The organism is Rhodococcus erythropolis NBRC 15567, assembly GCF_001552595.1.
Taxonomy (GTDB): domain Bacteria; phylum Actinomycetota; class Actinomycetes; order Mycobacteriales; family Mycobacteriaceae; genus Rhodococcus_F; species Rhodococcus_F erythropolis.
Window position 1 is genome coordinate 1 of record NZ_BCRM01000008.1, and the last position, 56,748, is coordinate 56,748.

The following is a 56,748-nucleotide window of genomic DNA, read 5'->3' on the forward strand; positions in this document are numbered from 1 at the left end:
AGACACCGTCACCGTCTGAGCCGACGCCGACGAACTCACAAAGCCAGCACCGGCGGTGAAGTCAGCCGTAACACTCTGAGCGCCAGCAGCATCGAACGAATGGCTCAACGTCGCAACACCCGCGGAGACTGCCACCGGTGAACCAATGGCCGTGCCGTTCGACTTGAACTGCACCGAACCCACAGCATTGTTCGGAGCCACGGTAGCGGTCAGATCAACCGCCGTACCCGTGATCGCCGTCGCCGGAACCGAGAGCGACGTCGTCGTCTCGACATCGACCGGAGCCGGATCCGAAACGGTCACCGTCTGAGCGGACGCCGAGGAGCTGACAAACCCTGCACCGGCAGTGAAGTCAGCGGTAACACTTTGTGCACCAGCAGCATCGAACGAATGCGACAGCGTCGCAACACCCGACGCGACTGCCACCGGCGAACCGATCGCCGCACCGTTCGACTTGAACTGCACCGTACCGACAGCATTGTTCGGAGCAACCGTCGCCGTCAGATCAACCGCCGCACCCGTAACCGCCGTCGCCGGAACCGACAGCGACGTCGTCGTCTCGACATCCACCGGAGCCGGATCAGACACCGTCACCGTCTGAGCCGACGCCGACGAACTCACAAACCCTGCACCAGCGGTGAAGTCCGCCGTAACACTTTGTGCACCAGCAGCATCGAAGATGTGCGAGAGCGTCGCGGTCCCACCGGAAACTGTCACCGGAGTGCCGATAGCCGCACCGTTCGACTTGAACTGCACCGTACCGACAGCATTGTTCGGAGCAACCGTCGCAGTCAGATCAACAGCCGTACCCGTGATCGCCGTCGCCGGAACCGACAACGACGTCGTCGTCTCGACATCGACCGGAGCCGAAGTAATGCTGATTGTCGCGAGCGGACCCGCGCCCGCGTTCAGGTTCGCATTTCCCTTTGCATCGCGCGGGCTGCACCTGGTCGGCGCCCATTGTGTGCCACCAAGGAAACTGGCGCGAGCCAGCTGAGTATTGAAATTCTTGTCGTCGCCGTAGTTGGCGGCAGTACCAGCAGTTCGAATTGTCGGTTGAATTACACCCGATGCGCCAGCGACCATCGTCACGTCTATCGCAGGCAACCTGAACCAACTGTCGCCGTTGCTGTTTGTGCTGCCGTCCAAGTTCTTCTTGGTTTTGGGAGCTCGGATGCCACCCTCGCTGTTGGTGCTGTTGGCAGCACCGTTCCCAACCACCTGATTACTACCTGAAATTCGCAGGTAAGGACCATTTGCATCCTCGACACCCGCATCACTGATTCGAATAACAGTGGGCGCAACACCATCGAGATTGAACGAAGTCCCTGCGACGATTGCCGCGCTGACGAAGGTCGCGTTGCTCGGCAGCGTGAAGTCGTTCTTCAAGCGCGACAGGTTCGTCGTCGTCGCACCTGAATCAGAGTTTGGGTAAGAGGATGCATTTGTCTGCATCCGGAAGGTGAATGTTTCTCCGGGAGAGACTGTTCCGGGAGCATCAACTGTAACGGAGCTGGTCGTCATCTTGTCGACAGTGAGCACGGACTTCGCCTGACACGCAGTCTGAAATGTCGTCGTAACAGGCGCCGCGGACGCGGGCGTGCCGACCAGCAGCATTCCGGCGACCATGGCGGTTCCGGTTATGGGCACGGCGAATCGCCGCAACTGAGAGATTTGGGGCATGGGCACTTCCTTCGGAAGGGCAAACATAAGCAGTGGATTCGGACAAAACGTGTGCGCGCCGTCACAACATAACGAAAAAACTAGTACGCGTACTACTTTTGGCAAGACACTTGTCCAATTCACCCCGGACTCACCCTCACATCACCTGACGGGGGATGGAAAAGCAGGGTATGGAAGCCCGATTGAACGCAAAACTAACGCCAAAGCGGTCTATCGACAACGCTTTTGGTGGTCAACTCGTCAATCGGCGGGAAAAATTTGATATTCCGCCAGTTCAGAAAAAGTTCCAAACCTACCAGTACGAAAGTACGAATCAGGGCCGCGACGGAGTCCGTCGCGGCCCTGATTGTGTTTGTTCAGTGTGTCAGCGAAGCACATCCGTGCCGACAAACGGCACCAATGCCTCGGGCACTCGCACCGAGCCGTCGGCCTGCTGATGATTCTCGAGAATCGACACGATCCAGCGCGTCGTTGCCAGGGTGCCGTTGAGAGTGGCAGCCGTCTGCGGCTTGCCGTTCTCGTCGCGGTACCGAACTCCGAGGCGGCGGGCCTGGAAAGTCGTGCAGTTGGACGTCGATGTCAGCTCGCGGTAGGTGCCCTGCGTCGGAACCCATGCCTCGCAGTCGAACTTACGCGCAGCCGAAGAACCGAGATCTCCGCCGGCGACGTCGATCACGCGGTAAGGAACGTCGATGGCGGCCAACATGTCTCGCTCCCAGCCGAGGAGACGCTGGTGTTCGGCGTCGGCATCCTCTGGACGGCAGTACGTGAACATCTCTACCTTGTCGAACTGATGGACACGGATGATGCCGCGGGTGTCCTTCCCGTAGCTGCCGGCCTCACGGCGGAAGCACGAGGACCAACCGGCGTAACGCTTCGGGCCTTCGTTCAGTTCGAGGATCTCGCCCGAGTGGTAGCCGGCCATGGGTACCTCGGAAGTTCCGACAAGGTACAGGTCGTCATCCTGCAAGTGGTAGATCTCGTCCGAGTGAGCACCGAGGAAGCCGGTACCCGCCATGATTTCCGGGCGTACGAGCACCGGCGGAATCATCATCGTGAATCCGTTGGCGATCGCCTTCTGCGCCGCCAACTGCAGCAGTCCGAGCTGGAGCATGGCTCCGTAGCCGGTCATGAAGTAGAAGCGCGAACCCGAAACCTTGGCGCCGCGTTCCATGTCGATCAGGCCGAGCGACTCACCCAGCTCGAGGTGATCCTTCGGCTCGAAGTCGAACTTCGGAATCTCACCGACGTGTTCGAGCACGATGTAATCGTCCTCGCCGCCGGCCGGCGCACCTTCTTGTACGACGTTGGAAATCGCGCGGTGTGCGGCGTCGAGCGCGGCCTGCGCCTCGTGTTGCGCGGCCTCGGCTTCCTTGACCTTGGCCGCCAGTTCCTTGGAACCCTCGAGCAGCGCGGGACGCTCCTCCGGAGATGCCTGTCCGACCTTCTTGCCGAAGGCCTTCTGCTCTGCGCGGAGGTTGTCTCCGGTCAGAACGGCAGCGCGTCGGGACGCGTCGGCTTCGAGCAGAGCGTCGACCAGTCCTGGATCTTCTCCACGGGTGCGCTGCGACTCGCGGACGATTTCGGGGTTCTCACGGAGAAACTTGAGGTCAATCACGACTTCGAACTTTACCCACTCACCGCAGCTCGCCGACGGTCACGTCCACGTCGGAGAGGGGGAGATCACGATTCGAGCAGACTCAGGTAGTCCTCGCGTCCGAACATCCGAGCCGCGTCGACGGCCGTCGGGTGTCCGCCTTTCGGGTCGGCTCCCCCGCTCACCAGCGCTTTCACCACCGCATCCTCGCCCTTGAAGACGGCTCCGGCGAGGGGTGTCTGGTTCTTGTCGTTGGGCCGGTTGACGTCGGCGCCGCGCTCGATCAAGGCAACGACGGCGTCAGCGTGACCGTGATACGCCGCCAACATGACGAGCGTGTCGCCACTCTCGTTGGTCAGATTGACGGGAACTCCAGCATCGACGTACGACGCCAGCCCGGCCGCGTCGCCGGTTCGTGCCATGTCGAAGAGCCGGCCCGCCAGCTCGACAGCCTCGGGATCGAGTGGGGTGTTTTCGCTCATGACTACAAAATACTCACAGACGCGTTTGTGAGTTTTGTAGTGAAGGTTCGATATCGCCACGGCAACAGGCATGATGGAATCGATGTCCGAAGACAAGATCGAGAAGTCGCCAGATCCGGCAGATCCCCAGGGGACGCCGGCGAAGAAAACTGTCTCAGCGAGTCGCACCCGTCGGGTCCTGGCTGCCGTGGCGGTAGGTGCGGTGGTCGCCGCGATCGCAACGATCGCGATTTCCGGTGGATTGAACAAGGACGACTCGTCCTCGGTCAGTGTCAGTGGTGGCGGTCCGGCAGCGACGGGATCTACTCGCGACGACGCCTTCACCGCGGCTGCGGCCGGCGACTGCCTCAACTGGACGCCTGCGACCGAGTCGGGCGGGGACCGCACGGACATGTCAAAGGTTCAGTGCGGAACTGAACACCGCTTCGAGGTTGCCGGACCACTCGACCTGTCGGTGTTCCCCGGCGCCGAGTTCGGCCCCGGTTCCCGGTACCCGGGCGCCCTTCGATTCGCCGAACTCCGCGACGAGCACTGCACACCCATCGTCATGTCCTACCTCGATTCGAAGTTCGATCCCAAGGGCAAGTTCAGCGTCGGCCTGATGTTCCCGAGCGAATCGGGTTGGGCTTCGGGCGAGCGCGCACTGCGTTGCGGCTTGCAGTTCTCGACCACGACCGGCGAACTACAACCGTTCGTGGGCCGCGTGGCGGACCAGGACCAGTCGAACGTGTGGGACGTCGGCACGTGCATCGGCATCAACCAGAACCTCCCGACCGATCCGGTCGATTGCGCGAAACCGCATGCATACGAGGTTATTTCGGTGATCGACCTCGGCACTCAATTCCCGGGCGCAATGCCGTCGGTCGAAGATCAGGACCGTTACCTCGAGGGCGTCTGCACTCAGGCGTCCAACGAGTACCTTGGTTCCGCAGACGCGCTTCGCGACAAGACGCTGACGCTGTTCTGGGACAACATTTCACTGGAAAGCTGGTTGGCCGGTAGCCGCCGAGTCAATTGTTCGATCGGCAAAGAGGTCGAAACCGGCGGGTTTGCCGCGATCACCGGAAGCGCCAAGGGCGAAATCCTGATCAACGGCGCCGCTCCGGTCCCGCCACCCGCTGCACCGGAAGGTCGGTCGCTGCCGACGCCGTTGCCCGGCGCAGCTCCGCCGTCGTAAGCCATGACGGTGACTATGACGCCCGACCGGTTCGAGGAACTGGTCGGCGAGGCGCTCGATCTGATTCCGCCCGAACTTGCCAAGGCCATCGACAACGTCGTGGTGCTTGTCGAAGCGCGTGACGAGGAAGAACCGGGGCTGCTCGGTTTGTATCAGGGCGTCGCTCTGACCGAGCGGGATTCTCATTACGGTGGGTACCTGCCGGACACGGTCACTATTTTCCGCGATTCGATACTCGACATCTGTGCATCCGAGGACGAGGTTGTTCACGAGGTTGCCGTGACCGTCATCCACGAGATCGCGCACTACTTCGGTATCGAAGAAGACAGATTGCACGAACTCGGCTGGGGCTGAGGGCAAAGTCGTCCGATTTCGGGGGAACCAAAAGCGGCCGGTATGCATCAAACTATGTGCGGGGGGATTTCTACGGCTGTGTGCACGACCTCCCGGCCACTTATCCGCCCTGGTCAGGAAGGAGTTCGGCACTATGTACGTCGACCCTCAAGCCCTAGTTGCCGCCGCAATGGAACTCGAGTCTGCGGCGACGCGATTGCGCGGAATCGTCTCTACTGCGCAGCCGACGCTACGCGTTCTCCCAGCCGGATCCGAGGAAGTGTCCGGTAGCGCGGCAAATTACTTCAACACCATCTCGGACAGCCTTGCCTCGTCCACCGATCGGGCAATCGAGGAGCTCACCGCGGCTGCGGCAGCTCTGCGCAAGAATGCAGCTGCCTACGAGCTCGAAGACCAGCTCACCAAGTCCAGCCTGGCAGCCGCACCGATCTGATCGACAGAAATCGAACTCGGTAACTCGGCAACTCGGCAACACAGTCACACTTCCTGGGGGAAGAACAATGGTCGGCATCACCGGCGTCATCTGGTATCCACGGGGCGCAGCACCCAACTCTGCAGCACTGGTCGCCGGGGCCGGGCCGGTCCCTCTCGGTGTGGCGGCCGGGGCCTGGTCCACCGTGTCGTCCGGACTGACCGACACCGCTGCGTCCATCTCTCGCGTGATGGCGGACCTTCGCACCGGGTGGTCAGGAGAAGCCGCGGATGCCGCGTTGAGCAAGTTCGCACCGTTCCAGGAATGGGCTGCCTCGGCCGCGCTGCTCGCCGGAGAAACCGCTGGTAAAGCCCAAGTGCAGTCCGGTTCCTACACCGTCGCCACCCTGGCCATGCCGTCCCTGGCGGAGATCGCGGCGGTTCAAGCGGCCAAGGTCGCCGCGTACTCCATCGGCGGGGCCCTGGTCGGCGGGGCTGCTGCCGCCGAGGCTGCCGAAGAAGCACTCAAAATTCGAGCGGCGGTGACGATGGAAACGTACGACGCCGCAACGACGCATCTGGCCGTGCAGCAGAACTTCGATTCACCACCGTCCATCGCGGAACCCACAGCTGGGGCATCCGCTTCGGCCGAAAGCCCAGGCAGTGCTGCACGACAGTCCGTCGTGCAAGCGGCATCAACGCTCGCTGACGTAATCGCGGATCCCGTGCGCGCCGCAACCGCTGCTGTCGCATCCGTAGCTTCCAACCCGGTATTTGCCGCCGCTGCCTCACAGGCCGGTGCCATCTCCGGTGGAGCGTCGGCCGCCGTCAGTGCCGCGACCACCGCCGTCACGGGCGCCACCACTGCCGCATCAACTCTCGCGACGGCCGGAGCAGGACTCACCGGACTGGGCGGCGCAGGGCTCGGTGGCGCAGGACTCGGCGGCGCGAGACTCGGCGCTTCCACACCATCACTGTTCGGCGCCCCCTCGGCAAGTCGGGCAACGGCACAGGTCAGCGCAGCTTCCGCGACCACCGGAGCCGGAGCATTCGCGGGCTCGTCGTCGAGCAGCAGCACCGGCCGGCACGCTCTTCCGGATCCCTCCACCGGCCAGAGCGCCGCGCGCCAGAACCCCGTGACCTCGCCGGTTCAGGGCACCGTCGATACCGTCAAAGTGGATCCGGCCCGAACCGCAGGCGGATCTGCGCCGATCGCCGGCGGCCGTCATGCGGCCCAATCTGAAGACGAGACCGAGCACGACACACCCGATTATCTGAAGCACTTCGAGCACTTCGCCGACGGCCGAACAGTCATCCCGTCCGTGATCGGTGGCGCACTCGAAACTGCAGAGCGTTGATGGTGGACCTCGGCACCTCACCTGATGGGTGGAATTTGCCTGTCGTCGCCCTGTCACAGGACGAAATCGACTATGTACGTGAGCGACTCGGGCTCGATGCGCTTCCCGTGGTTCTCGGTGGCGCGACGGTTCACGCCAGTGCGAGCGCTCACCATACAGCGATGCAGTCCGCGGCAGATTCGCTCTCCGAGCGCGATCTCCTCCCCGGCGGGGAGATCCATCACGAACTCAGTGCCCGCCTGCGCGTCCTGACCCACCCCAAATGGGAGTTGGCGCTGCGTCGGCATGTCGGTGGAAGGATTTCACGCCTCTGCGTCGCACAGGGCGAATTCCTTTGTGTCGAAGCAACTTCAACCGATTCTTCGTTCGCATTGTGCAGCGTCACCGCCGAACCAGCTGCACCCGTCGTCACCGCGCTCGGCAGCGCCGAAGCAATGCCGATTGCCGTGATCAACGCACCGACCGAGATGCTCAGCCTGGCATTCGGCGCCGGCCCGGATGCAGACAGCGTGACCTCGGCCTTGATCAACGCCGGGATACCCGAAGACGACGCGCGCCAACTGGGTAGCGCAATCGTCACATGCACCGCCTTCGCCGAATTGGTTGGAATACCACACAGTTTGGGAGCGACGACGCTCATGACCGGCGCAGTGACTGTGTACGACACCTTGGCCGGCCGGCTCGTGGGTTCGACTACTCGGGCTGCCGACGGCACCGAGTGGACGTCCATCAGTTCCGGAACACCGCATCGCCTGCGACAAGCCGTGAACGCGCTGGTAACCGAACTCGAGGAATCGACGCCGGAGACTTCCGGGTAACCTCGGGGCGTCCCTTCAACGCCCGGAGCCTTACTTCAGCATGCAGTTCTCGCGTCAACCGTCGTCACCGGGCGAACAAGGCTCGGTCGCCACGATCGACCGGCCGAACGAAGAACGGGCAACAACACCGCACCGACAAGACCTGAACGGACTGCGTGGCCTCGCCATCGGTTTGGTGGTCGTATTCCACGTATGGTTCGGACGGGTATCGGGCGGGGTGGACGTCTTCCTGGTTCTGTCCGGATACTTCTTCGTCGGCTCACTGGTTCGACGCGCCGAAGCCGGGGGTTCACTCAACCCGGTCCCGGCACTGCGGCGGGTGTTTCTGCGGCTGTTCCCCCTGATCGCGGTGGTCAGCATTTTGACCGCACTGGGGACCGCGTTGCTGCTGCCACGCACACGCTGGGCCGATCTGGGCGATCAACTGATCGCGGTGCTCGGGTTCTTCCAGAACTGGCAGCTCGCCAGCACCGCAAGCGACTACCTGGCCGCCGACGGCTCGGTCACTCCCCTGCAGCACCTGTGGTCGATGGCCGTGCAAGGTCAGTTCTATCTCCTGGCCATCGCACTCGTCTCCGTGATCGCTTATGTGGCTTCACGCGTGAATCCCAACTATTTCCGCCCGTCACTCGCGGTCACCCTTCTGGTTCTGACCGCAGGATCTTTTCTCTACGCACTCGCCAAATCTTCGCGTCACCAAGCCTGGGCGTACTACGACTCCGGCGCCAGGTTGTGGGAATTGGCCCTCGGTGGTCTGCTGGCCGTTCTGATGACCAGCACGCGCAGTCGGCAGATCGCATCCCTGCCGTTCTCGGTCAGAGCGACGATCGGCTGGGCGGGGCTTTCGTCGATCCTGTTGTGCGGCATAGTGCTCGACGGCGCCCAGCAGTTCCCCGGCCCGTGGGCGCTGGTACCGGTGCTGGCCACTCTTGCGTTGATACTGTCCGGAGTCGGCGACGACACACCTTGGACGTCGAAGACGCTCGCCCATCCGGCACTGACGTGGCTCGGCTCGTTCGCATTCGCGCTGTACCTGATTCACTGGCCGATTCTGGTGTTTGCACTCGTGATCACCGGACGCCCCGAAGCCGGCCTGCTCGGCGGGGCACTGATCATCGCCCTCTCCGTCGCGGGGGCGCTTGCACTCCGGCGCCTGGTCGAGGTTCCGGTGGAGCGCGGAGGCCGCTCGCGCCGGTACACCGTCCTGGCATGCGTCGTCACCGCTGCCGCGGTCCTCGCCGCTTCGGTCGCCTGGCAGTCGTACGCGAGCAGCCAGACGACGGGCCAGCGGGCGGTCGACACCCTCGACCTCCCGACCCATCCCGGCGCACTCGCGCTCACCGACGGTGCCGAAGTACCCAAGGCGTCGATGGTTCCCTCGATCTTCGATGCGCCACTGGACCTTCCGGCCAGCACGCTCGACGGCTGTATCGCCGATTTTCTCGAGCGGGACGTCGTCCACTGCACCTATGGCGACGCCGATGCAGACAGAACCATCGCGCTCGCGGGTGGTTCGCACTCCGAGCACTGGCTCACTGCGCTCGACGAACTCGGCAAGAGTCACGGGTTCCGCGTCGACACGTATCTGAAGATGGGCTGCCCGCTCACCGTCGACTCCATGCAGACGTTGTCGGACAACGACTATCCGGATTGTGTCGACTGGTCGCGTGGAGTGCTGACCGAGTTGGCCGACGCCTCACCCGATTTCGTGTTCACGACGGCAACCAGGCCGAGTTCCGACGGCCCTGGTGACGTGACGCCCGAATCGTACGTTCACGTATGGGAGGAACTGGGGCGCGACGGTATCGACGTCCTCGCCATTCGCGATACCCCCTGGCTGCACCACGACGGCGTCGCCTACCGCGCGATCGACTGTCTGGCGACAACCACGTCACCCGATCACTGCGCGATGCCACGGTCCGAAATGCTCAGCGACGTCAATCCGGCGCCGTCGGCAATTGCCGATCTGACCAACGTCCGCCTACTCGATCTCAGCGACGGTGTGTGCGGACCGGAGTTGTGCCGCGTCGTAGAGGGAAATGTGTTGGTGTATCACGATTCCCACCACCTGACAGCCAGCTACGTGAGCACACTGTCGGCTGAACTGGGGCGCCAACTGAGCGTCCAGACCGGTTGGTGGTGAAACCGGCTGTCAGCCCATCACGTCGTCGGCGCCGGGGATGAGTCGGTGCTCGAACGGCGGGTTGACGGCTCCCCAGCGTAGGCATTCCCAGCCGCCATCAGCTGAGGGCAACAGTTCGACGGTCTCTGTGTTGGCCAAGTGGTTGTTGGCTGCGAACAGTCCGGGGACACCGGCAAGCTGGGCGGCGACAAGACGAATCGCAGCACCATGACTCACCACGACGATGTCGCCGCCGTCTCGTGAGCCTTCCAGAAATTCTTCGCGCAGCGCATTGACGACGGGGACGTACCGTTCCAGGACGTCGTATCCCGTTTCACCGCCGGGAATGCGAGCGCCGAGGTTGCCGGTGTGCCAGTGATGGAACGTCTCCATGAACAGTCGGTGCGCGGCCTCGTCGGTGCGATCCTCGAGGTCACCGGCCTGGACCTCGTGCAGTCCGTCCCGCACATCCAGGGATACACCGGCGGCCTGCTCCACAAAACCTGCTGTCTGCCGGGCACGCAAAGCCAAGGACGATACGAGCGCCAGAGGAGGAGCCGAAGCCAGGCCGATGCCCAACGTCTCGGCCTGCGCCAACCCTTCCGGCGTGAGCTTTGCTCCGGGCAGAGCGGTGTCGAGACGTTTGGCGACATTCGCCTCCGTCTGACCGTGCCGAACGAGGATGAGCCTTCCGGTCATCGTTCTCCCCCTCCATGCTTGAGTTCGTCGATCCACCGAATCGCTTCTTCGTCCGAAGGAGGTTGTGGCCCGGTCGAATTCGCTGTCGCCCACGACCCCAGGAAGCGGACTCCGGATTTGCGATGCAGTGCGCGCATCGCCTCGGCCACCAGCGAGTCCTCGACGTGTCCGACGCAGTCCACGAAGAACCGGTACGTACCCAATTCTGTTCGCATCGGACGCGATTCGATCCGAGTCAGATCGATACCGCGAGCGGCGAATTCGGAGAGTGCGCGCACCAGGGAGCCTGGAGCGTTGTCGAGGTGAAGCACCAGCGCGGTGCGATCGGCACCGGTCCGTTCGGGAACCGGAGCCGGCTTGGTGACCAGCACGAAACGTGTACGGGCGCCGCCCACATCGGCGACGTTGTCCGCCAGGCTGTCGAGTCCGAGCATCTGACCGGCCAAAGCCGTGGACACACCGGCGTCGACCGTTCCAGCCTGCACGTCCAGCGCCGCACCGGCATTGGACGAGGCCAACACCACCTCGGCCTGGGGCAGGTTCTCGGCGATCCAACCGCGGACCTGTGCGCCCGCATGCGGATAGGCCCCGATCGTGCGGACCTGGTCGGCGGTGGTCCCGGCGCGAACCAGGATGGAGAAACTCACGTCCAGATCGGTTTCGGCAACGATCTGCAGGGGCGAACCGAGAGCGAGTGAATCGAGCGTCGGCGCTACGCCGCCTTCCACCGAGTTCTCGAAGGGAACTACGGCCCCGTCCACGGAACCGTCGCGAACCATGTCGAGAGTCGCCGGCGGACTGCCGGCCGGTACTCGCTCGATGGTTTCGCCGAACGCGCCCTCAGCCTCCAACTGGGCGAGAGCTATCTCCGTGAAGGTTCCCGACGGACCGAAATACGCGATTCTTGGCACGCCTAAAAGATTACGCATCGACCCACGCCGGTCACTGCAAACCCGCGGCACGCAGAGCCGTTTCCACCGCAGGCAGATCCGCGACCTCGATCGTGAGCAGCACCTCGCGCATCGCGGACGCGGCTTCCGGGATCAGCGCGGCGAGTTTTTCGGGCTTCGGATCGACTATCGCGGCGCGCACGTCGTCGCCGCGCAGTGCAGCGACGGTGCCACACAGTAGGGCGATCACCTCGTCGCCGTCGGCTGCGCGGGCTACGAAACCGACGGACTCGTGCGCGAGTACCGCCAGGAAATCAGCCACTTCGGTGGGCGTACGACCGGCGGCGAGTCCGGGGATCCGTCCACCTTCACACAGGCGCAGCGCCGCTTCGGCGGGTGTCAGATCCTCTTCGCCGCCGTCGACGTACACCGCGAGCGGAGCGGGCAGACGTAGCGCGATCGCGTCGTCGATCTGGTCGGTGGTGACGTCGACGTCGAAACGGACGGCCTCGTACGACGCTTCCGTGTCCGCACGCAGTTCTTCCGGATCGATATCGAGGCGAACGACAACCCGGCCTGCTGCTTCGCCACCGATCAGCGCCGAAGCCGGAACGACCGGGAGAAAGAGTGCTTCGAGAAGTCCGCGCGAGTTTCTCGGGGCGGGCAGCCCGAGTGAAAGAGGAATGGCCACAGACAAACCGTAACCCCGGCGCAGGCGGCGGATTCCACGCGAGTTGCGCAAAAGTCTTGCGATTCACACCGAAGCGCCTTAGGTTAGGGTTACCTCATCATCCGATGGAGTTCGAGAGAACACCCGCCAAGGGGGCAGCATGGCAACGAAGACCAGCACCGGCCCGTCCACCGCCGAACGCGTCCGCAGCGCCTGTGTGCGCGCACAGGACGCAGTTCTCGCCATCGAAGGCAGCGATCCCACCGTCACGTCGGTGCATCACCTGCGTTCGAACGGTGACGTCGTCGTTGCAGTCCCACATGCCTCCGCAGCTGCGGCCCTGGCCTGGAACTCCGGCGGCGGCGGACTGCCTGCCGTCCTCGAGATCACCGATCACGCACCACTGCGGCTGCGTGAGCCCGTGCGCTCGCTCGTGTGGCTTCGCGGCTCGTTGCACGCCGTGCCCGACTACGAGGCACGCGTTCTCGCCGACGACGTCGCATCCGAACATCCCCACCCGGGGCTCCTCGACATCGGCCACACCTCGGTCCTCCTTCGCCTGAGCCTGGCCTCGGCCGTTGTCGCCGACTCGACGGGGGCAGAGCCCGTCGCCGTGGACGAACTGCTGAACGCCAGCCCCGATCCCTTCTGGGAAATGGAGACGGCGTGGCTGCAGCATCTCGACGAAGACCACCGCGATCTCGTGGACCTGCTCGTGCGCAAGCTTCCCCCGTACATGCGCACCGGACGCGTTCGCCCACTCGGCATCGACCGCTACGGACTGCGCCTGCGGGTCGAGGATCACACCGGTGACCGCGACGTGTGGATGCCGTTCGCCAACCCCGTCGACGACGCTCCCGCGCTGAGTCGCGCCATCCGCATGCTGGTCGGGTGCCCTTTCCTCAACGGCCTCCGATCAGGCGGCGCATCAAACGGCTAGCGTTGCGCGGGTGAATGCCCGCGAAACCGTCCGCACCTGGTTACGGCCGCCATCTCCCGTTCGAACGGACCCGGAACTAGATCCCGCCGCCAGACGCGGAATTCGGATCGAGATCACCATCGTTCTGCTGGTCACCTTCGGGCTCAGCGGATTGTCCGGGATCCTTTCGCTCGCTGAATCCTTGGCGACGCCGGTTGCGCTCTCGGATCAGACGGTTGCACTCAACCCGTCGCGGGCCGCCATCGACTGGATCGACCTGGCGCGCCAATTACTGGGCGTCGCAAAGCTTCTCGCGTGGGCAGCGCTGGGACTCTATCTACTGTGGCGTTCGGGGATCGGTCCGCGTGCTGCGGGCCTGACTCCCAAACCTCGATTCGGGCGCGACATCGCTCCGGGATTCGGCCTCGCCGCTGTGATCGGCCTCCCCGGCCTCCTGTTCTACCTCGTCGCTCAGGCACTGAGCATCAACCTCACCGTCCAGGCCAGCGCGCTCGACGACCACTGGTGGCGGGTTCCGATCCTCGTACTGTCCGCAATCGCGAACTCGGGCGCCGAAGAGGTACTGGTCGTCGCCTACCTGATCACTCGCCTCCGGACACTCGGCTGGAGCGAGAACAAGTCACTGCTCGCGTCCTCGCTCCTGCGCGGTAGTTATCACCTCTACCAAGGCTTCGGCGGCGGTGTGGGAAACGTGATCATGGGGCTCGTGTTCGGTCGATACTGGCAGCGCACCGGCAAGCTGTGGCCGCTGATCATCGCCCACGCGCTCATCGACATGGTGGCGTTCATCGGTTACGCCCTCCTGCGCGATCACGTCTCCTGGCTGCCGTGACCGGTACCGTGAACTGGTGACCGGCGACTCCGAATATCCTCAGCGCCCTCCGCGGCGCCAGCCGCCAGGGCCACCTCCGCGGCGCCAGCCGCCCCCGCGTGGACCGATGCCACCCCGTCAGGGCCCACCCCCGCAGCGGCGCCCACCGATGCCGCCGGAAGGGCCGACGGTCATTCGCCGCGACGGACGTCCACCGCAGCAGAATCCGGCCAATCAGGCCTGGTCACAGGTCCCACCAGAAGCGCCGCAGCAACCCAGGCGTGAGGACTGGGCGCCGACCCAACGCCCGCAGCCGTTCCAGGACGACCCCCGCAGGCAGGGGCCGCCGCGTCAGGATCCGCAACGCCAGGCGAAGTACGCACCCGCGCCGCCGCGCCGAACCCCGCCGAACGCCCCGCCGCGCCCTCCGCAACCCCCGAAGCAGCGACGCCCACGCAAGCGTCGTAGCTGGGGTAAACGTATCGGCATCACGTTGTTGGTCTTGCTGCTCGCGCTGGCCGGCGCGGTCTATTACGTCGACAGTTCGCTCAATCGAATCGACGCGCTGCCCGACTACGCGGGACGCGTCGCCGATACTCCGGGCACGAACTGGCTGATCGTCGGCTCCGACAGTCGTGAGGGGCTCACACCCGAGCAGGAGCAAGCGCTTGCGACAGGTGGTGACACCGGCCCCAAGCGCACTGACACGGTCATCTTGGTCCACGTTCCCAAGAGCGGGAAGACGACCATGGTCAGCATCCCCCGCGATTCGTACGTTCCGATTCCCGGCTACGGCTCGGACAAGATCAACGCCGCCTTCGCTTTCGGTGGTGCCCCCTTGCTGGTGCAGACCGTCGAGGAGGCAACCGGACTTCGCATCGACCACTATGCCGAGATCGGATTCAGCGGGTTCGCCGGCATCGTCGACGCCGTCGGTGGCGTCAATGTATGCCTGACGCAGGCGATCGACGATCCGCTGGCCGGAATCAACCTCCCCGCTGGATGCCAGGACTTGAAGGGTTCGGATGCACTCGGGTTCGTGCGGACCCGAGCAACCGCGCTCGCAGACCTCGACCGCATGAACAACCAGCGCCAGTTCATGTCGGCGTTGCTGTCGAAGGCGACGAGTCCGAGTACGTTCCTCAATCCGTTCCGGTTGTGGCCGCTCGTCTCCGATACGGCCAAGTCTTTGCAGGTCGACGAGGGCGATCACATCTGGAATCTGGCCTCACTCGCCTGGGCGCTTCGCGGCGGGATGACCACCACGACGGTTCCGGTCGCCGGTTTCGAGGACGTGGACGGGTCGGGCAACGTGTTGTTGTGGGACAAGGCACGCGCTTCGCAGTTCTTCGACGCCCTGGCCAACGATCAGCAGATTCCGCAGGATCTGATCACCACGGGGTGATCGCCCTGAGTTTCGGTAGTACCCCGGGAGGACAGGCCGAGCGAACAAATCGCTTTCCGGCAGGACGCGGAACGGCCGGCGGAAAAATACCGTGAAGGTATGAACACAGCACACCGCCGATTCCGCACCGCCGCCGTCATCGCCGCCTCGGCCGGAGCGGCTTTACTGGCCACGTCCTGCTCGGGCGCCTTCGACAAGTTCGACGAGTCGAAGGCATACAAGAAAACCGAAACCTTCTCTTTTGCACAAGCATCCAACGGAATCGACACACTGCCGAGTTGGGTTCCCGCCGGCGCGACGGGTATCGACGAGGTCATCCGCACCACCGGCAACGAACGCATCCTGCGCATGACTGCGAACATCACGGAGATAGATCACAACAGCTGCATCGCACGACCCACCGTCGAAACTCGTCCGGCATCGCTGTCCGCACAGTGGTGGCCGACGGGGGTCGAGAAGGGCAGTTCTTTCCAGTGCGGCGACTGGTACGTCGGCGAAAAGGACTCGTTCGTCTACGGATACCGGCCGGAAACTCTCGACTTCATCATCGATCAGCTCGACAACAAGTAGCTCCCTGTCCGTGCCGCCGACCCAGTAATCTGTTGGGATGACACAGGCGAAGAACTCGAGCGAATTCACCACTCTGCTGCGTCAGCAGATCCGTAACGAGTTCACTGCATCGCAGCAGTACATCGCGGTAGCGGTGTACTTCGATGCACACGATCTTCCGCAGATGGCCGCGCGCTTCTACAGCCAGGCCACCGAGGAACGCGGTCACGCGATGATGATGATCCAGTACCTGCTCGACAACGACCTCGACGTGGACGTACCGGGTGTCGACGACGTCGTGACGAAGTTCGACAGTGTCCGGGCTCCGGTCGAATTGGCACTCGAGCAGGAGAAGACGGTCACCGAGCAGATCACGCAGTTGGCGCGCACCGCGCGCGATACCGGCGACTACCTGGGCGAGCAGTTCATGCAGTGGTTCCTCAAGGAGCAGGTCGAGGAAGTTGCAAGCATGACAACACTTCTCACCATCGTCGACCGTGCCGGCGACAACCTCTTCCACCTCGAAACGTTTGTCGCACGCGAGATGAACACACCGGCAGCTGCCGACGCAATGGCGCCGACACCCGCCGGCGGCGTCTGAGGGCCACCGGCCTACCGAGTCTCCGGCCGCTCGGCGGCGCTCAGTGATCTGAGGAAGTTGTTGTATGCCTCCAGATCACTGTCGCCGTCGATCTCGGCGCGGCGGTCCTGGGCGGCATTCATCCGTTTGTCGTCCCGGTTCCAGCGCATCGCGAAGATCACGACCACCACCAGCGCGACGGGCTCACCGTACGACCACACAAGGGCACCGGCCAACTGCTGGTCCTGCATCACGTCCACGCCCCACTCGGGAGGCGGATTCACGAACGTGGTCAGCAGCGGCTTTGTCGCCATCATGAGGACGACTCCGATGAACACGTGCAGCGGCATCTCCACGAAAAGGTCGAAACACCGCCCGAGATAGCTTTGCCGCACCGGCAGTGGTCCGGTGGCGAGCACGGGCATGATGAAGAGCAGACCGCTGGCGAGAAAGAAGATTTCGAGAAAGACGTGTCCGGCCGCCGGACGGCTGCGCAATGCCGACAGTGCAAGCGCCAGAACATTTCTCCCGGGACCTCGATGCGACGTCGAACGCAGTAGCAGCAGTCCTGGCGAGCCCAGCACCCACAGCGGCGGGATCGCCATCGAGAGCGTCAAATGCTGGAACATCCAGACACTGAAGAGTTCGTTCCCGTAACTTTCGACCTTCGAACCGGTCACGGCGATCAACAGCAAGCATCCGGCCAGAAAACACGCAGTTCGATACCAGGGCCATAGCCGTCCCCGCGCACGCACACGGTGCATTGACCACCAATACCAAAGCGCCAGAACAGCTCCCAGCAGAACAAGAGGTGACAGGGACGAGGAGTCCCAGGTCAACATCTGTCCGATCGACGGCGGCGCCAGACCGTTCACCTCCGATTCACGGGCGAACCCTCCTTCGAATCCTTTCGGGTACCGTCGACTCTACACCTAAATACTATGTTGGATAGTATTTAAGTAATCGACGGAAGGTCAAGGTACACAGCAGTGTCCAGAAGCATGAAGATATCCGCCGCCCTGATCGCGTTGTTCGCGGTAGCACTGATCACGTTCATCACCGTCGATCCGATCAGGGCGGACAACGAGAGCACCGATCGGGCAGCACAATCCACCGCCGTCCTGACCGACGACGCGTACCGATTGACCTCGGCCGCTGACGACAAAGTGAATCTTGTCGAGTTCCTCGACTTCGAATGTGAGGCCTGCCTCGCGCTGTACCCGACGATGGAGCGAATCAGAGCCGAGTACGAGGATCGAATCACATTCGGTATCAGATACTTTCCGATTCCGAGTCACACCAACAGCACTCTCGCGGCGCAGGTCGTCGAATCCGCATCTCGCCAGGGCAAGTTCGTCGAGATGTATCGGCGGATGTACGAGACTCAGTCGCAGTGGGGTGAATCCGCCGAATCGCAGGAGGCACTGTTCCGCGCCTACGCACAAGATCTCGGCCTGGACATGACCCGATTCGAATCCGACCTCAGCAGTCGCGGCGTCCGCGAGCGGGTCGAGCGCGACTTCAACGAGGGCAAACGCCTTGGCGTCCAGGGCACCCCGACGCTGTTCCTCAACGACGTGAAGCTGGCCCAGATGCCGAGCTACGAAGATCTGAAAGCCCAGATCGACTCAGCGTTGGAGCAATGATCAGGTCAGAACAGCGCAGATACCCGCGGAGACGGCCACCGTCACGGCTGCGGCAACGGCCGTCGTGATGGCCGCCGGCACGCACGCCGCAACCGCGCACGTCAGTCGCCGAGGCGACGCCACGTCGCCGTCGACCAGGGAACGCAATCGCACTGCGGTCGCGCCGCCGCGATCGCCCAAACTCCAGTCCGGCTGAGGAAGCGGCGATTTCGACACCACGGCAAGGGCGGAACGCACTGCAGCCGGGCTGGTGACGCGAGCGGCGTGCCGGTCCGCCGACAGTTCCACGATCGCGCCGACGGAAGCAGGTGCCGCCGCGAACAACGGCACTCCCGGCAGAACAGCGGCCAAGACTTCACAGGCACCGACGATTCGGTGATGACCGCCGCTCAGGTGCGCACGCTCATGCGCGAGGACCGCGTCACGCTCGCCCCCGGTAAGAGCGGATGACAAGCCTTGTGTCGCAACAACAAATCCAGGCTTTCCGGCGACACTGTAGGCCATCGGCAGCGGATGATCCAACCACAACACGTCGAACTCCGAGTTGTCGCGGCGCGCGACGATCGAGAGAACATCACGATGGAAATCTCGGACTCTCGCGTGCTCACGTGCCTGTTTGCGGCCGGCCAGCACGATCCGAACAGCGATCAAACCCACCACACCAACGGCTGTGCCGGTGATCAGTTCACCCACCCATGAACTCGTGCCGTGCGCGAAGGCGCTGAAACACCGAGCGATACCGTCGACCAGCCCCTCGACCGGCGCGTGGCTCGGCCACACCAGAACCAAGACCGCGGAGAGAGCGAGATAGAGAGCCGACGCCATACTGCCGAGCCACGCCGCGAGCAGCACCGTCGGTGACAACGTCGAGGAAACGGCCCGTAACGCTCTCGGAACCAAAAATCCGACGAATACCGCACCGAGAAGCATCGGCAAGGCCAGTGTCATTGCGCACCTTCCCCGGAAAGTCCTCGGCGCAGGGCCTCGTTCTCAGCGTCCGTCATGGTCTTCGCGAAGTGCAACAGCACGGCAGCGGAATCGGAACTGCTGTCCAACAATTCGCGCAGTGCCCTGGATGTGGCCTCTTCACGGCTGCGACTCGGCCGATAGAAGTAGGCGCGACTCTTCTTCTCACGACTCACCCAGCCCTTGTCGTAGAGATGAGTCACGACGGTCAGGATGGTGGTGTACGCGAGTTGTCGACGCTCACCCAGGATCTCGACCAGATCCTTGACCGAGAGCGCGTCGTCGGACTGCCAGAGCACATCCATGACCTCGGCTTCGAGTCCGCCCAGCCCCTGCATTGCTCCTCCATCGCGTCGTGACAGAACTTCAACCGCTCGCGGCCTTCTCCCCGAACGACACGCCCCGGGAATTCAGATACGCGAGCGGATCAGTCTTCTGCCCGTCAGATTGCCACACCTCGTAGTGCAGGTGCGGTCCCGTCGTCCTGCTGGATGCGGACCCAGAGCCCGAATCCCGCGGCGGGGCCGGATTCGATCACAACACCGTCGGTCGCCGAGACGATGGGCGTACCGATCGAGTTTGCGATGTCGAGACCGTAATGGGTTGTTCCCCAGCGTGGACCGAAGTTGGACGTCATCGTCCCGCTGACGGGGGCCATCACCCGCGGCTTTTCTGCCTCGTACGCCAACGCCGCCCGTTCGGCTTCGAGTTGCCTCGTTTTACCGAGTTGTTCGGCTATCCCGGCAAGATCCGTCGTCCGAACAAGGTCGAGTATCTCCGGCACCGACACCAGCGCTGGACCTTCCGCTGCAACTGGAAGCGGCGATGCGTGCCCGATGGAAGTGCCGGACGCCAGGATTGCGCCCGTCGCCACGGAAACCGCGGCCATGCGCCCGCCGGGTCTGATCGGCTCGGATTTTCGATGTCTTCCCACTTCTCGGTCCTCGCGTCGATGACAAATGAAGGTCTACGCCGCCACCTTACAACTATGTTGCATAGTTTTTAAGACATGCACTATTGCGCATATATGCATATGTGTCTAGGCTGACGTCGACGAAAGGACCTTCGATGTCACACGGACACGGGCACGGAATCTCTCCCGCCGAGGCTGCGACCAGCAACAGCGGCAAGCATGTCAACAAACTGTGGATCGCCGCCGGCCTCGGGTTGGTGACGTTCGTGCTACAGGTGACGGTCGGCTTCTTCACCTCGTCACTGGCGCTGCTTTCGGACTCGGCGCACGTGTTCACCGACATCTTCGGCATCTTCATGGCGCTCGCCGCGATCCTCGTCGCACAGCGCGCAGCACGGCGCCCGGATCGCACTTTCGGCATGTACCGCACGGAAGTGTTTGCGGCACTGGCCAATGCGATCCTGCTCTTCGCAGTCGCCGGGTGGGTGCTCTACGAGGCTGCCAGCCGATTCTCGGATCCGCCCGAGGTTCCCGGCCTCCCCGTCGCGATAGTCGCCGTCGTCGGTTTGGCGATGAACGTCATCGCCTTCCTGATGCTCCGCAGCGGCGCGAAGGAAAGCATCAACATCCGCGGCGCCTACCTCGAAGTCATGGCGGACATGATCGGGTCCATCGGCGTCCTCGTCAGCGGCTTGGTCACGCTCGCTTTCGGTTGGCGCTACGCCGACCCCGTCATCGGCGTCGCCATCGGCCTCTTCGTCTTGCCGCGCGCCTTCAACCTGGGCCGCCATGCGGTCCGCATCCTGCTCCAGCAGGCTCCCGATCGCATCGACGTCACCTCGATACTCGAGAAGATCAACACACTCCCGGGAGTCGTCGACGCGCACGATCTGCACGTCTGGACACTCACCTCGGGGATGGAAGTTGCTTCCGTTCACGTCACCGCGGCCAGTGACGCCGATCCCACTACGGTGCTCGCCGCCACCCAAACCTTGCTGGCCGAGGTATTCGAACTGGAGCACGCCACCGTGCAGGTGGAACTACAGGGAAGTGACGGTAAATGCACGGAACTCGCCTGGTGAAAAGGACATTCCTAAATGAAACATTCGCTTTCGGGCCAATGGATAACCGCACCGAATTCGAAAAGAAATTAGGTCTTCTTTAGTTTGGGAACGCTTACCACAATAAGGTCAGACTGGGATGACAGGGCCTCTGACCTGCACTATCTTGGAATTCATGACTTCTGGGGAGACTCACATGACCAAATTCCACGCACTACTCCGAGACCAGATTCGCAACGAGTTCAACGCTTCGCATCAGTACATCGCGACAGCGGTTTACTTCGACAATGCGGACCTGCCACAGCTGGCAAAGCACTTCTACAAGCAGGCTGTGGAAGAGCGTAACCACGCCATGATGATCGTTCAGTATTTCCTCGATCGCGACATCAACGTCGAACTCACCGGCGTCGACGCCGCGAAGGCCGACTTCAAGGATGCCCGTGAGCCCATCGCTCTCGCGCTGACGCAGGAGAAGACGGTCACCGAGCAGATCGTCCAGCTCGCGAGCACTGCCCGCGAAGAAGGCGACTACCTCGGCGAGCAGTTCATGCAGTGGTTCCTCAAGGAGCAGGTCGAGGAAGTTGCCAGCATGACAACACTTCTCACCATCGCGGACCGCGCAGGCGCCAACCTGTTCGACCTCGAAGACTTCGTGTCCCGCGAGATGAGCACCGTCGGTGACACCACCGGTGCGCCGAACGCAGCAGGCGGAACCATCTAGCCTGCAGCACTCACGGATTTTGCCCTCGAGCCGAACGGTTCGCTTCCTGCCAGCAGGATCGAACTGATCAGCTCGGGGGCATCTGTCATCGGTACGTGCCCGAGTCCGGGCAAAACCATCAACTTCGCCTGCGGGAACGGCTTTTTCACGCGCTGCGCTTGGTACACGGGCAGAATGAGATCGCGTCGACCCCACGCAACCGTCACCGGCACAGTGGGATCCACGATGGGCGGCAACACGAAGTCCATCTCGAGACCGAGATCGACGAGTTCGTTGGACACGAGCGAACGGCAGTCGGCCAACGCCGCCGCATAACCGACATGACTCGGATGAGCGAAGAACGCGGCGAGCGCCGGATAGCGAATCAGCTTGTACCGCAATGCACGTGGCAGACCATCGCCCATGAGCTTGGCCGTGCCGCGCAGTGCACGGAACGTGTTGATCGCCCGCACCTGATCGAGGTGATTGACAAAGAACCCGGCCGGCGAAAGAGCTGTCGCCGACGCGACGTCTCCGCGCGCTGCCAGCGAGAGTGCAATCCATCCGCCGAGTGAGTTTCCGGCGACGTGGGCACGCTCCCCCGCCGGAGTCACTTCCTTGACGAACTCACTGACGTCGTCGATCAGCTGTCCCATGACGTCCGGACCGAGTTCGGGTAGCAGGGACTCTCCGTGACCTGGCAGGTCGACCGTGACCACACGGCGATACGGCGTCAGCTGGTCCAAAAGCGAATCCCACGCCTGCCGTCGATGGACAATGCCATGGACGAGCACAAGCGTGGGACCGCTACCGGAGATGTCGTGCGACAAAGTCATGCCGCCAACATTAACCGTAACTTTGCGTAACGCCTATAGTTCTGGCGAAAAAATCAGCGCAGCGTGACCTGGCGTCCGCGCAGGCCGTCGCGCGAGCGCAGCTCGGCCGAGGTCAGTGGAGCATCGACAGCCAGAGCCTCGGCAAGACGCTCACCGAGCTCGACGGTTGCCGCTACCCACTCGTTTGCATGCTTTTCGCGGTCGAGGTCGAAGACGGGGACCAACAGGCCGTGGGTGCGGAACGAGCCTGCGTAGCGCGAGCCCTCACCCAGGTGCAGTCCACCGGTCGCGTGCACGCGCGCCAACGCGAGCATCAGGTCGTCTTCGCTCTCGGGGCGAACCCAACGCAGGTGCGCCTTCTCGCCGGCGTCGACCCACCACGCGGCAACGAGGCCGTCGCCTTCGAGGCGTGCAGAGGGCATGATCGCCGAGTTGGCGTGCTGCACGGTGGCGGCAACCTCAGGATCGGTTTCGACGCCTTCCGGAATCCACCAGTTGAAGTTCTGGTGCACGGTGATGTCGAGCAGAGCCGATGGATCGACAACCTCGGTGACGGCGGGTGTCTCGGAATCGGGGTTCGCGGCAGAAAGCGCGTCGCCGGGGGCCGCGTCCTTGATCCAGTTCACCGAAGCGGCGAGGTCTGCGCCGAGGTCGGCAGAGTGCGCTTGAACCTGGACACCGACAAATCCGGTGGCCGTCTCGCCCTCGTCGCGGACGAGGGCGGCAACAGCGCCGGGGAGGACCGTCGCCAACGTGACGGGACGGTCGGAGCCGATGACCGGCAACGGAGCCGTGGCGGACGGAACGAATTCGCGCAGCGCGACCAGATCGCACTCGGCGGCAAGGCCCTCGAACGGGCGGTTCACTGCGCCGGCAGCGGCTTCACGCTCTGCTTGGCGTGCCGCCAGCTTCTCTGCGCGTGCGCTGCCCTGCTTCGGTCCACTGTTTCTTTTGCTCTTCTTGGCCACGAGGGCAAAATCTACACGCTGCCCAGCCATTGCTTCGTGCGCCCGGGATGGTTGGTGGCCACCCAACTGACCCCGAGCTCACGACACAGGTCCACATCCGCCTTGTCGTCGACGGTCCAGCAGTACGTCGCGCGACCCGCAGCGGCAGCCCGATCGACCAGATCCGGATGTTCGCGCAGCGCCTTGATCGACGGCCCGATCGCCGTGGCGCCGACAGCCGTCGACGCACCACCGCCGAGGTATCGCGACGCGTCACCGAGTAGGACCGTCGGCAGCAGCGGTGCCGAACGACGCACTCGCCAGACCGCAGTAGCCGAGAAAGACATGACCACCGCGCGAGAGTGATCGGCCGACGGCGGCGACGCGATCCCGAAGCGGTGCAGTTCCGCGAGAAGTTTTGCTTCGACCAGGCCGCCGAATCGCACTGGGTGCTTGGTTTCGATGAACAGCTTCACCGGCCGCGCGAAATCCAGGGCGAGGGTGATGAGGTCGGAGAGAGTCAGCAGTTCGGCCGGTTCGCTCGTCGACCCGTAGTCCAGAGCGTTCAGCGAATCGAGCGTCATCTCGCTGACGATCCCCGTGCCGCTGGAGGTGCGATCGACCTTGCGGTCGTGAACGCAGACCAGGTGCCCGTCGCGGGTGAGCCGGACGTCGCATTCGAGCCCGTCGGCACCCTCCTCGAGGGCCAGTTCGTAGGCGGCGAGGGTGTGCTCCGGCCGCGCAGCCGACGCACCTCGGTGCGCAACGACGAGTGGACCTCGACGATCTGGGCTCACAGGGCAGCGGTCTCCTTCTCGTCCAACACCGTCTTCTCTTCCAGCACCGAGCGCGGCACTGGCACCCATCGAGTTTCCGATTCGGGTTCGCCGCGCCAACCCCTGCGCTCGATCCGTCGGATCACGACGAGCGTCAACGACGCGGTGACTGCTGCGACCAATGCGATGAAGGCGTTCAGCAGAACCCCGTCGGCCATTGCCTGAATCCCCGGGCGTGATCGCCAGTACGCGTTGACCACCAGCAGCAGAGCGCTGAACCCCCAGAAGCCCCACCAGATCTTCACCAGCAGAGTTCCGCGCGGATCGCGGCGGACCAACTCGAAGAGATAAACCGCCGGCATCACGAGGTTGAGGATCGGCACAGCGCAGCCGACGACAACTTCCGACGCTGTGCGCGGATCGGATTCCCCGGCACCTGCGAAGTGTTCATGACGCCGACGAAGTAGCCAGCACACACCGGCGACAGCCGCGAAGACCGAGATCAGCAGTCCACCCAACTGAGTGAAGTACACGGCGGCGTCGGAGACCGTGAGAAGCCACTGCGGGATCAGCGTGGTGCGGTTACGCACCAGGATCGCGTATCTGCCCAGTTCGGCGAACACAGCGAGTCCGTAGAGGATTGTCGCGAGTGTCAGCAACGGCCCGACTCGGTCGGCCATCCGGTCCGCTCGCGAGGGCGGCACCGGTGAGGTGTCGACGACGTCCTGCAGTCCCCACTGCGGGACGGCGTCGTAGCGCGGGGTGGTGAGGCTACGACGCACTGGTGCGTCCCCCACGCCGCGTGGGTCGGACGGTGAGCGCGCGATCCAGCGGAAGCCTCGACGGTTGGGTGGTTGGTAGATCTCGGTGCGGGTGGGGATCAGCAGGACGCCGCTGCAGCGCGGGCACCACTGCGTGGGGCCGCCGACTACGGGCCAGCGTGCGGCGCACCGGGCGCAGACCTGAACGACACTCACAACTTCGATTCTGTCACGCCGTATCGGTAACGGCAGCAAATGGATTCACTCCCGATTTGTGATCGAACCTCCACCGCGTTCACCTGCATTGTTCGAATAATGTGACCTCCGCCACTTAAAAACTCGAGTTATCCACAGTTTCCACAGGTTCATCCACAGTTCTGGATGAATGAATCGGGCTTTATCCACAGGTCACGGGCAAGACCCTGAGAATTTGCTGACAGGTGTTAGCGAACGATGCACAGGCTCGAGGATGAATTTGACACCGCAGGTCAGTGAACTTTTGGGCGTCGGCGTCATTTATCCCGGCAAAGTTCACAATCCATTCAGAAATTGCTCCCGAAAAGACAGAAAAGACCGTTATCCCTTTTTTGGGGGAAGTCGGTTTTTGACACACCTGGAAGCATGACCGTCGATGACTTCTCCACAGCCCGAGCCAACTCTTACGTTCACCCCGAAACGGGTCGCGCAGCTCGCGTTCGTGTTGATCGGATGTCAGCTCGTCATTCGCGCCTGGGTTGCCGCGAGCAATTACTTCTACTGGGACGACCTCATCCTGATGGGCCGCGGAGGACGCTTCCCTCTCTTCTCGAGCGAACTCCTGCTCTACGACCACGACGGTCACTTCATGCCCGCGGCCTTCTTCTTCACCGGGTTGATCACCCGCATCGCGCCGTACAACTGGGCGCTGTCGGCAACGCTGCTCGTCATCGGCCAGGCCACGGCGTCGTTGGCGCTTCTGCGCACTCTTCGGTTGGTCCTTGGTTGGCGACCGGCGCTGTTGATTCCGCTGATCCTGTATCTCTTCGTCCCGCTGACCCTTCCGTCGTTCTCGTGGTGGGCGGCCGCACTCAACGCCTTGCCGCTTCAGATCGCGCTTGCCTGGGCATGCGGCGACGCGATCAAGCTGTACCGCACCGGGCATGTGCGCTACGTGTTCTCGGGCACCGCGGTTTTTGTCGTCTCTCTGCTGTTCTTCGAGAAGGCAGTGCTCGTTCCGTTCGTGGCACTCGCTTTTCTGGTGCTGTACTTGCGCACACAAGGTGAAGGAACGCCGATACGAAGTGCGGTCACGAAGTGCCGACGCCTGTGGACGGCCTGCGCCGCCGTGCTCGCGATCTGGATTCCGGTGTATCTGACAACTGTCGAATCTCCGATCACCGGCAACGGCCGTTCCATGTCCACCGAACTGCTGCATCACGGCACGTCTTTGGGGATGCTTCCCACCCTTCTCGGCGGCCCCTGGCGCTGGGAGCGGTGGATCCCCAGCCCCGCCTGGGCCGATCCGCCGACGGTCTTGGTGGCCGCGGCCTGGGCCGCGCTGCTGACGACGGTCGTGATGACCGTGCGTGCCCGACGCGGCGCTGCCTGGATCTGGGCCGCCGCGGCGCTGTACTTCCTGGCCTCTGTCGTGGCGATGACCGCTACCCGATCCGACGCCGACACCACGTACGAGTTGGCGCAGACCTTGCGTTACTTCACGGATTCGGCGACGGTGTTCGCCCTCGCCGCCGCTCTGATTCTCGCTGCACCTCGGCGGCGTCCGGCCCGGATACCCGTCGCAGTCGCCGCCGGCCTGTCGGCGCTCTTCGTGGTCAGTTCGCTCGTCTCGACCGTCACGTTCGTCGACATCTGGCGCGAGAACCCGACTCGCGACTACCTCGCCAACGCGCGAATGTCGTTGTCACAGAATGAGGATGCTCCACTGCTCGAGCAACCCGTCGCGATCGAAGTGCTCCTTCCCGTCGCCTTTCCGAACAATTTGGCAAGCAATGTTCTCGCGCCACTGCCTGATCGCCCCGAATTTTCTTCCAGCACTCCGATTCTGCGCACCATCGACGACAGCGGACGGATTGTCGATGCCGAAGTGACCTGGACGAGAAGGATTCCCGAAGGAGCGGCACCGAACTGCGGCACCCGTGCCGAAGGCCCGACCGAACTCCCCCTCGACGGCCCCCTGGCCGGCTGGGAATGGACGGTGCAGCTCAATTACCTCGCGAGCACCGACGGAACGATCGATGTTGCGTTGGAGTCCGGTGACGCAGTATCGGTACCCGTGACGCAGGGTTTGCACTCGGCATTCGTGCGCCTGGTCGGCCACGGAAACAGTGTGAAGATCACGCCGACAACGCCGGGACTGACGCTGTGTTTCGGCGCCGGACAAGTCGGTGCCGTCGTCCCGACCTCCGCAAAATAGTGGCAGAGTAGAAGTCATGGAGCTGCGTATATTCACCGAACCCCAGCAGGGCGCTACCTACGAACAACTACTGACTGTTGCCCAGACCGCCGAAAAACTCGGCTACGGCGCATTTTTCCGCTCGGACCACTATCTCGCCATGAATTCCGACGGCCTTCCCGGGCCCACCGACGCGTGGATCACGCTCGCCGGAATCGCCCGCGAAACATCCACCATCCGCCTCGGCACTCTGGTGACGTCGGCTACGTTCCGTCACGCCGGACCGCTGGCCATCTCGGTCGCACAGGTCGATCAGATGAGTGGTGGCCGCGTAGACCTCGGCATCGGTGCCGGCTGGTACGAGGAAGAGCACCAGGCGTACGGCATCCCGTTCCCGGCGCTCAAGGATCGCTTCGAACTGCTCGAGGAAACTCTCGACGTAGTGACCGGCCTGTGGCGTACGCCGGTCGGCGACACGTTCGACTACGACGGTAAGCACGTGCAGATCAAGAACTCTCCCGCGCTTCCCAAACCGCACCAGGTCGACGGTCCGCCGATCCTGATCGGTGGCACGGGCAAGAAGAAGACTCCGGCACTCGCCGCTCGGTTCGCGAACGAGTTCAACATCCCGTTCAAGTCCCTCGTGGAAACAAAGGACATCTTTGCGCGGGTTCGTCAGGCTTGCGTCGAGCACGAGCGCGATCCGAACGAATTGGTGTACTCCAACGCTCTCGTCCTGTGCTGCGGCCGCGACGAGGCGGAGATCAAGAAGCGCGCCGAAGCGATCGGACGCGACGTGGACGAGCTACGTGAGAACGGTCTGGCCGGAACACCTTCGGAGCTGGTCGACAAGATCGGCACTTTCGCCGAGGCCGGTTCACAGCGCGTGTATCTGCAGACTCTCGATCTGGCCGATCTGGATCATCTCGAACTCGTCGCAAGCGAGGTCATGCCCCAACTGCAGTGAGGAAAGGTCCGGGATCTACAGCGCGTTCGCGTCGAGGAACGCGCGTAGGTCTCGGTCCCACTGGGCCGAGCGGGAACGATCGAGAAAGACCCGCACCAGCATGAACGCGATGACCAACAGGGACATCACGCTGAACCAGGTGAAAACCCCGGTGACCACGGCTGCGACGTCGGCAGCACTCTGCGTGATCGGAGCTACGGTCTTGTCGCCGTGATCGTTGACGTAGATGGGGACCTCGGTGCCGACGGGCGTCGCCGAGTCGACAGTGACATCACCCGTGTGAACCTCACCGTTCCAGTTCCATTGCGCGCTGGCCATTTCGGTGGTCGGCGCAATGTAATCGGCTGTCGAGGCGGTGGTCTGCGTCGAATCTGCAGTCGTCGTCGCCGAAATGCTGTGTAGTTCGGCGGATTGTTTGGCGATCAGTGCGTTCTGGCTCGAAGCCGTCGCAGCCCCTGCCCATACCGCGAGAGGCAGCAGAAGAATCGCGAAAATGATCAGACCGAAGGACATGAATCCTTCGATCCGATCACTGCGGCGAACCATCGGATCGTGGCCTACATGAATGGTGCGTCGGAGCAGCGACGCAGTTCCTCGCGTACTACCTGACATTATTAGCTCAGTTCTCTCGACGACACACTCTTACATCGAGATTCCCTTTGTTTCGATCTAGTTGCAAGTGTTAACGAGCTGAATCACATGTGTCCTCCAACACCTGTCCAGTTATTCACTCGGCGGAAGGATGTCCGTCTGCGCCGGAACCTGATCCTGACGGAGCAATCCGACCGGGCAACTGACGCCGGTGGCATGCACCGGGCAGTAGCCGCCGGGGTTCTTCGCCAAATACTGCTGGTGGTAATCCTCCGCGTAGAAGAAGTCGCGCAGCGGACCGATTTCGGTGGTGATCGCGCCGTATCCGGCTTCGGCAAGTCGTTCACCGAAAGCGACGGCCGACGCATGAGCGATTTCTTCCTGCTCGGCGGACGTCGTGAAGATCGCCGAACGGTACTGCGAGCCCTGGTCGTTACCCTGACGCATCCCCTGCGTCGGATCGTGGTTCTCCCAGAAGTGCGCCAGGATCTGCTCGTAGGAGATCACTGCGGGATCGAAGACCACCAGCACCACTTCGGTGTGACCCGTACGTCCGGAGCACGTTTCTTCGTACGTCGGGTTGGGGGTGAAGCCTCCCGCATAACCCGCAGCGGTTGTGTACACACCGGGAAGCTGCCAGAACTCCTTCTCGGCGCCCCAGAAACAACCCATCCCGACGACGACGGTCTGCAGTTCGGCCGGAAACGGCGGCGTCAACGGATGCCCGTTGACGTAGTGCGCGGTAGGTACCGGCATTTTCTGCTCTCGCCCGGGCAGGGCGTCCTCAGGCGCGATCAGCGTGGATTTTGCGGACGCTCGTCCCAGAATGTCGTCGTACCAGCTCATGCTTCGATGCTACGCGTGAGCGGCTGTTTCGCCACGCCGTGACCGCGCGGGCGCCGGGCAGCTCCACCCACCGGTAGCCGATTTCTGCTACCGCGGCCGTTGCCAGAAGGAACAGCGCGAACGCCAGCGTCGGTCCGACGTACAAAACGGTGTTCTCGACAACGCGGTACAGGATCAGGGTGTGCACGAGATAGATGATGTAACTGCGCGTCGAAAGCCATTTCACGACTGACCAGCGCGTCGGGACACCGTCGTAGCGGCCGATGAGAACTACCGCTGCGGCGACTACCGAAATGGTCCACAGGTAGTGCTCGCCGGCCCAGTAGACGCGGAACTGGGTCGCCACGATGATGACGTGCATCTGAACGAGGACGGCAACGATCAGCCAGCGGCCGGGAGCGAGCTTGGCCCACGCGAGGTACATGATCTGACCGAGGAAGACGGCCGGCAGCGTCGCGGCGATCTTGGACAGCATCGGCACGGTGTACGGCAACGGCGCGTAGACGTTGTAGAGCAGCACCAGTGAGCACAGTGCTCCGCCGGCGAGCGGCATGACGATTGGACGCAGACGCAATATCGGTCGAGCCGCGACGCAGGCGAGATAGAAGAGGAACTGGACGGTGAGCGTCCAGGTCACTCCGAGAACCGCTACCTCGGGCTTGAGAAAGAATCCGCCGAGAAAAAAGCTCATCAACGCTTCGGTATCGGAAATACCTTCCTGACCGCTGAACATTCCGTTGATTCCGAGGCGGACCAGAAGAATGGCAATCGCGGTTGCCACCCAGAATGCGGGCAGCAGGCGGCTGAATCGGTTGGTCAAGAACTTTCCGGGGCCGTCACGAATCGCGGACCGCGTCACCAGAGCGCCGGTCAGCATCATGAATACCGCGACGCCGACAAAAGAGAGGTGCTGGTTGAGTTCGGCGGGCTCGATCAGAACGCCGTAAACGACGTCGATCACCCACCAGCCCGAGCCGAGATCGTCGATGACGTAAAAAGAGATGTGGGAGTAGATCACGGCGGCAACCGCCAGTGCTCGCAGCAGGTCAGCGCCCGGAAGATTCACCCGAGGCGCGGCCGCCTCTGGTGATTCCGGGAGGAAAACTGGTGCGGGCATCGCGCAAGTTTAAGGTTCCGTTCACCTTTACGACGAATTTGCGCATATTAGCTTACCCTTAGATCCGACTAAGTTCGGTTAACCAAACTTTATTCTTTGGTGATTACTACCTGAGCCGGACTGTTGCGGACGGTGTACGAATGTTATTGGGTGGAAACCCGAAGAATGATTTGCACATACGCGAGTGACGTCACGCCGTGACCGGTGATCGACGCACTCTAAAGCACCAGGGCTCACCAGCCCGCAAAGAAGGGACCCTCGTGTCTGTTTACACGCTGCCGGAACTCCCCTACGACTACGCAGCCCTCGAGCCGCACATCTCGGGCAAGATCATGGAGCTGCATCACGACAAGCACCACGCGGCTTACGTTGCCGGCGCCAACGCTGCACTCGAGAAGCTGGCCGAGGCTCGTGAGAACGACACCATCGCAGCGCAGGCCAACCTGCTCGAGAAGAACCTGGCGTTCCACCTCGGTGGCCACACCAACCACACCGTTTTCTGGAACAACCTCAGCGCTGACGGTGGCGACAAGCCCGAAGGCGAGCTCGCCGCAGCGATCGACGACAACTTCGGTTCGTTCGATCTCTTCCGCGCTCACTTCTCCGCGAACGCCAACGCCATCCAGGGCTCCGGCTGGTCCATCCTCGCGTGGGACTCGATCGGACAGCGTCTGATCATCGTCCAGCTCTACGATCAGCAGGGCAACATCTCCATCGGCCTCACGCCGCTGCTGCTCCTCGACATGTGGGAGCACGCTTTCTACCTCGACTACCAGAACGTCAAGGGCGACTACGTCAAGGCATTCTGGAACATCGTCAACTGGAACGACGTTTCGGCTCGCTTCGACCGTGCACGTACCCAGACCGCAGGTCTGATCGTCTAGTCACAGCTCTTCTTGCGAACGGCGGCGCCTCACCAGGGGCGCCGCCGTTCGCGTCAGCAGAGCGCCACCGAGCAGGACCGTCGTGGCTCCGAAGACCAATGCCAGTGTGCGAGTTCCGGAGTCACCACTGTTCGCGCTGGTCTGATTCACGGCCACCGGATCCGACAGCACCGAGGTCAACTGAACCTGCTGCGGAGTGGTCATCGCCGGAATACCGGATTTTGCGCCGTCGAGGCCCGTGACCAATGACTTGGCGATCCCTTGCAGCGTCGTGAATCCCTGGGTGATCTGATCGGTCACGTCGCCGAGCATCTGCGGTGCCTGATCGGCGATGGGGATGAGTCCGTCGTTCAATTGTCCGGCAGCACTGCTCAGTTGATCGCTTGCGCCTTGCAGCTGCCCGACAGCGGTGCGGACTAGATCACCGAGCTCCGTATCGGGTCCGACCGAGCCACCCAACAGTGCCGGAACGGTGCCCAATTGCGCATTCAGCGCACCGAGATCCGAACTCACACCGGCCAGTTGCGCTGTCACGTCGGGCGGGATCGGAAGGCCGTTCAACGCAGTTTGCAACGTGTCGATCCGTGTCTTCAATTCCGCGGTCGACGACGACGCCTCCCCCAGCGTCAGGCCCAGTGAGTCAGCGCGCGTGGCCAGCTCTTCCGCCGACCCCGACGCCTGATCGACCACGCCGGATACCTGGTCCGCCACGCTCATCAACTCCAACGCTCCCGAGCGTGCGGTCTCGAGATACGGCAGCAGAGTGCCTGCGCCTGCCTTCACCTGATCGATGGACTTTCCGGCCTCGTTGGTGCCGGCGACCAGAATCTGTGCGGTGGTGAGGTTTTGATCGATCGAGCGCCTGGCGGCCGAAGCCTGAGCCAGCAAACCCTTGATTCCGTCCGCGCCGACCTGCGCCGATACGGCCCGAGTCAACTCGGCGGACTTCTCCGAGTCCGAGCCATTCACCGCCAGTTCGACACTGGCTTGGCGGGGATCAGTGCCGAACATCGACGCGACGGTTTCGCTGAAGTCTTCCGGCACCGTCAACGTCGCGAAGTAGTTCCCGCCGGGGTTGTCGACCACCTGGAAGTCGAAGTCTTCGTTCTTGCCCAACGTGTCCACCAGGGTGTCGCCGGCCCGAAGTTCCTTGCCGTCGAGCGTGGTTCCCGCGTCGGCGTTCACGATCGCGACGGTGTTCGAGGAATCGGCACCGCCCGCGAAGATCACGAACCCGATCCCCGCCACCGCAGCCGCGACAATCGCGGCCACACCACCCACTGCCAGCCGTCGACCGAGGCGTGACGGCTGGCGGTGGGAGTTCTCGGTGGTGTTCTCGGCGCTCATGGGCGAGACGATAAAGCAACAACTTGTAGAAACACTGAGAAGTTCTAGGTGGGCGCCGGGGTCGGTTTCGCTTCTTCTTTCGGGTCTTCATCCGGTTCGGTTCGAGGACCACTGATCAGGATGTCCGCCCAGCGTGTGGCCGGGTCGATGTCGAGCAGGACGGCCTTCACCAGCAACGAGAGCGGAATCGCCAGCAATGCTCCGAGTGCTCCGAGAACCCACGCCCAGAAGACAAGCGAGAGGAAGGTCATCGTCACCGACAGCCCGACGGCGTCGCCGACGAACTTGGGTTGGATGATGGACTGGATCACGAAGTTGATGACGGAGTAGACGACGATCACCCACAGCATCAGCCACGGCCCGCCCTGAAGGAGTCCCAGGAGCGCCGGTGGGATGACGCCGATGACAAACCCGATGTTGGGGATGTAGTTGGTGATGAAGGACAGTAGCGCCCACAGGACGGGCAGCTGAATGCCCATCAGCCACAGCGCGCCACCGTCGAGTACCGCCACGATGAGGCCGAAGACCGTCGAGACGACCAGATATTTGCGAGTGCCGGCGGCAAAGGTGGAGAGCGCGTAGGAGATTTCGGGACGTTGCTCGGACAGCACATTCAACCGTGAGCGGATACTCATGCCGTCGAAAGCCATGAACAGCAACAGCGCGAGGATGAACACCAGATCCGACAGAATGCCGAGCAGACCCTCCAGCCCACTTTCGAGTACGCCCACGACCTTCGTGAGATCGATACTGCTGAGTGTGCTTTGGATCTGTTCGGTGCTGACTCCGAAGTCGGCCAACTTGTCGCGGCCCTCGTTGAGGAGGTTGGTCATCTCCTCGGAGTATTGAGGCAGGATTGTCGCCAACTGGGCCGTCGACACGATCAACGACGCCGCCAACCCGAGCAGAATCAGGTACACGGTGACCAGTGAGCCGAGCATCCCGACCCACTTGGGCCATCCTCGTCGCTGTGACCAATCCTGAATGGGCTGAACGGCAATCGTCAGCACGAGCGCCAGGAATACCGGTCCGAGGATGCCGCCGAACACCTTCATTCCGCCGACGGCAACCACGGTGGCCGCGAGACCGAGCAGGACGATCAGACCGCGCGGGATCGACCAGTTCGCACTACCGGAAAGCGTGGGGATCGGAGCGGGAGCCGCGGCGGCCGGCTTGCCCTTCTTAGAGAACACCGGCTTCCTTTGCCCGGCTTCTGATCTGGAATGCGCCCACGATCATGAAGAGGCCGAACAAGATTGCGTACCAACCCAACAACCAGATGAGGCTGATGATGCCTTCGCCTGGTGCGATCAGAAGGATGATGCCGAAGATGACCGCGAGCACCGACGCGGCGAGCAGCCATCCCCAACTGGATCCGGGCAGCGCTTTCATCTTGAAGGCGCCGACAATTCCGAAGATTCCGAACATGATGGCGTAGAAGGCAATTATGTACAGAAGTACCAGCGCCGTGATGCCTGGCCAGACCAGCGCGACGATACCGGCTCCCACCGAAACGACGCCGGTGAACACCCACCATCCCCACGAACTCAGGTGTTCGCGGTCCCGGATGGCTCGAACGAGCGTGATCAAGCCGTCGACAATGGAGTAGATACCGAACAGGAAGACCAAGGCCACCACGGTAATTCCCGGCCACACGAGCGCAATGATTCCGAAGATCACGCCGAAGATTCCGCGGATCAGGATCATCCACCAGATCTCTTTGCCGTACTGCACGAACGGGTTCTGCGTGACCATCAGTAGCCTCCGAAGCAAGCGGGTGTCTCTGACCGATTCAACAGCTCTTCAAACAGGGCAATACCGACAGATCGTATGGCTATCGTGACCTTTCCGCCCATCGAAACGCGCGGCTGATACCGAGTTGTGCTCTTCGGGTACGAAGCGAGGGGACTTTCAGCCTGCTTCCCGAATACTTGCTTCCCGAATACCGGGCGCGGTCCACGATCCCGAAAGCACTGCAGCCTTCGGCCAGTACAGGCGCAGAAAGACGTTGAAGTCACCGGACGGAGCCGGCAACCAGTTCCGCTCCTTCTCGCCACCAGGCGACTCGTGCTGGAGATAGATGTCCAACGAGCCGTCGTCGGCGAACACCAGATCACTTCGATCGCCGATGGCATATCGATCGATCGGGTTGTCCACGAAGTACTGCCGCTCGTTCATCATCGTGAGCGACCAGAATCCCTCGACCGGCGGGAGCTCGTCCTTCTCGAAATGAAGTACGTACTTCTTCTCACCGGTCAGAGGCTTACCGTCGACGTCCGTCGTAGCGTGCGGGTACACGGCATCTGCGTCGAGGTTGGCCCCGAAACCGAGCCAGACGATCAGAGCCCGCTGAGCGTAATGAGTCCCGTAATGCCCCAAGCCGCGGTGCATCGTCCAGCCGTTCTTCGGATTGCCTTCCGCCTCCTTGGCGATCTCGCTCAGCACATCCATTCCGGTTCGCGCAGCTCGGTCGAGGGCATCACGCACCTCTTGCGGGCGCGACTTCCAGGGCAGCGACGAGCCGATTCCGATGTCGGACAGCTGTTTCATCATCTCGGTATCCTCCGGACGCGGAGGATTGTCGTCGAGAAGTGCGTCGAGCGTGGTGAAGAAGGCCTCGCCGTCCATTGCGGCCACCTGGTCCACCGGCGGTGTGCGCGTGTCGACAGCAGAGTTCACCGGAACTTCTCCGGGCGTGTAGTCCTGCGGATCACCCGTCCACTCCGACAGTGGTGTGAGTCGCGTCCGGTCCTGCAGGCTGTGCACTTCGGCCAGGTCTGTTCCCCCTGACGTCGCGTAGCGGGCGACTATCCAATTCATCGCCGTCGGCGACCGCAGCAGCGTCAAACCCTTGGGCACGTTGCCTTTCCAATTCGGTCCGGCCACCAGGTACGGTCCCCCGGTGCGTCCTACCGTCCGAGATCCCGGCACCGTGAAGACGTCGCTCCACGCGTCGAGGATGGGGACCAACCAGTACCGGGTGCCGAAGTCCGGCAGCGAGAGCACCTGCGGTTCCGTCGAGACGTCCAGCCACCCCGACGAGTAGAGAGTGTCCGCGTTCGGCGAGACGACATCGGTGAAGCTCGCGTCGGGCGTCGTACGCGCATAAGCGAACTGGTTGAGCGGGGCTTTCATCGCCACCGGGGTCGGCGTCGCCGTCATGACGTCACACGATACCGCCGCAATCAACAGGGGATACCCGAAGATCCACGCCTGCGTTGCCAGGTCTTCGAGCCGAGAACGGTTCTTCGACAGAGTCATGCCTGCGCATACCACCGCTCTCACCAGCGCAAACCTGGCTGGCACTCTCCCTGTCTTGTGTGCCAGTACCGAATAGGTGCATATTTCGATTACCCAACGAGGTGTGCCGGACCGACGCATGCGCGTCAGACCGAGATTTGCCCCAGCACCGAGGGAGGAACAGAAATGAACAGAAACGAAGCAATAGGCATTTCTCCGTTCCAAGCCGCTGGGTCTTTGCAGGGTTTCGTCATTTCCGGCCGTTGGCCGGACACCACCCAGGAGTGGGCGCAGCTTCTCGCCCTGGCTGTCCGAGTGGCCTCGATGCCGGGATTGTTGCCGACGACGACGGTCTTCGGAGTGCGTGAGGACGTTCCCGAGGATCCGCAACCCGGCACCGTCGGTCTGGTGGTTGCCGAAGGTCCGGTGCTCGGCGATTTTGCACTGACACCCGGCCGTTTCTCCGACCATCAGCCGCCGGCACTGATCATGCTGCACCCGCCGTCGGAAACTACCCCCAGCCTGCCGGAATGCGAGGGAAGCGCGTCGGGGTGCGTACTACTGCCAGGACTTCCCTACCTGGGCTTGGAGCATCGTGCGGCCTGGGTGGAGGCAGAGCCGGACGGCACGGTCGTCTCCATGATCAGCCGCGTCGGCATCGATTTGATCAGCGATCCCGACACCGCTGTTTTGGCCATGCTCCTCGCTTCGTGACGGCCGCGGTAAGCGATAAGTTCGGACTCCCAAACTTGCTGTGCGCTTTGCCAATTCGAGCCGACCGCGCTAACGTGGGTAGCAACGAAGGGGAGTAGCCCCCAATCGCCTGTGTCGACATACTGGTTCGACGCGTTCCGCCTGGTGCGGATCGCGAAGCACCCGGCCTGGCGAACCGAAGGTCCTGTGGCCTCGGTGGGCGAGACCTTCGGCCGGACAAGCGCACTATGCGCCTGCCCAGGCCGGAGGCTCGCATTTTTCCTCCGACCTACACCGACCGGAGGAGTAAACCTTGCTTGCCGCAATACTTTTGAGTTTCGGCGTCATCTTCGTCGCGGAACTCGGCGACAAGTCGCAACTGATGGCAATGACGTTTGCCTTGCGATATCGCTGGTGGGTCGTTCTCGGCGGAATCACCGTCGCCACCACCCTTGTTCACCTTGTCTCGGTCGCCGTCGGCCACTACCTGGGCGTCGCACTCCCCACCGCGGCAATCTCCATCGTCGGCGGTATCGCGTTCCTGATCTTCGGCCTCTGGACCCTGCGCGGTGACGATCTCACCGACGACGAGCAGAACAAGGCCGGTCGCGTCACGCGATCCGCCTTCATCGCCGTCGCGTCGGCCTTCTTCCTGGCAGAACTCGGCGACAAGACCATGCTCGCCACCATCACCCTTGCGACCGACAACGACTGGATCGGCGTCTGGATCGGGTCGACGGTAGGCATGGTGGCGGCCGACGCTCTCGCCATCATCGTCGGCTCGGTACTGGGCAAGCACCTCCCGGACGGATTCATCAAGATCGGCGCCGCGGTGCTGTTCTTCGTCTTCGGTGTCTGGCTGCTGCTCGAGGGCATCTTCCCCGACTCGTCGGCCGGCATCATCGGCGGTGGCGTTGTCCTGGCAGTGTCCGTACTGGGTGCGCTGGCGCGGATGATCTGGAAGCGCTCCCGTGCGACCGACTCCGATACACACCTCGTCGACGACAATCGGACGCCGATCGACTGACGCTCAACGAATAACGTCGCCGGCGCCCCAAATCGCGACCGGGACATGACCTTCCGCCACTCCGCTCGGTCCGAGTAGCTGCCCGAACCGCTTCATCGGGTACAGCGAGACACGTCGATCGAGGATCCGCACACTACCGATTCGGCGGAGTCGATCCTCGACGACAAGACTCTGCGCGAGGCTGCTCAGCCACACGCTGATCAACATGTTCGCTGTTCCGGTAGTCGCCACCAACAATCTGATCTCCGGCCAACTCGACACAAGATTGCCGAGTTCGTCGGTGGAACCGTCCACAGCGACATCGAAGATCACTTCGAACGGTGAACCGACAGCCTGTTGCGAGACATCGCAGCGGAAAATCAACTGTTGCGAGGCAGTCAGCTGGGCCAAGCGCCGTCGAATCGCAGTCTCGTTCGTTCCACAAATCGCGGCGAGACGCGCATAGCTGGCACGTCCGTCACGGCCGAGCGCCTCCAACAGGGCACCGTCGGACTCACGGAACACTGTCGGATCTGCCGGCGCCGCAGCGGTTGCCAGCTGAGCGCGACCTGCTTGCCCCAGAGCGCCCGGCTCCCAACTGAAGCCGTCCCGGTACACCTTCACCCCGACCCGGCTTCTGATCGACAAGATTCCAGGATCGGCAGCAAGGTGCTCACACACCAAGGCGTCCAAACTCTTCTGGTCGGCGGCCACAACTCCGACGAAGTACTCGTACTCACCTTCCGTCCTGGCCAACAGATAAGCGCAGGCCAGCTCACTTAACCGCTCCCCCACGTCGGCAACCGCATCCTGAGTCGTCCTGATCAGGAGATAGCCGAATATGTGGGTTCGGCCGATTGCGACCGCGTTGACCCACGAATGACCGTTCGAGACGAGGCGACGCCACCGGCGGGCGATCGTCGTCGAATCCATGTCGAGTACCGACGACAACTGTGTCCACGACGCGCGGGGGTTGAGTTGGAGTGCATTGATGATCTCCAGATCAGATTCCGCGATCACAAATGCGTCGGATTCCGGCTTCATCTGCCAAGTATTGCTGGATTACTGCATTCTGGCCGGTGATCCCTGCCTGTTTGCCAAAGATATGTGAATCACTTCACAGGTTCACCACTTGGAGGCCCAGTGCTTCGCTCCACCAAAGTCACGGTCGCGCTGCTGTTCGTCGCCTACGCGATCGACTACATAGATCGGCTGGCGATCAACCTCGCCCTCCCTTTGCTCGGTGAGGAGTTCGATCTCGACTACTCCCAGCGTGGATTGATCATCTCCACGTTCTTCATTGCATACACACTGGCCCAACTGCCTGGTGGACTGCTCGCCGATCGATACGGCGCAGTCCGGATGGCTCTGATCGGGTTGGTGGCGTGGAGTGTCTTCACCGGCCTCACCGCCCTTGCGTGGTCGTTCGGGACGCTTCTGGTTGTTCGCTTTCTCTTCGGTCTCGCACAGGGCGTGTTTCCGGCAGCCGCAGTAAAGCTGGTTGCCGAACGCAGCATCCCGGAGCAACGTGCCACCGCAACCGGATGGATGAACAGTTCCAACGCCGTCGGTACGCTTCTCGCCATTGTCGTTGCGGCAGCGCTTCTCCCGTTGATCGGCTGGCGTGGGATGTTTCTGGCCGTCGCGGCGCTCGGCGTACTCTCGCTCGTCAGCATCAAGTTGTGGCTCCCGCCCGCGCTTCCGGCGGAGATCGACCACGGTCCGGATTCCTCCTGGGACAACATGCGCACCGTACTTCGCTCCCGCGCGATGTGGCTCTTCGCCTTGATGTTCTTCGGCTACGACTTCGTGATCTGGGGGATGTCGTCCTGGGTTCCGTCCTACCTCCATGACGAACGTGGAATCGCCCTCTCGAGTGCGAGCCTCCTTCTCATCCCGGCAACCGTGGTGGCCGCCGTGACCACCGTCATCGGCGGCCGAATCTCGGATCGACTGGCAGGCAACAGCCGCATCGTCGTAGTGCCGTCCATGCTCGCGTGCATCGTGATGCTCGTTTCAGTTCCTTTCGCCTCCAACACGGCCTTGTTCGTCGTTCTCGTCACCCTCGGATCTGCCGCTGCCTCTTTCGCTTTCATGCCGTGTTTTGCACTCCCACTTCGTAGCCTGCCTTCTTCGGTGGTCGGAGCCGCCTCGTCGATGATCATTTTCGGCGGCATGGTCGCCGGGATTGTCGCGCCGCTGGTGTTCGGATTCATCGTGGACCATCTCTCCTGGTCAGCGGCGTTCGTATCGCTCGCGCTCGGGCCCGTCGTGGCGATCATCGCGGTAATGGCAGCGCCGCAGACCCGAGAAAAGATGCTGAACCTGGTGCAACTGAAAACCGCCAACTGATCATCACCAACCGAAAGAAGATCGACCATGAATCAACTGCTTTCGAATCTTGAATTCGGAGACCCGTCGCGGTTGCGAACCGTCGAGCCGCACTGGTTCGATCTGTACCGGGACCTGCACGCACACCCCGAGTTGTCCGGCAACGAAACTCGCACTGCCGCACTTGTTGCCGAAGAGCTTCGGCGGATCGGCGGCTGGGACGTCACGATCGGAGTCGGCGGCACGGGTGTCGTCGGTGTTCTCCAAGGAAGCAGCGGGCCGGTGATCCTGCTACGCGCCGACATGGACGCGTTGCCGGTCGCAGAAGACACCGGGTTGTCATACGCCTCCAAGACGGATGGCGTCATGCATGCGTGTGGCCACGACGTCCACGTAACCGCGCTACTTGCCACGTGCGCAGCACTTTCCGCGGATCCGACGTCGATCACCGGCACTGTTGTCGCGGTCTTCCAGCCTGCCGAGGAGACCGGGTCCGGCGCGCGTGCGATGGTCGACGACGGAATCTTCGACCGCTTCCCGCGACCGGACCTCTGCCTGGGACAACACGTGGGCCCGACTCCGGCTGGGATGCTGGTCAGCAAACCCGACATCTTGATGGCAGCATCCGACACGATTCGAGTGGTTTTTCACGGCCGTGGTGGACATGCGTCCTCGCCGTACGCGTGCATCGACCCCTTGTTGATGGCAGCATCTTTCGCGCTGCGCATTCAAAGTCTGGTCGCTCATGAAGCGGCAACCCCGACAGCACCGGTGCTCACGGTGGGAGCATTGCACGCCGGCACAGCTGCGAACATCATTGCCGACGACGCCGAACTACTACTCAGTCTGCGAACTTTCAGTGCATCGTCGCGAGAACACATGCTCGAATCTGTAGGCCGGATCGCTCGCGCAGAAGCGGACGGAGCAGGCGCCGCCGAACAGCCGGACGTTCATGCGTACAACGGCTTTCCGGCCACGGTCAACACTCCGGACGCAACGTCCACGGTGATGTCCGACCTACGCCGGGCAGGATTGGGAATGCACACCCTGCCGCAACCGCTTTCAGGCAGCGAGGACTTCGGAGTCTTCGGCACTGCTGCCCAATGCCCCTCCGTATTCTGGCATTTCGGCGGGACGGCGCTTCGGAGTTTCGACGAAAGAGCTCTCGCCGCACTCGCCGAGGGACGGATTCCTCCCGGCACACCCTCGAATCACTCACCGCGCTTCGCGCCGGATCCGGCCGCGGCACTACCCGAAGGTGTCACGGCTATGACTGCGGCCGCACTGGGCGCCCTTGCGCGAAGCGCGTGATTCCTACACATACTTCTCCAGGAAGATAACGCCATGTCAGACGACCTGCATTACCTCAGCGCCACCGAAGCTATTGAACACTTTCGCACGCGAGAATTGTCTCCGGTCGAGCTGCTACAAGCAGTCGTCGACCGAACCCAGAAGTTCGAACCTCACATCAATGCCTTCACCGAAGAGATGTTCGACGAGGCACTGACCGGCGCTCGGGAAGCTGAGAGCCGATATCTCGGCCACGGACCCGATCCGCGGCCGCTGGAGGGAATTCCGGTAGCTGCCAAGGAAAAACACGCTATTGCCGGAAAGTCTCTGACCGAAGGTTCGCTGGCGGCACGCGGAAACATCGCCCGCGAGAACGCACCGGTGATCGATCGAGTTCTGGCAGCAGGCGGCTTGATTCACGCACGCACCACGACGCCGGAGTTCTGTGTTGCGGCGTTCACGCACTCTCCACTGTGGGGCGTGACTCGCAATCCCTGGAACCTCGATTACAGTCCCGGCGGTTCATCCGGAGGCGCGGGCGCCGCCCTCGCTGCCGGAACTACCACTCTGGCAACAGCATCCGATATCGGCGGGTCGACGCGGGGCCCGGCAGGCTTCACCGGCACCGTCGGGCTCAAAGCGTCGTACGGCCGCATTCCCGGGGTCGCCCCGCTGTCCATGGATTCCTACCGTGGCGACGGTCCGATGGCCCGAACTGTCGACGACGCAATTCTTTTGGCCAACGTTCTGATCGGGCCGGATCCGCGTGACCATTCTTCCCTGAGGCCGGCGATCATGCTGCCACACGAGTACCCGTCGGTCGAGGGAATGCGCATTGCCCTGTGCCTGCGGCTCGGTGACTTCCCCATCGAGCCTGACATCGAGGCGAACACCCGGGCTCTCGCACAGTCGTTGGTCGATGCCGGCGCGATCGTCGAGGAGATCGAGTTGCCGTGGACTCGTGATTCGATGGCAGCAGCGGTGAAAGTCCATTTCGGAACGATCATGGGTGCATCCGTCGCGGAAGTTGCTCGCGTCCACGGTGATCTTCTTGCCGACTACACGCTCGACAACGTCGCGATCACGTCGAAGGGCGCTGCGGAAATGTCATTTCTGGACGGCCTTCGCAAAGAAACCCAGATGCAACGAGAGCTCGCCGAGGCGATGGCTCCATTCGATGCGCTGATCTGCCCGACTTCGGGCACCATCGCCTTCCCGGCAGGCGAGTCTTTGCTCGACGGCCTCACGGTTGCGGGCCAGCACGTGAACACCACCGCCGAAGCACTTCTCACGTTGCCGTTCAACGTCGCCAATCGGTGTCCCGTACTGGCGGTGCCCAGTGGACACGCACACAACGGCGTTCCCACGGGCGTCCAGATCGTCGGCCATACGTACGACGAACCGACCGTGTTCCGGATCGGCAAAGCACTGGAGAAGATCCGCCCGTGGGCATACACCGACCAGCATCAACCGAGGCTGGATGTGGTGACGCCGGCTTCCTCTTGATCGCTGAGGAGATCAGAGCTTGGCTCTGATCTCCTCAGCAATCGACTGGAACTGCTCGAGGAACGTCAGGGCCCAACCGAACGACGCGACGCCCTCGTAGTCGAACGAGTACACCTGATCGTTCTTGACGGCGCGCAGACGCTGGAAGATGGTGTCGTTCGCCAACTTCTCGTTGATGGGACCCTTGCCACTGTTGGTGATTATGACGTCGGCTTCGTCGAGTAGCTCCAACTGCTCCTTCGGGAACCACTCGTTGCTGCCGGCGGGAATTGCGAGTGAGCGGTCGTTGAACTCGAACCCGGCCTCGCTGATGACCGTCGTCTGATACTTGGTCGGCGAGTACAGCGAGAAACCACTCTCCTCGAAGTACGTGGTGTAGACGACCTTCACCTTGCTCAACACGTCAGCATTGTCGCTGCGGAACTTCGCGATCCGCGCCTCGTACCGGTCTGCCAACTCTTGAACCTTCGCACTCTGGTTGAGTGCGTCCGCGACCCCGAGGGCGCGCTCCTTCCACGCGTACTGGCCGTCTTCGGCAAAAACTGCGGTCGGTGCAATCGACCGGATCTGCTCGTAAAGATCCGGGTTGTTCTCCGAAAGGAGGTTGGTCATCACGATCAAGTCGGGAGACAAAGCCGCTATCGCCTCGGCGTTGGGCTCGTACCAGCGTCCCACCTTCGGAAGAGACCGCAGGGCAGACGCATACGGTTCCGGGACACCGTCGGCGTTCTCGTAGTCCACCGGCAATCCGACGGGCGTGAATCCGGCGTCGAACATCGCGGGGCCCGTGTAGTAATCGGCGCTGACCACTCGCTGCGGGTTGGTGGGAACCTCCACCTGCCCCAGTGCCGTGTTGATGGTGCGCATCGAGCCCTCGGCCGATTCACTGGAGCTGGTTCCACAGGCCGTGAGCAATCCGATCCCCGCCAAGGCACCGGCCCCGAGGAAACCGCGTCGGGTAAGTGCTGCGGTGATGCGAGCGAACTCGGCATCGGTATCAGCGGTAGGCAAGAGAAGTGATGTCATGGGTTTCCTGACGGTATCCGAATTAGGGCTACCTAAAATTACTCTCACCTGCACTGTTACGGTGAAGCGTCATGGCCAACCACTGTTTCGATCGAGCCATCGATACGCGCACCCCCTCGGTCGACGGCCGGAAGCCGGTACGTTCTTGGTTCGTGACGCCTTCGCGACAGGACTTCCCCGGCATCATGTTGTGGGGAGCGCCGACCCTGGAACCGTCGACGTGGAACGAGCCGGTGTCCACCCCGAACCGGATCGTCGCGGAGCCGTGGTCCGTCAGCACCATCCGGTTCAAGAGCACGGCAACTGGCGTCTGGGATTTCCATACCCACCGCGAACATGAACTGCTGTGGTCGGCAGGTGGGACCGTCACCCTCGAAGCGTCCGAACACCTCTGGATGGTTCCGCCGATGCTCGGCATCTGGATTCCTGCCGGCACTGCGCACCGTGTCCGCTCCGACGACGGCGCCGTCATCTTCGCGACGTACCTGACGCCGGATCGAATCGACACCGATTGGGACTCGATAGTCGGCATACCCATGACCGGTGCACTTCGGGAGGTGTTGTTACACAACGAGAACAACGCCATGCCCGACCTGAAGCGACTACGGCTACAGCAGGTGGCAATCGACCTCATCCATCCCGTTCAGGCCGCGAGTCTCGACATTCCGTTGCCGAGAACGCCTGACCTTCTTTCGATTGCCCAGCAGATCATCGCCGATCCGGCGGACGACCGCACCACTTCCGACTGGGCTCGCACCATCGGCGTGAGTGGCCGGACCTTGATGCGTCGCTTCCAGGCAGACACCGGCACGACGCTCACTCAATGGCGAATTCTGGTGCGCGTCCGCGTTGCATTGATCGAGATTGCCGCAGGCAAACCTGTCGTCGCCGTGGCCCGCGGCCTCGGGTATGCCAACCCTGGAACGTTCATCGACCTGTTCAGGCAGGTCATCGGCCACACCCCCGCCGCGTACTTCCGCTCGTTCTCACCTGTCATGAAACCGCATCAGAATGGCACCAAACCCGCACGGGTGACACGTTAGCGTTGTTAGGCAAGGCAAACCATGTTGCCCGAACACGTTGGAGAACACCACAGATGCACCACCGCCGCCGTTTTGCCAGGTCTATCGCACTCGCGGTCGGCGCGATCCTGATCGGCACGCTCGCCTCGTGCAGCTCGTCCGACGACCAGCCCTCGCCTTCGGCCGAGACCATCGACTACAGCTTCGCGGGGTACTCCGCCCAGATACCTGCCGACCCGCAGCGAGTAGTTGTCATCGACTCCCGGACGTCCCTCGAGTTCGCACTTCTCGCCGATTACCCGATCGTCGCCCTCGATTACGACGAGTCGAGCCATCTCGCATCCAAGGTCCCGGCCGATGCGGGGCATTTGGGCGGCAATCTCAGTAAGGAGGACGTGCTGAGCTACAACCCGGACCTGATCCTCATCTCCGTCGGCTGGTACGAGAGCTACAAGTCACAGAACCTCACTTTCGAGGACATCGCACCGGTTCTGGTGATCCAGGACGGCAGCTCGCCCGACAAGAAGACCGAATCACTCGGCGGGCCTCTGGGATTCATGGGCGAGCAACTGGCACTACTGGGCAAGACCGCCGCCGCCTCGGCAGCACAGGCGCGGTACGAAGCCGCTCTCGCCACTGCCCGCGACGACGTCGGTTCCGTCGCGCAGACCAAGACGATCGCCTTCGTATCGCTGATCGAGGACAAGTTCTTCGTGTTCAACACCCCGAACAACCTGACCGTCGACGTAGCGTCGTCACTCGGTTACACGATCTTGTCCAACGACGCGATCACCGCCGCTCAGTCGGCCGCGATCGGCGGCTACAGCGCCGAATTCGGTTGGGAGAATGCGGATGTGCTCGCCGACGCCGATCTCGTCGTCGCCCAGAATCTCGACTCCTGGCCGGGCAACCCGGCGTGGGATCGTGTTCCAGCCGTGGCCGCCGGCAATGTTGCACCGCTCGACTACGACGACAAGGTGGGATTCGCACTCACCTACACGGACTTCCTGAACAAGTTGGCGGACACCACTCGCAATCTGCAGTGACGCTAACTGGTCATACCACTTGACCTCTCACCAGTTAGAGTTTACGGTCGGTACATGTTCCAACCCGTTGCACGTACCTCCGCTTCCGGCGCAGTGTTCGACCAGATTTCAGTGAAAGTGCTGGCCGGAGAGTTGGCCGCGGGTGAGGCGCTACCCAGCGAGCGCAAGCTCGCCGAGGCATTCGGTGTCTCGCGGCCCGCAGTCCGCGAGGCAATTCAGAAGCTCGCCCAGGCCGGGCTCGTCGAGGTCCGCCAGGGCGAGTCCACGTCCGTGCGAGATTTTCGACGCCAGGCCGGACCCGAGCTTCTCCCCCAGTTGTTGGTTCGAGACGGCGTCCCCGACCTGACCGTGGTGCGCAGCGTCCTGGAAACTCGCGAGTTGATGGGACCGCAGATCGCGGTGCTGGCCGCCCGTCGCATCTCCGCGGAATCTGCCCGAGAACTCGACACGGCCGTGGATCAACTAGGCGCCACCGAAGATCCGGTAGAGCTGCAAGACCGCGCTCTGGCGTTCTGGGACGTCGTCGTCGACAGCGCGGATTCCATTGCCTTCCGTTTGATCTTCAACAGCCTGCGCGCTGCATACGAACCGGCCATGACCGCACTTGCCTCCGTCATGGTCGCCGAAGTCGGCCAGACCGACCTGTATCGAAAACTGGCCTCCGCCATCACTTCACACGACGAGTCAACTGCCGAGGCGTCAGCCGCACAGCTCCTTCACACCGGCACGACGGCAATCGGCGATGCTCTCACCTTCCTGGAAGGACTGAAACCATGAGCAAGCCTCTCACTCTGACCGACGCAGCACGAACTTTCCGCAAGTCACCGACGCCGTGGATGATCGGCACCATGTTGGTGGTCGCCGCGGCGGCGCGCTTCACGCTGGGCAACTGGCAGATCACCGACGCCCTTGTTCCGCTCGTGATGCTTGCCGCATTTCCCTTCGTGGAGTGGATCATTCACGTCTTCGTTCTCCATTGGAAGCCGCGGACCATTGCCGGCGTCACCCTCGATTCACGCCTGGCGCGCAGCCATCGGGAGCACCATTTCGCCCCGCGAACCGTCTCACTCATCTTCATTCCGTGGCAGACGCTCCTGATCGTTATTCCCGTCCTGACTGCCGTCGCACTCCTGGCATTTCCCCGCGTCGAACTCGGGCTGACCTTCCTGACCTGCATTTCCGTACTCGGTCTCGGCTACGAGTGGACTCATTTCCTCATCCACAGTGACTACAAGCCGAAAACTGCTCTCTACCGGTCGGTTTGGCGCAACCATCGCAACCATCACTTCAAGAACGAGCACTACTGGTTCACCGTCACCACCGCGGGAACGGCCGATCGCGTACTGGGCACGTACCCCGATCCCAAATCCGTCGAGACATCCCCGACAGCCAAGAACCTGCATGGCACCGCGTCGAAGCTGTGAAGAAACGCCGATTCCTGGCCCCTAGCTGGCAATGAACTTGAACTTGACTGAGTATCAGTGATTTTCGTTGAAACCCACCCGAACCGTGCTTAGTGTCGATGGAGTCAGAAGTTCGAAAAACGCTGCAACCGAAGGACACAACACATGTTCAACGATGTATTCAACAACGTCATCCACCCGATGGTCACGAACTTCCAGCAGTTGGGTCCCCAGCAGTTCATTCCTCAGCAGTTCATCCCTCAGGGCCTGTTCCAGCAGGCACCGCAGGCAGCAGAGCAGGCTGTGACGATCTTCGGTAGCTGATACCGCAATCCACAGATAGCGCCACTCAGGGGTCGTCCGTCCAATATGCTGGACGGACGACCTGAGTGCCTCCGCCTGACAAGGATCCCCATGAGCCCCAACACCCCCGTCCACGCATTCACCGATGACGCCCTGGGCGATCTCGACGCCACCGGCGTCGCCGCCCGGATCGAATCAGGCGAGGTGACCGCACGGGAAGTCATGGAGGCGTCGATCGCGCGCGCCGAGGCAGTGCAGGGGCAATTGAACGGTTTGGCCTGCACAGACTTCGATCGCGCCCTTGCCAGGAGCAACCGGCCGGCCGCGGGCATCTTCGCCGGCGTCCCCACCGCGATCAAGGACAACACCGACAGCGCCGGCCTCCCCACCCAGCAGGGCAGCACCGCCTTCACCGCAGTCCCCGCCAAGGCTGACAGCGATTTCGCGAAGCAGTTCCTCTCCACCGGGGCCATTTCGATCGGCAAGACCCGACTGCCCGAGTTCGGATTCAGTGCGTCCACCGAGTACATGACGGAAGAACCCGTGCACAACCCGTGGAACCCGGCCTACTCGTCGGGCGCTTCCTCGGGTGGCGCTGCCGCACTGGTTGCTGCCGGAGTCCTCCCGATCGCGCACGCCAACGACGGTGGTGGATCGATTCGCATTCCCGCCGCTGCCTGCGGACTGGTCGGACTCAAACCCACTCGCGGCCGTACCATCGCCGATCCGGCCGACAAGTCGATGCCGATCCGGCTGATCTCTCAGGGCGCCGTCACCCGCACGGTGCGTGACACCGCACGATGGATGTCAGCGGCCGAAAGTTACTACCGCAATCCACGACTCGCACCGGTTCGCCTGATCGAAGGACCCAGCTCAACCCGCCTGCGCGTCGGCGTGATCACCGATTCCGTGACGGTCACCAAGACCGACGACGAGACACGCAAGTCCGTCGAAGCTACGGCTGAACTCCTTGCCGGCCTTGGCCATCACGTCGAGGACGCGGCATTGCCAGTCGGCCCGGAATTCATCGACGACTTCAGCATCTACTGGGGCTTTTTGTCGTTTGCCATCTCCACCGGTGGCAAACAGATGCTCGGGCCCGACTTCGACAAGTCCGGCACCGACAATCTCACCAAGGGCCTGTACACGCTGTACCGGAAGAACCTGGTGAAGACGCCGCGCGTGCTCTACCGCCTGCGACGGCTCCAGCAGCAGTACAGCGCCATGTTCTTGAAGTACGACGTCGTGCTCTCGCCGGCTCTGGGGCACACCACCCCCGAGCTCGGATACCTCTCTCCCGCTCAGCCTTTCGAGGAGCTTTTCGACAAGTTGATCGCGTACACGTCGTTCACACCGCTCAACAACATCTCCGGTGGTCCCGCGATTTCGCTACCGATGCACCAGACCAGCAACGGTTTGCCGTTGGCTTCGCATTTCTCCGCCGATCTCGGCGACGAGCGCACACTCCTCGAATTGGCCTTCGAATTGGAAGAGGCTCAGCCCTGGAGAAGAATCCAGGACTGAGCCTCACCCGTAGATACCCTCAGTCTCGCGGCAATCCGAGCATGCGCTCACCGATCACGTTGAGCTGCACCTCGGTTGTGCCGCCGTAAATGGTGGTGGCACGGCCCGAAATGAGCTGCTCCATCGCCTTGTCGCTTGGCTGACCTGGGATGCTGACCGCTCCGGCAGCACCCAGTTCGGCGACGACGAACTCGGCGATCGACTGGCTGATCTTCATCGCCAACAGCTTGCCGACGCTCGACGTCGTACTCACGTCGATTCCCGAAAGTTGCTTGAGCACAACGCGGGAGCCGATGAGGTCGATCGCCTGACTCTCGGCCACCAGCTCGCCGACGCGGTAGCGCCCGATCGGGCTCAGGTCTGCTGACTTCGCGAACTTCAGTAGATCGGAGTCCGAGGCGTACGCCTCCATCTTCTGGCTCAGTGCGACGCGCTCGCCGGCCAGCGTCGTACGTGCGACGTTCCAGCCGTCGTTGACCTCGCCGACCACGTTCTCGTCGGGGATGAACACGTCGTCGAGGAACACCTCGTTGAACAACGCCGAACCCGTCATCTCACGCAGCGGGCGGACGGTGATGCCCGGTGTCGACATATCGAGCACGAAGTAGGTGATGCCCTGATGCTTCGGCTTGGTGGCGTCCGTACGGGCGATCAGCATTGCCCAGTCGGAGAACTGCGCAACCGTGGTCCAGATCTTCTGACCGGTGATCTTCCAACCGCCGTCGACCTTTTCGGCCTTCGTGGACAATGACGCGAGGTCGGAACCAGCACCGGGCTCACTGAAGAGCTGGCACCACACCAGCTCACCCTGCAGGGTCGGTATTGCCAATTCCTGCTTCTGCTTGTCCGAACCATGCGCTACGACGGCCTGCACGGCCCACGTGCCCATCAGGAGCTGCGGCATCGAGATACCCGCAGCCTTGATCTCCTGGGAGATGACGATCTGCTCGAGCGGAGCGGCGCTGCGCCCGTACGGCTTCGGCAGGTGAGGCTGAACCCAGCCGCCGTCGCCGAGCGCGATCAGCTGGTCGTCCTCGTCGAGCTCGACCAACTTGGCAAGCTCGGCCGCAATGTCGCCGCGGATCTCCTCTGCCTCGGGCGGCAGTTCGAGAACCGAAGCCCGGCTGACACCGTCAAGTGCCTGCTGCGCAACACGGTTGGCACGATCCTCGCGGGTGCCGAGAATGCCGCGGATCGAGAGCGCGCGGCGGTAGTACAGGTGGGCGTCGTGCTCCCACGTGAATCCGATGCCGCCGTGGACCTGCACACAATCCTGCGCTACCTGCACTGCGGCGTCCGGCACGATGACTGCGGCGATATCGGCGGCAAAATCTGCCGTGTCGTCGCCCTTGTCCAATGCGCTTGCCGCATCCCACACAACGGCGCGTGCCTGCTCGAGCGCAATGCCCATCTGCGCGCACTTGTGCTTGACGCCCTGGAACTGGCCGATGGGTCGCCCGAACTGCACGCGTGTCTTGGCGTACTCCGACGCAGTGGAAACACACCAGGACATGACGCCGACGTCTTCGGCACCGAGAACGACTGCGGCAATGGACCGTACCCGCGCCTCGGTGAGACCGTCGAGTATCCGTTCGGCGCTGATCTGAACATTGTCAGCTTCGATCCGCGCACTGCCGCGCAGCACGTCGATGCTGTCCTGCACGGTGATCGCGACTGCGCTGCTCTCGAGCACCGCGTAGCGGACACCCTCGGGCAGCTGGATCGGGACCAGCAGCACGTCGGCATGTTCACCACCGAGCACACCGTCGAGTGCGCCCGTGATCTTGTATCCGCCGTCCGACGACTCGGCCGTCAACGGTGCACCCAAGGCGACTGCTGCTGTACGACTTCCGTCGATCAGACCCGGCAGGAACTCGGGTCCCGCCTTGGAATCAGCGGCGCCGAGAACGGCGCTTGCCAATACCGTCGGAACAAACGGGCCGGGAGAGACAGTGCGGCCCAATGCTTCCAGTGCCACCGCCAAGGTCAGCAGACCGGCGCCGTGACCACCTTGTTCTTCCGGAACCGCAAGCCCGAGAAGGTCTTGCCCGACCAGGGCCGTCCAGAACTCGGGGAACTTGTCCTCGGTCCTCGACTTCACCGCCGCGCGCACCTGCTCGGTGGTGATGGTGCGCTCCGCGAATGACCGCACCGAATCTGCGAGTGCGGTGTGCTCCTCACTCAGCCCGAGGCCGAGTTCGTATGCGTTGCGTGCCATGCGCTTACAGACGTTCTGCGAGGTCGGCGGTGGTCCAGGGACCCTCGCTCTCGATGGTGTTCACACCGTGCCAGCCGGCGAGTTCCGTGATGGCCCCACCCTGAACGGCATACACCTTGCCGGTCAGCTTGCAATCCGCTGCCGCAAGATAGGCCACCAGCGGGGAGATGTTGGACGGCGCAAACGCGTCGAACTCACCCTCGGGGACCTCGGCGGCGAACAACGCGCCCATACCGGGTGTCGCGAGCGTCAGCCGAGTACGCGCGATCGGCGCAATAGCGTTGACACGTACGCCGTATCGATCGAGCTCGTCAGCGGCCACCAGAGTCAGGGCTGCGATGCCCGCCTTGGCGGCGCCGTAGTTGCCCTGGCCCGCGTTGGGCATGAAGGTACCCGAAGCCGAAGCGGTGTTGATGACCGAAGCGTTGACGGTCTCGCCTGCCTTGCTCTGGTCCTTCCAGTACGCGGCAGCGTGGTGCAGCGTCGCCGCGTGACCCTTGAGGTGCACGGCAATGACTGCGTCCCACTGGCTCTCGTCCATACCGGCGATGAAGGCATCACGAAGAATGCCGGCGTTGTTGACCAGTACGTCGAGTCGGCCGAACTCGCTGACGGCCTGCTTGACAAGGCCCTCGGCGCCGTCCCAGGTGGCGATGTTGTCGGTGTTGGCAACAGCCTTGCCGCCTGCAGCGACGATCTCGTCGACTACCTGCTGCGCGGGGCCGGCATCTGCACCGGAACCGTCGTTTGCTCCGCCGAGATCGTTGACCACGACGCTCGCACCCTCACGAGCGAAGAGCAGCGCATGCTCACGGCCGATGCCGCGTCCTGCTCCGGTGATGATCGCTACGCGACCGTCGAGACTTCCCATCAGTTCAGATTCCCATCAGTTCAGTTGTCGGACATGAAGACTCATTTGTCGGCGATGACCGCCAGGCCGTCCTTGATCACGAGGTCGCCGACCGCGCTGGTTTCGTACGAGTACGACGTGGCTCCGTCTGCCGAACCCGACTTGTGGAACACCGTCTCGATGTCCTGTGTCGGGAGTACGGGTTTCGCGAATCGCACTGCGAGACGGCGCAACCGCTCGGTCTCGCCGCCTGCCAGTTCGGTCAGGGCTCCCCACGACGTGAACGCCATCGTGCACAGTCCATGGTTGATGATTCCGGGGAGACCGGACATCCGAGCGATCTCCTCGTCGAGGTGAATCGGCATCGGATCGCCGGAAGCCGGTGAGTACCGGAATGTCTGGTCCTCGTCGATGTGCTGGTTCACCACCGCTGCGGGACTACCAGCGCGAAGAGCGTCGTCGAATCGGTGTTCGGGAGCCTTCTCGCCAAGTCCGGGGCCCGCGTCGACCTTGCGGAAGAAGGCCGTCATCCACTGCTCGTTGACCAATTCACCCTTGTCGGTTTTGGTTTCGACGTAGATGACGACGGTGGATCCGTTGTCCCGGCCCTCGAATCCGATGGGCTTGGCACGAGCGACAAGGTGGTCACCGGGGTAGATCGGACGGTGGAACAGGAAGTCCTGCTCACCGTGAACGAGCTTCATCAGCAGTTCGACCGGCGCCACCGACAGCGCAGCGGGTGCCATCGACATGAAGACAGGTACCACCGCGAAGACCGGTGGAGCGATCTCGCCTTTCAGGTGTCGCTCGATGGGATCGTTGGTGGCAGCGGCATATTCGGCGATGCGCTCGGCTGTCACCTCGAAGTGCTCCGGGTCGGTCCATACGTCCAGCCCGGACGTATCGAATTCGACCGCGTTGGTCTTCGGTGTCGTCATTGAGCCGTTACCCGACCAGCTCGGCGAACTTGGCCAGCGAGGCCTCGAGATCAGCCTTGGCGTTCTTGGCAACTGCCTTGCCGATCGGCCCGACGATCATGGTGCCCTTGAAGCTGGCGTCGACGGTTGCCTTCGAACCGGCACCGTCGGCCTCGACCGAGAGAACGAATTCGACGGTGACGCCGGCCATTCCGGTACCGGCAATCTTGACCATCTTCGGAACCTCGACCTCTTCGACGGTCCACTCGATCTTGTTTGCCATACCCATCACGGAGACGACCTCGGTGAACTTGGCGCCCAACGCAACCTGGGTGGGGAGTTCACTCTTCCAGCCCTGGTGAATGGTGAGCCACTCTTCCCAGCGAGACAGGTCGGAGAGCGCATCCCAGGTCTTCTCGGGGGATGCGGGCAGTACAGCGGAGACGGAAACGGAAGCCATGATGAAACTCCTAGTGGGTAGCTGGCGGGTTGTGGGTGTGATTCAGCGTGCGTAGGGCTTGTATGCGGTCACGACAACTGCGCCGCCGAGTCCGATGTTGTGCTGGAGAGCGACCTTCGCGCCGTCGACCTGACGCTTGTCGGCGGTTCCGCGGAGCTGCCAGGTGAGTTCGGCGCACTGGGCAAGACCGGTTGCGCCGAGGGGGTGACCCTTGGAGATGAGGCCGCCGGACGGGTTGACCACCCAGCGTCCGCCGTAGGTGGTGTCGTCGGCGTCGACGAGCTTGCCGCCGTCACCTTCGGCGCACAGTCCGAGTGCCTCGTAGGTCAGCAACTCGTTGGTGGAGAAGCAGTCGTGGAGTTCGATGACGTCGACGTCATCGGCGGTGATCCCGGCCTGCGCGTATACCTTCTCAGCGGCCTTACGAGTCATGTCGGCGCCGACGAGGCTGATGGCGCTCTTGTCCTCGAAGGTGCTGTTCATGTCGGTGACCATGGCCTGCCCGACGATCTCGATCGCCTGGGCAGCGAGCCCGTGCTTCTCGACGAATGCTTCGCTGGCGATGATCGCCGCGCCGGATCCGTCCGAGGTAGGCGAGCACTGGAGCTTGGTGAGCGGCCCGTGGATCTGGCGTGCTTCGAGGATCTGCTCGAGGGTGTACTCGTCCTGGAACTGCGCGTACGGGTTGTTCAGTGAGTGCTTGTGGTTCTTGACGGCGATCTTCGCGAACTGCTCTGCAGTGGTTCCGAAGCGTTCCATGTGCTCGACGCCGGCCGCGCCGAACATGTACGGAGCGGGCGGCATCGCGAACTCCTGCAGCTCGGCGAGAGCGAGGAGGTGCCGCATGAGTGGCTGTTCACGGTCGTCGTAGGTGGACCCGAGGGACCCGGACTGCATCTTCTCGAAGCCCAGCGCCAGTGCGCAGTCGGCCTGACCGCTCTTGACTGCCTGCGTGGCGAGGTAGAGCGCGGTCGATCCCGTCGAACAGTTGTTGTTGACGTTGACGATGGGGATGCCCGTCAGGCCCAGCTCGTAGACAGCCCGCTGACCTGCGGTGGACTCGCCGTAGACGTAGCCGACGTATGCCTGCTCGACCTCGGTGTAGTCGATACCCGCGTCTTCGAGCGCCTTGGTACCCGACTCGCGTGCCATGTCGGGGTAGTCCCACTCGCGGGCTCCCGGCTTCTCGAACTTCGTCATGCCGACGCCGACGACAAAAACCCTGTTACTCATTGCCACTCCTGAAGAGAACGGTATCTGTGTGTGACACGCTGTCCCACCAAAGTATGTGAGACATCTTGTCCAGTCAATGGCGGGGTGAGTATCGTTCGATTTATGACAAAAACAGCCGAGTCGGCGCAGCCCGACGGGCGCAGCACTCGCTGGAACGATCACAAGGAGCAGCGCAAAGCGCGGATCCTCGACGCAGCACTCAGTGCAGTCAACGAAGGTGGCGCCGACGTCGGCGTCCAGCAGATCGCCGAGCGCGCCGACGTCCCACGTTCCGTTGTCTACCGGATCTTCAAGGATCGAGCCGACCTCGACGAGCAGCTGCGAGTTCGCATCCTCGAGATGATGATGACCGACCTGACACCCACCCTCACGCCGCAGGGTACGGTCGGCGAGGCTATCTCACGGGCAGTCGAGACCTACCTCCAGTGGATTGTGAAATACCCACGACTGCACCACTTTTTAGGCAAGGGCTCGCCGAGTACGCGGGCCACCGGTTCGAAAGTGGTGACCGGAACCAAGACAGCCATCGCCGTCCAATTGGGGAACCTGTTGGGTGCGATCCTCGCCAGCCGCGGCAAATCGTCGAAGATGGCGGAGCCCTTGGCTTTCGGCGTCATCGGATTGGTCGACGTCAGCGTCAACCGTTGGCTCAGCCAGCCGGGTTCCGATGTGACCAGTGCGGAATTGGCCGAGTTCCTCGGGCGCTCCATCTGGCAGGTTCTGGACGGTAATCTTCGGAGCATCGGCGTCGACATAACTCTGTCGACTCCGATCGCCGACCTGTGACAGTTACCGAACTACCCTGGGCACTCGACGGACGTGGACTTCAACTGATCCGGGTTCCACCACTCGCCCTCCACGCACTGGGTGAAGACAACGCTACTCTCGCAATGGAACTCGAACCCAACCTCCTGACCCCGTATCTCCTCGGCGAAGAATGCCAGGGCTTGTGGCGCTACCGGAGCACGCAGATAACCGGGAACCCACTCGACAGCGCGTGGATCACCCGCATCGCCGTCGATGCCCGCACCTCGACGCCGGTGGGGTTGGCCGGATTCCACGGTCGCCCCGATGCGCGCGGGATGGTGGAGATCGGATATCGCATCGACCCGGCATTCCGGCGACTGGGCTACGCACGAACTGCCCTCGAGATACTTCTCGACGTCGCGAGTCGCCAATCCGAAGTGCACATCGTTCGAGCGACCATCAGCCCGGACAACATCGCATCGCGAAATCTGATCAGCCAGTACGGTTTCAACGAAGTCGGTGAGCAGTGGGACGAAGAAGACGGCCTGGAGACCATCTTCGAAGTCAGCGCTTCTCCGGAACCGTGACAGCCGTCAACCCGCTGGTTTTATCGGTCCAGTGAATGGCACGATCCACG

58 protein-coding genes and 1 pseudogene (1 of these 59 only partly in view) are annotated in these 56,748 nt (G+C 62.7%); 30 read left to right on the forward strand and 29 right to left on the reverse strand.

Going from position 1 to position 56,748, the window contains the following annotated elements; genetic code table 11:
- From RE4_RS12870 to RE4_RS12880, 3 genes are all read right to left on the reverse strand, one after another.
- Positions 1-1,683: Ig-like domain-containing protein (locus RE4_RS12870; protein WP_255246879.1), on the reverse strand; the 1,683-nt coding region annotated here is incomplete at its 3' end.
- 364 nt (positions 1,684-2,047) lie between these two features.
- Positions 2,048-3,301, reverse strand: a complete 1,254-nt coding sequence (serS, locus tag RE4_RS12875; RefSeq protein WP_007736032.1) for a serine--tRNA ligase — start codon at positions 3,299-3,301, stop codon at positions 2,048-2,050.
- 65 nt (positions 3,302-3,366) lie between these two features.
- The gene (locus RE4_RS12880) at positions 3,367-3,762 is read right to left on the reverse strand and encodes an ankyrin repeat domain-containing protein (protein ID WP_003945404.1); all 396 of its coding nucleotides are present in this window, start codon (positions 3,760-3,762) and stop codon (positions 3,367-3,369) included.
- Between the two features lie 70 nt (positions 3,763-3,832).
- Here RE4_RS12880 and RE4_RS12885 point away from each other — a divergent pair, with 70 nt between their 5' ends.
- From RE4_RS12885 to RE4_RS12910, 6 genes are all read left to right on the forward strand, one after another.
- On the forward strand, positions 3,833-4,939 hold the full coding sequence (locus RE4_RS12885) for a septum formation family protein (protein WP_019746391.1): 1,107 nt from the start codon (positions 3,833-3,835) through the stop codon (positions 4,937-4,939).
- A 3-nt stretch (positions 4,940-4,942) separates the two neighbouring features.
- Positions 4,943-5,293, forward strand: coding sequence for a metallopeptidase family protein (locus RE4_RS12890; RefSeq protein ID WP_007736028.1), 351 nt, complete (start codon positions 4,943-4,945; stop codon positions 5,291-5,293).
- 133 nt (positions 5,294-5,426) lie between these two features.
- A complete protein-coding gene (locus RE4_RS12895; protein WP_031332657.1) occupies positions 5,427-5,726 on the forward strand; it encodes a PE family protein in 300 nt (99 codons plus the stop codon).
- 67 nt (positions 5,727-5,793) lie between these two features.
- Entirely contained in the window at positions 5,794-7,062 is a 1,269-nt protein-coding gene (locus RE4_RS12900; RefSeq protein WP_060938686.1) for a PPE domain-containing protein, read from the forward strand.
- On the forward strand, positions 7,062-7,880 hold the full coding sequence (locus RE4_RS12905; protein ID WP_060938687.1) for an ESX secretion-associated protein EspG: 819 nt from the start codon (positions 7,062-7,064) through the stop codon (positions 7,878-7,880). Before RE4_RS12900 ends, RE4_RS12905 begins: the two co-directional genes overlap by 1 nt.
- Positions 7,881-7,920: 40 nt before the next feature.
- Positions 7,921-10,023, forward strand: a complete 2,103-nt coding sequence (locus tag RE4_RS12910) for an acyltransferase family protein (RefSeq protein WP_029254190.1) — start codon at positions 7,921-7,923, stop codon at positions 10,021-10,023.
- A gap of 9 nt (positions 10,024-10,032) precedes the next feature.
- Here the strand turns inward: RE4_RS12910 and RE4_RS12915 are convergent, their stop codons facing one another.
- From RE4_RS12915 to RE4_RS12925, 3 genes are read right to left on the reverse strand one after another with little or no spacing between them, the layout of a single operon-like run.
- Complete coding sequence (locus tag RE4_RS12915) at positions 10,033-10,701, reverse strand: histidine phosphatase family protein (protein WP_019746386.1); 669 nt, start codon at positions 10,699-10,701, stop codon at positions 10,033-10,035.
- The gene (pheA, locus tag RE4_RS12920; protein ID WP_174531766.1) at positions 10,698-11,630 is read right to left on the reverse strand and encodes a prephenate dehydratase; all 933 of its coding nucleotides are present in this window, start codon (positions 11,628-11,630) and stop codon (positions 10,698-10,700) included. Before pheA ends, RE4_RS12915 begins: the two co-directional genes overlap by 4 nt.
- Positions 11,631-11,643: 13 nt before the next feature.
- Positions 11,644-12,282, reverse strand: a complete 639-nt coding sequence (locus RE4_RS12925; protein ID WP_021334642.1) for a hypothetical protein — start codon at positions 12,280-12,282, stop codon at positions 11,644-11,646.
- Between the two features lie 139 nt (positions 12,283-12,421).
- Here RE4_RS12925 and RE4_RS12930 point away from each other — a divergent pair, with 139 nt between their 5' ends.
- The 5 genes from RE4_RS12930 (at position 12,422) to RE4_RS12950 (ending at position 16,567) form a co-directional block, all read left to right on the forward strand.
- Complete coding sequence (locus RE4_RS12930) at positions 12,422-13,201, forward strand: DUF2470 domain-containing protein (protein WP_003945406.1); 780 nt, start codon at positions 12,422-12,424, stop codon at positions 13,199-13,201.
- 10 nt (positions 13,202-13,211) lie between these two features.
- Entirely contained in the window at positions 13,212-14,033 is an 822-nt protein-coding gene (locus RE4_RS12935; RefSeq protein WP_020905746.1) for a CPBP family intramembrane glutamic endopeptidase, read from the forward strand.
- 148 nt (positions 14,034-14,181) lie between these two features.
- Positions 14,182-15,417, forward strand: coding sequence for an LCP family glycopolymer transferase (locus RE4_RS12940; protein WP_174531768.1), 1,236 nt, complete (start codon positions 14,182-14,184; stop codon positions 15,415-15,417).
- A gap of 99 nt (positions 15,418-15,516) precedes the next feature.
- Positions 15,517-15,987, forward strand: coding sequence for a hypothetical protein (locus RE4_RS12945; protein WP_060938689.1), 471 nt, complete (start codon positions 15,517-15,519; stop codon positions 15,985-15,987).
- Positions 15,988-16,024: 37 nt separating this feature from the next.
- Positions 16,025-16,567 (forward strand): ferritin, encoded by a 543-nt coding sequence (locus tag RE4_RS12950; protein ID WP_060938690.1) that lies wholly within the window; start codon positions 16,025-16,027, stop codon positions 16,565-16,567.
- 11 nt (positions 16,568-16,578) lie between these two features.
- On the opposite strand, the gene RE4_RS12955 is transcribed toward RE4_RS12950, so the two are convergent.
- Positions 16,579-17,421, reverse strand: a complete 843-nt coding sequence (locus tag RE4_RS12955) for a cytochrome c oxidase assembly protein (RefSeq protein ID WP_081098354.1) — start codon at positions 17,419-17,421, stop codon at positions 16,579-16,581.
- A 126-nt stretch (positions 17,422-17,547) separates the two neighbouring features.
- Here RE4_RS12955 and RE4_RS12960 point away from each other — a divergent pair, with 126 nt between their 5' ends.
- A complete protein-coding gene (locus RE4_RS12960; RefSeq protein ID WP_060938691.1) occupies positions 17,548-18,192 on the forward strand; it encodes a DsbA family protein in 645 nt (214 codons plus the stop codon).
- Here the strand turns inward: RE4_RS12960 and RE4_RS12965 are convergent, their stop codons facing one another.
- The 3 genes and pseudogenes from RE4_RS12965 to RE4_RS12975 all read right to left on the reverse strand — a co-directional run bounded on the left by RE4_RS12965 (position 18,193) and on the right by RE4_RS12975 (position 20,047).
- Positions 18,193-19,140: a M56 family metallopeptidase gene (locus RE4_RS12965; RefSeq protein WP_060938692.1), complete on the reverse strand. Its 948-nt coding sequence runs from the start codon at positions 19,138-19,140 to the stop codon at positions 18,193-18,195.
- Complete coding sequence (locus RE4_RS12970) at positions 19,137-19,496, reverse strand: BlaI/MecI/CopY family transcriptional regulator (protein WP_019746375.1); 360 nt, start codon at positions 19,494-19,496, stop codon at positions 19,137-19,139. Before RE4_RS12970 ends, RE4_RS12965 begins: the two co-directional genes overlap by 4 nt.
- A gap of 28 nt (positions 19,497-19,524) precedes the next feature.
- Positions 19,525-20,047: pseudogene (locus RE4_RS12975) on the reverse strand (M23 family metallopeptidase).
- 179 nt (positions 20,048-20,226) lie between these two features.
- Here RE4_RS12975 and RE4_RS12980 point away from each other — a divergent pair.
- Together RE4_RS12980 and RE4_RS12985 are read left to right on the forward strand one after the other, a co-directional pair.
- Positions 20,227-21,153 carry a cation diffusion facilitator family transporter gene (locus RE4_RS12980; RefSeq protein ID WP_019746373.1) on the forward strand — a complete coding sequence of 309 codons (927 nt, stop codon included), beginning with the start codon at positions 20,227-20,229 and terminating at the stop codon, positions 21,151-21,153.
- Between the two features lie 154 nt (positions 21,154-21,307).
- Positions 21,308-21,853 (forward strand): ferritin, encoded by a 546-nt coding sequence (locus tag RE4_RS12985; RefSeq protein WP_024487904.1) that lies wholly within the window; start codon positions 21,308-21,310, stop codon positions 21,851-21,853.
- On the opposite strand, the gene RE4_RS12990 is transcribed toward RE4_RS12985, so the two are convergent.
- From RE4_RS12990 to RE4_RS13005, 4 genes are read right to left on the reverse strand one after another with little or no spacing between them, the layout of a single operon-like run.
- Positions 21,850-22,668, reverse strand: a complete 819-nt coding sequence (locus RE4_RS12990; protein ID WP_003944129.1) for an alpha/beta fold hydrolase — start codon at positions 22,666-22,668, stop codon at positions 21,850-21,852. The two genes, RE4_RS12985 and RE4_RS12990, sit on opposite strands and share 4 nt — an antisense overlap.
- Positions 22,669-22,721: 53 nt before the next feature.
- Positions 22,722-23,636 carry a DUF5926 family protein gene (locus RE4_RS12995; protein ID WP_021342421.1) on the reverse strand — a complete coding sequence of 305 codons (915 nt, stop codon included), beginning with the start codon at positions 23,634-23,636 and terminating at the stop codon, positions 22,722-22,724.
- Between the two features lie 11 nt (positions 23,637-23,647).
- A complete protein-coding gene (locus RE4_RS13000) occupies positions 23,648-24,412 on the reverse strand; it encodes a glycerophosphodiester phosphodiesterase (RefSeq protein WP_019746370.1) in 765 nt (254 codons plus the stop codon).
- A complete protein-coding gene (locus RE4_RS13005; RefSeq protein ID WP_060938693.1) occupies positions 24,409-25,368 on the reverse strand; it encodes a DUF4328 domain-containing protein in 960 nt (319 codons plus the stop codon). Before RE4_RS13005 ends, RE4_RS13000 begins: the two co-directional genes overlap by 4 nt.
- A 415-nt stretch (positions 25,369-25,783) precedes the next feature.
- Here RE4_RS13005 and RE4_RS13010 point away from each other — a divergent pair, with 415 nt between their 5' ends.
- Positions 25,784-27,565 carry a hypothetical protein gene (locus tag RE4_RS13010; RefSeq protein ID WP_060938694.1) on the forward strand — a complete coding sequence of 594 codons (1,782 nt, stop codon included), beginning with the start codon at positions 25,784-25,786 and terminating at the stop codon, positions 27,563-27,565.
- Positions 27,566-27,581: 16 nt separating this feature from the next.
- Positions 27,582-28,511 carry an LLM class F420-dependent oxidoreductase gene (locus RE4_RS13015; protein ID WP_060938695.1) on the forward strand — a complete coding sequence of 310 codons (930 nt, stop codon included), beginning with the start codon at positions 27,582-27,584 and terminating at the stop codon, positions 28,509-28,511.
- A 15-nt stretch (positions 28,512-28,526) separates the two neighbouring features.
- Here the strand turns inward: RE4_RS13015 and RE4_RS13020 are convergent, their stop codons facing one another.
- From RE4_RS13020 to RE4_RS13030, 3 genes are all read right to left on the reverse strand, one after another.
- Positions 28,527-29,123: an Rv1733c family protein gene (locus tag RE4_RS13020; RefSeq protein WP_020905734.1), complete on the reverse strand. Its 597-nt coding sequence runs from the start codon at positions 29,121-29,123 to the stop codon at positions 28,527-28,529.
- A 111-nt stretch (positions 29,124-29,234) separates the two neighbouring features.
- A complete protein-coding gene (msrA, locus tag RE4_RS13025; protein WP_020905733.1) occupies positions 29,235-29,948 on the reverse strand; it encodes a peptide-methionine (S)-S-oxide reductase MsrA in 714 nt (237 codons plus the stop codon).
- The gene (locus RE4_RS13030) at positions 29,887-31,065 is read right to left on the reverse strand and encodes an acyltransferase family protein (RefSeq protein WP_020968085.1); all 1,179 of its coding nucleotides are present in this window, start codon (positions 31,063-31,065) and stop codon (positions 29,887-29,889) included. Before RE4_RS13030 ends, msrA begins: the two co-directional genes overlap by 62 nt.
- A 260-nt stretch (positions 31,066-31,325) precedes the next feature.
- Between RE4_RS13030 and RE4_RS13035 the strand changes: the two genes are divergently transcribed.
- Entirely contained in the window at positions 31,326-31,949 is a 624-nt protein-coding gene (locus RE4_RS13035; protein ID WP_003944189.1) for a superoxide dismutase, read from the forward strand.
- Here RE4_RS13035 and RE4_RS13040 read toward each other — a convergent pair whose 3' ends face one another.
- From RE4_RS13040 to RE4_RS13055, 4 genes are all read right to left on the reverse strand, one after another.
- Entirely contained in the window at positions 31,950-33,296 is a 1,347-nt protein-coding gene (locus RE4_RS13040) for a YhgE/Pip domain-containing protein (RefSeq protein WP_060938696.1), read from the reverse strand.
- A 44-nt stretch (positions 33,297-33,340) separates the two neighbouring features.
- Positions 33,341-34,489 carry an AI-2E family transporter gene (locus RE4_RS13045; protein WP_020905730.1) on the reverse strand — a complete coding sequence of 383 codons (1,149 nt, stop codon included), beginning with the start codon at positions 34,487-34,489 and terminating at the stop codon, positions 33,341-33,343.
- Positions 34,479-35,051, reverse strand: a complete 573-nt coding sequence (locus tag RE4_RS13050) for an HdeD family acid-resistance protein (protein ID WP_019746361.1) — start codon at positions 35,049-35,051, stop codon at positions 34,479-34,481. Before RE4_RS13050 ends, RE4_RS13045 begins: the two co-directional genes overlap by 11 nt.
- 156 nt (positions 35,052-35,207) lie before the next feature.
- Entirely contained in the window at positions 35,208-36,557 is a 1,350-nt protein-coding gene (locus RE4_RS13055; RefSeq protein WP_060938697.1) for a DUF1254 domain-containing protein, read from the reverse strand.
- A gap of 165 nt (positions 36,558-36,722) precedes the next feature.
- Between RE4_RS13055 and RE4_RS13060 the strand changes: the two genes are divergently transcribed.
- Both RE4_RS13060 and RE4_RS13065 read left to right on the forward strand, forming a co-directional pair.
- The gene (locus RE4_RS13060) at positions 36,723-37,250 is read left to right on the forward strand and encodes a hypothetical protein (RefSeq protein ID WP_019746359.1); all 528 of its coding nucleotides are present in this window, start codon (positions 36,723-36,725) and stop codon (positions 37,248-37,250) included.
- Positions 37,251-37,542: 292 nt separating this feature from the next.
- A complete protein-coding gene (locus RE4_RS13065; RefSeq protein WP_019746358.1) occupies positions 37,543-38,256 on the forward strand; it encodes a TMEM165/GDT1 family protein in 714 nt (237 codons plus the stop codon).
- Positions 38,257-38,259: 3 nt separating this feature from the next.
- Here the strand turns inward: RE4_RS13065 and RE4_RS13070 are convergent, their stop codons facing one another.
- The gene (locus RE4_RS13070; RefSeq protein WP_060938698.1) at positions 38,260-39,279 is read right to left on the reverse strand and encodes an Lrp/AsnC family transcriptional regulator; all 1,020 of its coding nucleotides are present in this window, start codon (positions 39,277-39,279) and stop codon (positions 38,260-38,262) included.
- 99 nt (positions 39,280-39,378) lie between these two features.
- Between RE4_RS13070 and RE4_RS13075 the strand changes: the two genes are divergently transcribed.
- Genes RE4_RS13075 through RE4_RS13085 form a run of 3 tightly spaced genes read left to right on the forward strand, consistent with a single transcriptional unit; the run spans position 39,379 to position 43,362 of the window.
- Entirely contained in the window at positions 39,379-40,587 is a 1,209-nt protein-coding gene (locus tag RE4_RS13075; protein ID WP_020968083.1) for an MFS transporter, read from the forward strand.
- 27 nt (positions 40,588-40,614) lie between these two features.
- The gene (locus RE4_RS13080) at positions 40,615-41,877 is read left to right on the forward strand and encodes an amidohydrolase (RefSeq protein WP_060938699.1); all 1,263 of its coding nucleotides are present in this window, start codon (positions 40,615-40,617) and stop codon (positions 41,875-41,877) included.
- A gap of 33 nt (positions 41,878-41,910) precedes the next feature.
- Positions 41,911-43,362 carry an amidase gene (locus RE4_RS13085; RefSeq protein ID WP_060938700.1) on the forward strand — a complete coding sequence of 484 codons (1,452 nt, stop codon included), beginning with the start codon at positions 41,911-41,913 and terminating at the stop codon, positions 43,360-43,362.
- A 12-nt stretch (positions 43,363-43,374) separates the two neighbouring features.
- On the opposite strand, the gene RE4_RS13090 is transcribed toward RE4_RS13085, so the two are convergent.
- Positions 43,375-44,388 carry an ABC transporter substrate-binding protein gene (locus tag RE4_RS13090; RefSeq protein WP_060938701.1) on the reverse strand — a complete coding sequence of 338 codons (1,014 nt, stop codon included), beginning with the start codon at positions 44,386-44,388 and terminating at the stop codon, positions 43,375-43,377.
- A 71-nt stretch (positions 44,389-44,459) separates the two neighbouring features.
- Between RE4_RS13090 and RE4_RS13095 the strand changes: the two genes are divergently transcribed.
- From RE4_RS13095 to RE4_RS13115, 6 genes are all read left to right on the forward strand, one after another.
- Positions 44,460-45,431 carry a helix-turn-helix domain-containing protein gene (locus RE4_RS13095; RefSeq protein WP_019746351.1) on the forward strand — a complete coding sequence of 324 codons (972 nt, stop codon included), beginning with the start codon at positions 44,460-44,462 and terminating at the stop codon, positions 45,429-45,431.
- A 53-nt stretch (positions 45,432-45,484) separates the two neighbouring features.
- Positions 45,485-46,456 carry an ABC transporter substrate-binding protein gene (locus RE4_RS13100; protein ID WP_060938702.1) on the forward strand — a complete coding sequence of 324 codons (972 nt, stop codon included), beginning with the start codon at positions 45,485-45,487 and terminating at the stop codon, positions 46,454-46,456.
- Positions 46,457-46,510: 54 nt separating this feature from the next.
- Complete coding sequence (locus RE4_RS13105; protein WP_019746349.1) at positions 46,511-47,233, forward strand: FadR/GntR family transcriptional regulator; 723 nt, start codon at positions 46,511-46,513, stop codon at positions 47,231-47,233.
- Positions 47,230-47,880 (forward strand): sterol desaturase family protein, encoded by a 651-nt coding sequence (locus RE4_RS13110; protein ID WP_060938703.1) that lies wholly within the window; start codon positions 47,230-47,232, stop codon positions 47,878-47,880. Before RE4_RS13105 ends, RE4_RS13110 begins: the two co-directional genes overlap by 4 nt.
- Before the next feature lie 144 nt (positions 47,881-48,024).
- Entirely contained in the window at positions 48,025-48,183 is a 159-nt protein-coding gene (locus RE4_RS31285; protein ID WP_020905720.1) for a hypothetical protein, read from the forward strand.
- A 90-nt stretch (positions 48,184-48,273) separates the two neighbouring features.
- Positions 48,274-49,686, forward strand: a complete 1,413-nt coding sequence (locus RE4_RS13115) for an amidase (protein WP_019746346.1) — start codon at positions 48,274-48,276, stop codon at positions 49,684-49,686.
- Positions 49,687-49,705: 19 nt separating this feature from the next.
- Here RE4_RS13115 and RE4_RS13120 read toward each other — a convergent pair whose 3' ends face one another.
- The 5 genes from RE4_RS13120 to RE4_RS13140 are packed head-to-tail and all read right to left on the reverse strand — an operon-like array spanning position 49,706 to position 55,364.
- A complete protein-coding gene (locus tag RE4_RS13120; protein ID WP_060938704.1) occupies positions 49,706-51,904 on the reverse strand; it encodes an acyl-CoA dehydrogenase family protein in 2,199 nt (732 codons plus the stop codon).
- A gap of 4 nt (positions 51,905-51,908) precedes the next feature.
- On the reverse strand, positions 51,909-52,775 hold the full coding sequence (locus RE4_RS13125; protein WP_007735961.1) for an SDR family oxidoreductase: 867 nt from the start codon (positions 52,773-52,775) through the stop codon (positions 51,909-51,911).
- Between the two features lie 41 nt (positions 52,776-52,816).
- Positions 52,817-53,692, reverse strand: coding sequence for a MaoC/PaaZ C-terminal domain-containing protein (locus RE4_RS13130; RefSeq protein WP_021342394.1), 876 nt, complete (start codon positions 53,690-53,692; stop codon positions 52,817-52,819).
- A gap of 7 nt (positions 53,693-53,699) precedes the next feature.
- A complete protein-coding gene (locus RE4_RS13135) occupies positions 53,700-54,131 on the reverse strand; it encodes a type II toxin-antitoxin system Rv0910 family toxin (protein WP_019746343.1) in 432 nt (143 codons plus the stop codon).
- A 42-nt stretch (positions 54,132-54,173) separates the two neighbouring features.
- Positions 54,174-55,364 (reverse strand): lipid-transfer protein, encoded by a 1,191-nt coding sequence (locus tag RE4_RS13140; RefSeq protein WP_007735955.1) that lies wholly within the window; start codon positions 55,362-55,364, stop codon positions 54,174-54,176.
- Between the two features lie 102 nt (positions 55,365-55,466).
- On the opposite strand from RE4_RS13140, the gene RE4_RS13145 reads away from it, so the two are divergent.
- On the forward strand, positions 55,467-56,150 hold the full coding sequence (locus RE4_RS13145; protein WP_060938705.1) for a TetR/AcrR family transcriptional regulator: 684 nt from the start codon (positions 55,467-55,469) through the stop codon (positions 56,148-56,150).
- Complete coding sequence (locus RE4_RS13150) at positions 56,147-56,698, forward strand: GNAT family N-acetyltransferase (RefSeq protein WP_021342391.1); 552 nt, start codon at positions 56,147-56,149, stop codon at positions 56,696-56,698. The genes RE4_RS13145 and RE4_RS13150 overlap by 4 nt, the downstream gene beginning before the upstream one ends.
- Here the strand turns inward: RE4_RS13150 and RE4_RS13155 are convergent.
- Positions 56,676-56,748, reverse strand: the end of a protein-coding gene (locus tag RE4_RS13155) for an HNH endonuclease signature motif containing protein (RefSeq protein WP_060938706.1). 1,385 nt of this gene lie beyond the right edge of the window; 73 of the gene's 1,458 nt are visible here — the last part of the coding sequence; its start codon lies beyond the right edge, outside the window — the gene reads right to left on this strand; the stop codon is at positions 56,676-56,678. The genes RE4_RS13150 and RE4_RS13155 overlap by 23 nt on opposite strands.

Bases quoted from the DNA above. Each gene is read 5' to 3' on its own strand.
- RE4_RS12880 (WP_003945404.1), bottom strand. From the start codon at position 3,762: ATGAGCGAAAACACCCCACTCGATCCCGAGGCTGTCGAGCTGGCGGGC.
- RE4_RS12885 (WP_019746391.1), top strand. From the start codon at position 3,833: ATGATGGAATCGATGTCCGAAGACAAGATCGAGAAGTCGCCAGATCCG.
- RE4_RS12890 (WP_007736028.1), top strand. From the start codon at position 4,943: ATGACGGTGACTATGACGCCCGACCGGTTCGAGGAACTGGTCGGCGAG.
- RE4_RS12895 (WP_031332657.1), top strand. From the start codon at position 5,427: ATGTACGTCGACCCTCAAGCCCTAGTTGCCGCCGCAATGGAACTCGAG.
- RE4_RS12900 (WP_060938686.1), top strand. From the start codon at position 5,794: ATGGTCGGCATCACCGGCGTCATCTGGTATCCACGGGGCGCAGCACCC.
- RE4_RS12905 (WP_060938687.1), top strand. From the start codon at position 7,062: ATGGTGGACCTCGGCACCTCACCTGATGGGTGGAATTTGCCTGTCGTC.
- RE4_RS12910 (WP_029254190.1), top strand. From the start codon at position 7,921: ATGCAGTTCTCGCGTCAACCGTCGTCACCGGGCGAACAAGGCTCGGTC.
- RE4_RS12915 (WP_019746386.1), bottom strand. From the start codon at position 10,701: ATGACCGGAAGGCTCATCCTCGTTCGGCACGGTCAGACGGAGGCGAAT.
- pheA (WP_174531766.1), bottom strand. From the start codon at position 11,630: ATGCGTAATCTTTTAGGCGTGCCAAGAATCGCGTATTTCGGTCCGTCG.
- RE4_RS12930 (WP_003945406.1), top strand. From the start codon at position 12,422: ATGGCAACGAAGACCAGCACCGGCCCGTCCACCGCCGAACGCGTCCGC.
- RE4_RS12940 (WP_174531768.1), top strand. From the start codon at position 14,182: ATGCCGCCGGAAGGGCCGACGGTCATTCGCCGCGACGGACGTCCACCG.
- RE4_RS12945 (WP_060938689.1), top strand. From the start codon at position 15,517: ATGAACACAGCACACCGCCGATTCCGCACCGCCGCCGTCATCGCCGCC.
- RE4_RS12950 (WP_060938690.1), top strand. From the start codon at position 16,025: ATGACACAGGCGAAGAACTCGAGCGAATTCACCACTCTGCTGCGTCAG.
- RE4_RS12960 (WP_060938691.1), top strand. From the start codon at position 17,548: ATGAAGATATCCGCCGCCCTGATCGCGTTGTTCGCGGTAGCACTGATC.
- RE4_RS12965 (WP_060938692.1), bottom strand. From the start codon at position 19,140: ATGACACTGGCCTTGCCGATGCTTCTCGGTGCGGTATTCGTCGGATTT.
- RE4_RS12970 (WP_019746375.1), bottom strand. From the start codon at position 19,496: ATGCAGGGGCTGGGCGGACTCGAAGCCGAGGTCATGGATGTGCTCTGG.
- RE4_RS12980 (WP_019746373.1), top strand. From the start codon at position 20,227: ATGTCACACGGACACGGGCACGGAATCTCTCCCGCCGAGGCTGCGACC.
- RE4_RS12985 (WP_024487904.1), top strand. From the start codon at position 21,308: ATGACTTCTGGGGAGACTCACATGACCAAATTCCACGCACTACTCCGA.
- RE4_RS12990 (WP_003944129.1), bottom strand. From the start codon at position 22,668: ATGACTTTGTCGCACGACATCTCCGGTAGCGGTCCCACGCTTGTGCTC.
- RE4_RS13010 (WP_060938694.1), top strand. From the start codon at position 25,784: ATGACTTCTCCACAGCCCGAGCCAACTCTTACGTTCACCCCGAAACGG.
- RE4_RS13015 (WP_060938695.1), top strand. From the start codon at position 27,582: ATGGAGCTGCGTATATTCACCGAACCCCAGCAGGGCGCTACCTACGAA.
- RE4_RS13020 (WP_020905734.1), bottom strand. From the start codon at position 29,123: ATGTCAGGTAGTACGCGAGGAACTGCGTCGCTGCTCCGACGCACCATT.
- msrA (WP_020905733.1), bottom strand. From the start codon at position 29,948: ATGAGCTGGTACGACGACATTCTGGGACGAGCGTCCGCAAAATCCACG.
- RE4_RS13030 (WP_020968085.1), bottom strand. From the start codon at position 31,065: ATGCCCGCACCAGTTTTCCTCCCGGAATCACCAGAGGCGGCCGCGCCT.
- RE4_RS13040 (WP_060938696.1), bottom strand. From the start codon at position 33,296: ATGAGCGCCGAGAACACCACCGAGAACTCCCACCGCCAGCCGTCACGC.
- RE4_RS13050 (WP_019746361.1), bottom strand. From the start codon at position 35,051: ATGGTCACGCAGAACCCGTTCGTGCAGTACGGCAAAGAGATCTGGTGG.
- RE4_RS13055 (WP_060938697.1), bottom strand. From the start codon at position 36,557: ATGACTCTGTCGAAGAACCGTTCTCGGCTCGAAGACCTGGCAACGCAG.
- RE4_RS13060 (WP_019746359.1), top strand. From the start codon at position 36,723: ATGAACAGAAACGAAGCAATAGGCATTTCTCCGTTCCAAGCCGCTGGG.
- RE4_RS13070 (WP_060938698.1), bottom strand. From the start codon at position 39,279: ATGAAGCCGGAATCCGACGCATTTGTGATCGCGGAATCTGATCTGGAG.
- RE4_RS13080 (WP_060938699.1), top strand. From the start codon at position 40,615: ATGAATCAACTGCTTTCGAATCTTGAATTCGGAGACCCGTCGCGGTTG.
- RE4_RS13085 (WP_060938700.1), top strand. From the start codon at position 41,911: ATGTCAGACGACCTGCATTACCTCAGCGCCACCGAAGCTATTGAACAC.
- RE4_RS13090 (WP_060938701.1), bottom strand. From the start codon at position 44,388: ATGACATCACTTCTCTTGCCTACCGCTGATACCGATGCCGAGTTCGCT.
- RE4_RS13095 (WP_019746351.1), top strand. From the start codon at position 44,460: ATGGCCAACCACTGTTTCGATCGAGCCATCGATACGCGCACCCCCTCG.
- RE4_RS13100 (WP_060938702.1), top strand. From the start codon at position 45,485: ATGCACCACCGCCGCCGTTTTGCCAGGTCTATCGCACTCGCGGTCGGC.
- RE4_RS13105 (WP_019746349.1), top strand. From the start codon at position 46,511: ATGTTCCAACCCGTTGCACGTACCTCCGCTTCCGGCGCAGTGTTCGAC.
- RE4_RS13110 (WP_060938703.1), top strand. From the start codon at position 47,230: ATGAGCAAGCCTCTCACTCTGACCGACGCAGCACGAACTTTCCGCAAG.
- RE4_RS31285 (WP_020905720.1), top strand. From the start codon at position 48,025: ATGTTCAACGATGTATTCAACAACGTCATCCACCCGATGGTCACGAAC.
- RE4_RS13115 (WP_019746346.1), top strand. From the start codon at position 48,274: ATGAGCCCCAACACCCCCGTCCACGCATTCACCGATGACGCCCTGGGC.
- RE4_RS13120 (WP_060938704.1), bottom strand. From the start codon at position 51,904: ATGGCACGCAACGCATACGAACTCGGCCTCGGGCTGAGTGAGGAGCAC.
- RE4_RS13125 (WP_007735961.1), bottom strand. From the start codon at position 52,775: ATGGGAAGTCTCGACGGTCGCGTAGCGATCATCACCGGAGCAGGACGC.
- RE4_RS13130 (WP_021342394.1), bottom strand. From the start codon at position 53,692: ATGACGACACCGAAGACCAACGCGGTCGAATTCGATACGTCCGGGCTG.
- RE4_RS13135 (WP_019746343.1), bottom strand. From the start codon at position 54,131: ATGGCTTCCGTTTCCGTCTCCGCTGTACTGCCCGCATCCCCCGAGAAG.
- RE4_RS13140 (WP_007735955.1), bottom strand. From the start codon at position 55,364: ATGAGTAACAGGGTTTTTGTCGTCGGCGTCGGCATGACGAAGTTCGAG.
- RE4_RS13145 (WP_060938705.1), top strand. From the start codon at position 55,467: ATGACAAAAACAGCCGAGTCGGCGCAGCCCGACGGGCGCAGCACTCGC.